Genomic DNA, 57,671 nt, shown 5'->3' on the forward strand with positions numbered 1-57,671 from the left:
GCCCGCGCACATCATGGAGATGGCGATGAGCATCGAGCGCTTGCGGCCGTAGCGGTCGGCGATGCGGCCGAAGAGCCAGCCGCCGATCGGGCGCATGAGGAATCCGACGAAGAACACGCCGGCCGACTTCATGAGCGAGCCGGTCTGGCCGGTGCCGGTAAAGAACTGCTCGGCGAAGTAGACGCTGAAGAAGGCGTAGATGTAGAAATCAAACCACTCGACGAGGTTGCCGGAGGAGGCGGCGAAGATGGCCTTGACCGTGCGCCATTCGATGGGGGCCGCAGTCGGTGCTGGCCTGGTTGCGGTAGTCAAACTCACGGTGAGCCACCTTTCTGTTAACCGAAAGGTACATCGATTAAGATACAACATGTGTCGCGGGTTACAAAGACGCACATTGTGTGGGTGCGAACATGCACCAAAAGGTGGCCGATACCGCGAGACTCATCGAAGCGTGCGCAAGTCGCCGTGGGCGGCGTCGCGCGGAAGTGAGCCCCTCGCCGGTCGCGAAGGGGACGCGCCTAATTCTCGTTCTCGGCGGCAGGCGCCTCGCCCGGGTTCGCCGACTACGAGCGGTGGCCCGGACCCTTGAGCGCGATGACCTTGAAGTCGCCGTCCTTGACGTGCTGGCGTAGGTCGATCTTGTCGAACTTGCCCACGCTGGTCTTGTCGATCGAGTCGACGAACGCCCAGTACTCCGGCAGCATCCAGCTCGGGAAGGTCTCGCGCAGCTTGTCGCGCAGGCGCTCGGCGGTCTCGCGGTTCGGCTCGATGCCCTCCGCCAGCACGGTGACGGCCAGCGGGCGCTCGCCCCACTTCTTGTCCGGGTAGCCGATGACCGCGCACTCGACCACGACGGCCGCCGCCATGACCTCGTTTTCCAGCAGCGTGGAGTAGATCCACTCGCCGCCGGAGCGGATGACGTCGCGGGCGCGGTCGTGAATCGTGAGGAAGCCGTCCGAGGTCACCGAGCCCACGTCGCCGGTGCGCAGCCAGCCGTCGGCGGTGAACTGGTCGGGGGCGTCGTCGACCTCCTTGTTGCGGAACGTCGAGGCGGCACCGGCGCCCTCCTCGGCAGGCGAATGGTAGTAATTCGCGGTGACCCAGTTGCCGCGCACCTGGATCTCGCCCTGATTGCGGTCGGTGGAGGCGACGACCTCGCCGTCGTTGACCACCCGGTACTCGAGCGAGGCGGGGAAGCGCCCCTGGGAGACGCGGTAGTTCTGGCGCGCCTCGCCGCTGGCACCCGACGGCGGGCGGGCCACGGTGCCGATCGACAGGGTCTCGGTCATGCCCCACACGTGGACGATATCGACGCCGTAGCGCTCCTCCCACAGCTTGATGAGCACCGGAGGCACCGCGGATCCGCCGACGAAGATCTCCTGGAGGCTCATGCGCTCCGGCGGGTTGTGGATGTAGTGCACCATGAGCTGAATCCAGATGGTGGGCACGCCGTTGGCCACGCGCGGGTGGGCGTGGGCGATGATGCTCGCCAGCGACTGCGGCGAGAGGTCCGAGCCGGGAAAGACCAGGGGAGTGCCCGACATGAACGCCGCCACCGGCACGCACCAGGACAGGATGTGATAGATCGGCACGCAGCACAGGAACGTCTGGCCGTGCATGATGGCGAGCGAGTCGGTGGTGCGCAGGTTCATGCACTGCAGGTAGATCGAGCGGTGCGAGTAGACCACGCCCTTCGGCGCGCCCGTCGTTCCGGTGGAGTAGCACAGCGCCGCGGCGTGGGTCTCGGGGATGACCGGCCACGGGAAATCGGTGGAGCGGCCGTCGAGAAGCGCCTCGTAGGAATAGCAGGCGATGCCGTCCGGGATGTAGTTCGCGGCGGCGCCGATGTCGTTGCGGCCGATGAACACCACCGCCCGCACGCTGGGACACCCGCCCGAAAGGATCGCGCCCAGCTGCTTGGCCAGTCGCTGGTCGGCGATGATGACCTCGTCCTCGGCGTGGTTTATGATGTGCCGGATCTGGTCGTTCATCAGCTGCTTGTTGAGCGGATTGAACACCGCTCCCATGCACGAGATCGCAAACAGCGCCTCGAGGTGCTCCGCGCAGTTGTGCATGAAGGTTCCCACCCGCTTATCGCCGACGATGCCGAGCTCGTCGCGCAGCGCGTGCGCTAGGGCAGCGGCGCGCGCGCCGATCTCGTGATAGGTGGTTTGCTGCTGCTCGTCGCCCTCCCACGTGGTGGTTTTCGTGTCCCCGTGGATGGATGATCCGTATGTCAAGATTCGTGACACGTTCAGCGGGAGGTCCTGCATCGTCGAAAGCATGACTTTGAGCTTAACCCAGTCTTCAGGCTTTTTTCGCTTGTCGACGCCTACGGCCCCGGCCGCAATCTACGCGAAAAATCGCGCCGAGTTACGACAATGGCGCGAAGGTGGTCTACACTTGGGGGCGAACATTCGTTTGCGCGTTTGTGGAGTGCCCGTCAGGATGCATGTCGCACCGGGCACGAGCCAAACGATGTGCCCCTGCCCCCGCCCCGCTCCCTTTAGTGTGAAGCGGCTGCCTGCGGGTAGGGCGAAGGTTCACATCACTAGCGCTCGCGCTGCTCATCAGCGCGCAAGCGGCGCGTGGTTGCCAACAAAAAATGACGTCGATTCCTCGACACTTTTCCATAAGGATGCTGCCAAGCTAGACGCTTTCATTCCCTCGTCTACATTCCCGCTCCCTTCTTTCCTGGAGCGAAGACGACAACCGGGGTGCCCCACTGCGTGCATTCCTGGGTCGCTTGGTGCAAGCACACGAAAGGACATCTGTGACTGATACAGATAACGGCGCACAGCGTAATCTCGCTGCAATGCGTCTCCCCGAGCTGCGTAAGATCGCCTCCGACATGGGCCTCAAGGGCACCTCGGCGCTGCGCAAGGGTGACCTGATTGCCGCCATCTCCGGCGCGCAGGGGGCAGGTCAGGCTGAGAAGCCGGCAAAGAAGGTCGCGGCTCCCGCCGAGCCCGCGCAGACCGCCGACGCTCAGGAGGCTACTGAGGCTCCTGTGGCTACCGAGGCCGCCCCGAAGCAGGTCGAGCAGGAAGAAAAGGCGGAGAAGGCCGACAAGACTGAGGCCCCCGCCCCCGAGCAGGCCCCCGCCGAGGACAAGCAGCAGGAGGAGAAGCCGCGCCGCCGCCGCGCCGTGCGCCACGAGTCCGCCGAGCTCGCCACCGCCACCCACGAGGAGACCGTAGAGGCCGCGCAGGCGCCCGCGGAGCCCACGTCCCAGGAGGAGCCCGCCAAGGAGGAACCGAAGCAGGCCGAGTCCGGCGATGAGGAGACCCGCTACGAGTCCCGCTCCGCCGCCCGCCGCGCGCGCCGCAACCGTGCCCGCCGCGAGCAGCGTGAGGGCCGCGACGGACGCGACAACCGCGAGGGCCGCGACAACCGCCGCGAGCGCACCAACGAGGCTCCCGCCGAGCAGGCGCAGGATTCCGCTTCCCAGCCTGCGGAAAACGTCGAAAAGCGAGAAGGCGGCGAGCGCGAAGAGCGCAACAATAACAACAACCGCGAGGAGCGCGGCGGCCGACGCAACCGGCGCAACCGCCGCGGGCGTGACCGCGACCGCGACAATAACAACAACGAGGGCGGCAACGAGCAGCGCGAGGACGAGGCGCTGCAGGACATCGCCGGCATCCTCGACGTCGTGGACAACAACGTGGCGTTCGTGCGCACCTCCGGCTACCACGCCGGCCCCGCCGACGTCTACGTCAACACCCAGATGCTGCGCCGCTTCGGCCTGCGCGCGGGTGACGCGATCACCGGCCAGGTCCGCATGCACGGCGAGGCGCACCACTCCGGCCGCGGCCGCAACCGCCAGAAGTACAACCCGCTCGTGCGCGTGGACTCCGTCAACGGCATGACCGTGGAGGAAGCGAAGGCGCGCCCCGAGTTCGCCAAGCTCACCCCGCTGTACCCGAACCAGCGCCTGCGCCTGGAGACGGATCCGAAGATCCTCACCACCCGCGTCATCGACCTCATCATGCCGATCGGCAAGGGACAGCGCGCACTCATCGTCTCCCCGCCGAAGGCCGGTAAGACGACCATCCTGCAGAACATCGCCAACGCGATTTCTACGAACAACCCGGAGTGCTACCTCATGGTCGTGCTTGTCGACGAGCGCCCCGAAGAGGTCACCGACATGCAGCGCAGCGTGAAGGGCGAGGTCATCGCCTCCACCTTCGACCGCCCGCCGGCAGAGCACACCGCCGTGGCGGAGCTGGCCATCGAGCGTGCCAAGCGCCTGGTGGAGCAGGGCCAGGACGTGGTGATCCTGCTCGACTCGATCACCCGCCTGGGCCGCGCGTACAACAACTCCTCCCCGGCGTCCGGCCGCATCCTCTCCGGTGGTGTGGACTCCAACGCCCTGTACCCGCCGAAGCGCTTCCTCGGCGCCGCCCGTAACATCGAAAACGGCGGCTCGCTGACGATCATCGCCACCGCGATGGTCGAGACCGGCTCCGCCGGCGACACCGTCATCTTCGAGGAGTTCAAGGGCACCGGTAACGCCGAGCTCAAGCTGGATCGCAAGATCTCCGAGCGCCGCGTGTTCCCGGCCGTGGACGTCAACCCGTCCGGCACCCGCAAGGACGAGCTGCTACTCGCCCCTGAGGAGGCCAAGATCATGCACAAGCTGCGTCGCATCCTCTCCGCGCTTGACCCGCAGCAGGCCATCGACCTGCTCATCAAGCAGCTGAAGAAGACGAAGAGCAACGGCGAGTTCCTCATGCAGATCGCCAGCTCCCAGACGATGGCAGCAGTGTCCGAGGAGGACTAAGTCTAGATGTCACAAGTTTCCGCAGTAGACGACATCGTCTCCGAGTACCAGGGCATCGAGATGCAGATGGCCGACCCCGAGACCGTGGGCGACCAGGTGCTGTTCCGCAAGCTGTCCAAGCGCTACTCCGAGCTGCAGCCGATCATCAACGTCAACAACGCGCTGGTGCAGGCGCGCGAGGACCTCGAGGTCGCCCGCGAGATGGCGCACGAGGACCACGACTTCCAGGACGAGGTCACCCGGCTTGAGGCCGAGGTGGTCGACAACGAGGAGAAGCTGGCCGACCTGCTGGCACCCCGCGACCCCCACGACGGCGACGACATCGTCATGGAGGTCAAGGCCGGTGCGGGCGGCGAGGAGGCGGCCCTGTTCGCCGGCGAGCTGGTGCGCATGTACCAGCGCTACGCCGATAAGCACGGCTTCGCCACCGAGGTGCTCGACGTCTCCGAGTCCGACCTGGGCGGCGTCAAGGACATGACGCTGACCATCCGCGCCAAGCAGCCGTCCCGCGACGGCGCGTGGAGCGTGTTCAAGTTCGAGGGCGGCGTGCACCGCGTCCAGCGCGTGCCCGTCACCGAGTCCCAGGGCCGCATCCAGACCTCCGCCGCCGGCGTGCTGGTCTACCCGGAGCCGGACGAGATCGGCGAGGTCGAGATCGACGAGAAGGACCTGCGCATCGACGTCTACCGTTCCTCCGGCAAGGGCGGCCAGGGCGTGAACACGACCGACTCGGCCGTGCGCATCACCCACCTTCCGACCGGCCTCGTGGTGACCTGTCAGAAGGAACGCTCGCAGATCCAGAACAAGGCCCGCGCCATGCAGGTGCTGGCCGCGCGCCTGCAGGCGATGGCCGAGGAGGAGGCCAACGCTGAGGCCGCCGAGGGGCGCGCCGCGCAGATCCGCACCATGGACCGCTCCGAGCGCATCCGCACCTACAACTTCCCGGAGAACCGCATCACCGATCACCGCATCGGTTTCAAGGCCAACAACCTTGACTCCGTCCTGGGCGGCGACCTCGATGACCTTCTCACCGCCCTCCGCGCCGCTGAGCGCGCCGAGCGACTGGAAGCCGAGTAACGGCGTCCCACCCCGGCGGGGCGGCAAGCACGATCTTGCCGCCCCGCCGTTGTTCTTCTTTAGGAGGAATTGCATGACCGACACCGTGGGCCAGGCGCTCGCCGACGCCACGACCAGGCTCGCCGCCGCCGGGGTGGACAGCGCGGCGCACGACGCACGGGCGCTGGCCGCCTTCGCGCTTGGCTGCGAACCCCTCGAGGTGGGCCTGCGCCGCGGCGAGCCGATGCCGGAAACGTTTTCCGGGCTCGTAGCCCGTCGCGAGGCGCGGGAGCCACTCCAGCACATCCTGGGCAGTGCGTGGTTCGGCCCGCTGGAGCTAAAGGTGGGCCCGGGGGTGTTCATCCCGCGGCCGGAGACCGAGGTGCTCGCGGACTGGGCGGTTCGCACCGCGCCAGGCGGGAAAATCAAGGTTCTGGACCTGTGTTCCGGGTCCGGTGCGCTCGCCGCCTACGTCGCTCACTACCTCCCCGAGGCCGAGATCACCGCCGTGGAGCTGTCCTCCGGGGCGCTTGCGTTCACCCGCGCCAACCTCCCGGACCGCGTGCGTCTCCTCCAAGCCGACGCCGCCGACCCGACGCTGCTCGCCGGGGAGCGCTTCGACCTCGTCGTGAGCAACCCCCCGTACGTCCCCGAGAGCCCCGATCTTGCCCCCGAGGTGTACTTCGACCCCCACGAGGCGGTCTTCTCCGGTGCCTCCGGCATGGAGCTTATCGACGCCATGGCGCCGAACCTCTTCCGCCTCCTCGCACCCGGCGGGTTGGTCGGCGTGGAGCACGACGACACCACCAGCGAGCTGGTGCAGGCCGCCCTGCGCGGGGCCGGGCTCACCGAGGTCCGCCCGATGGCGGATCTCACCGGCCGGGACCGCTTCGTGATCGGGCGGCGGGCGCTATAGACGTCGACAAGCGAAAGCGATGCGGAAACGGCGACGCATCGCGCGGAGGCCGGGGACCGGGGGAGTAGAATGTGTGCGGGTGCGCCGAGAGCGCGCCGACATGATGTGAGCGCCGGGATGACCCGCGCTCGTGAACTTTATCTGTGGAAAGAGACGATGAGCAGAATCTATAACTGTGCAGATGCCGAGACTCGTGCAACCGCTATCGCGGCTGCCGTGGGGGCGGTCAAGAGCTGCAGGCTCGTCGTGATGCCGACGGACACCCTGTACGGACTGGGCTGCGACGCCTTCGATAACGAGGCCGTTGCCAAGCTGCTGGCCACCAAGCACCGCGGCCCCGACATGCCGGTCCCGGTGCTCGTGGGTAGCTGGGACACCGCGCGCGGGCTCGTGGCCAACTACACCGAGCAGATGCGCACGCTCATCGAGGCCTTCTGGCCGGGCGGGCTCTCGCTCGTCGTTCCGCAGGCGCCGAGCCTGCAGTGGAACCTCGGCGACACCCGGGGCACCGTGATGCTGCGCATGCCGCTGCACCCGGTGGCCATCGAGCTCCTGCGTGAGACCGGTCCCATGGCCGTGTCCAGCGCGAACATCTCTGGCCAGGCGCCGTCCACCACCGCCGTGGCGGCCAAGCAGCAGCTCGGCGCTGCGGTCAACGTCTACCTCGACGGCGGCGAGACCCCGGTGGGTGTCGCCTCCACGATCATCGACCTGTCCGGCTCACACCCGAAGATCCTGCGTGAGGGCGCGATCTCCGCCGAGCGCGTGGCCGAGGTGCTCGGCGTGGACCCGGAGAGCATCCGCTAGATGGGTGCGGGTGTCGCTGGCGTGCCGATGCGAGAACTGGCCTTGGTCATTCTCGTCGCGGCCGCCTTCACCTACCTCACCACGGGCCTAGTGCGCTACTGGATGGTGCGCACGGGGCGAGTGGGGGAGATCCGCGAGCGCGACGCGCACACCCAACCCAAGCCGCGCCTGGGCGGGCTGGCCATGTTCGCCGGATTTCTCGCCGCGGTTTTCCTTGCGGGCCAGCTTCCAGCCTTGACTCGGGGCTTCCAGCCCATCACGCCGGAGATGAGCGCGGTGGTCGCCGGGGCGTTCGTCATCGTCGTCGTGGGAGTCATCGACGACCTCTGGGACCTCGACGCGATCACCAAGCTGATCGGGCAGATCCTCGGCGCCGCCGTGATGAGCTTCCTCGGGCTGACGTGGACATTGCTCTTCGTCCCGTTCGGCGACGGCACGACCCTCCTCCTCGACCAGACGGTGTCCACCTTCGTCACCGTCATCTTCACCGTGACGCTCATCAACGCCATCAACTTCGTCGACGGCCTCGACGGGCTCGCGGCCGGCCTGGGCATGATCGCGGGGCTGGCGATCCTCATCTTCTCGCTCACCATCCTCCACGACCAGGGCGGCATGGTCTCCGCCTACCCGCCGGCCATCATCGCGGCCTCGCTCGTGGGGATCTGCGCGGGCTTCCTTCCGCACAACTTCGAGCCGTCGCGCATCTTCATGGGCGACTCCGGCTCGATGCTCATCGGCTTCCTGCTCGCCGCCGCGTCGACCTCGGCGAGCGGCAAGATCAACATGGGTCTCTACGGCACCGCGGACATGGTGGCGCTCATGTCGCCGATCATCGTGGTGGCCGCGGCGGTGTTCGTGCCGATGCTGGACCTCGTCATGGCGATCGTGCGCCGCATGAGCAAGGGTATGTCGCCGTTCACGGCCGACAAGATGCACCTGCACCACCGGCTGCTTTCCCTCGGTCACACCCACCGCAGGGTGGCGTTGGTCCTCTACCTGTGGGTGTCCGTGGTCGCCTTCGGGGCGGTCGCGTTCTCCGTGGTGCCGCCGCTGGTGGCAACGATCGGCATCCTTCTCGCGGCCGCGGTGGCGCTGCTGGCCACCCGGGGACCCGCGCGCCGCGCGCGGGAGCAGAGCGCCGCGACCACCCGGGTGGTCGCGGAAGAGCCTCCCCGCTAGCTCCTCGTGTTGCATGGGGTGCTGGTGGGGAAGGTAGGATGTCACTTCGTGAACGAAGCAAGCACTCAGCCGTCCAAGTACGATGACCACCGCCTGCCACTCCAGAAGGCGCTCAAGGGGGGATCACTCGCGATTGTCGCGATCACCGTGGTCTCGCTCATCGCCTGGGGAGCGGCGAAGGGGATGCCGGGGGTCTGGGGCGTGGTCATCGGTGCCCTCATCGGCGGCGGCTTCGTTCTCCTGACGGCCGTCAGCGTGCTTCTTACCTCCAACTCCGACGTCGCCACCACCGGCGCGGTGATCCTCGGCGGCTGGCTGGTGAAGCTGATTCTCCTCATCGTCGTCTTAGTCATCATCCGGCACATGGAGTTCTACGACCACGTGGCGTTCTTCGTGACCGTGATGCTCGCGCTCATCGCGGCGCTTTCCGCAGAGGTGTGGGCCATCGTAAGCAGTAAAGTCACCTACATCGGATAGTCGCGGGGGTAGTAGCTTCGGCGCGCGGCGCTAATAATTTGGCCGGTGTCATCCACGATGGATGGCGCCGGCTTTCTTCATCGTTTCCGATCGGGCAGCGGGGCGAGGCCTTGATACGTGGGGAAAGGCGGCCATCTTCGCCTGCGGGCGGCACTGCTTCGAGATGGAAATAAATGCACGAACTTCATAATTTGTGCACTGTGTGCGGGGGACGCTGGGGGAGCGGCGCGCCGCGGGAATGTTTGGAAATACTCCAAACGAAGGGGGTGCATAAAGGGGGTAATATTTGGGCCCGTTCTCGTTTGTGACAGAGCTTACAATGGTCTGTTTTCCCCGCTAGACGCCCATTGTTGGGAACCGAACTTGATGGGTAAGAAAAGGCCACTTCGGCATGACGGAATTTCTCAAAATCGCCTGATAATCTAAGCAACGGGTTGGCTGAAGTAGGCCTATTACTTATGGGTTTATTTCGGCACTTGGTCCCCTGTGAAGGTCGTGCTGATGTGCGACGGAATCCACGATTTTCGCAGAGAGTTTTTTTTAGACGTCCATCGCACCGCAACGGCTCCGAAAGAGTCGTGCGGCCCGAACACGGGAGAGAACGCTGAGCGTTACATTACTGTCCATGAAGGGTGAGTTTCTCGCACCCAATTTGGACCACGAATTTTTCCCGGAACCCGTGTGGTTCGCCGATGTGGCGAACGGCTGGTTCACAATCGACCGTCTGATGTTCGTCCGCCTGCTTATGGCACTCGTCCTGGTGATTTTCTTCGCTGTGGCAATGCGCAACCCGAAGCTCGTTCCTTCGGGCGTGCAGAACGCCGCGGAGTACCTCCTCGACTTCGTCCGGATCCACATCGCTGAGGACATCCTCGGAAAGAAGGAAGGCAACCGGTTCCTGCCGGTCATCGCTACCATCTTCTTCGTGGTGCTCTTCGGCAATCTGCCTTCGGTCATTCCGTTCCTGAATATCTCCCCGAACGCTCGCGTTGGTATGCCGATCGTTCTGGCTGTTTTCGGGTACATCGCATTCTTCTATGCAGGCGTGAAGCGTTACGGGCTCTTCAAGTACATGAAGTCCTCGGTGGTTATTCCTAACCTGCCGCCGGCCCTTCACATCCTTGTTGTGCCTTTGGAGTTCCTCTCCAACTTCATCCTGCGTCCGGTCACTCTGACTATCCGTCTTATGGCCAACATGCTCGCAGGCCACTTGATTCTGGTTCTTCTGTTCTCGGCTACCAACTTCTTCTTCTGGCAGCTGAATGGATGGACCGCGCTTTCTGCTGTGACGGTTGTCGCCGCAGTCGCGTTCTCGCTGTTCGAGCTACTGGTGATCTTCCTGCAGGCCTACATCTTCGCCCTGCTGTCCGCCGTGTACATCGAACTGTCGCTGCACGCCGACGAACACTGACCCCGTTTGATACGCGGATCATAAGTTTCACATACATTCACATATCGCCCACGACGACAACGATTCTTCAATCGTGGGCATCTAGAAAGGGAACGACACTCTCATGAACGAAGTCATCCTCGCTGCTAGCACTGACGGCGTTTCTGGCTCTCTCGCAGCTGTTGGCTACGGCCTCGCCGCCATCGGCCCTGGCATCGGCATCGGTGTCCTCGTTGGTAAGGCCCTCGAGGGTATGGCACGTCAGCCCGAGATGGCTGGCCAGCTGCGTACCACCATGTTCCTGGGCATCGCCTTCACTGAGGCCCTCGCCCTGATCGGCCTGATCGCTGGCTTCATTTTCTAATAAACAACGACACACGAAAGTCGGTCAACAATGACGAACGTCATCAACTTTTTGGCAGCGGGCGAGGAGACCTTGCCGCTCGAAGAGCACCCCAGCGTGCTGCTTCCCGCTGCGTATGACATCACTTGGTCGCTCGTCGTGCTCGTTGTCGTTCTGATTCTCTTCTGGAAGCTTGTCCTTCCGAAGTTCCAGGAAGTACTCGCAGAGCGCGAAGACCGCATCAAGGGTGGTATTCAGCGTGCTGAGGCCGCTCAGTCTGAGGCGAAGGCCGCGCTCGAGAAGTACAACGCTCAGCTTGCTGAGGCTCGTGCCGAGGCTGCGGAAATCCGCGAGGAGGCCCGCACCAAGGGTAAGCAGATTGAAGCTGATCTGAAGGCTAAGGCTCAGGAAGAGAGCAACCGCATTATCGAGTCCGGTGAGAAGCAGTTGGCAGCCCAGCGCGAGCAGGTCGTTGCCGAACTTCGCCGTGAGATGGGCCAGAACTCCATCAACCTTGCAGAGCGCCTGCTCGGAGACCAGCTCTCCGACGACGTCAAGCGCTCCGGCACGATTGACAAGTTCCTGGCTGAACTCGACACCGTCACTCCCGCAGGAAAGTGAGCACAATGCACGCAGCGAGCCGCGAAGCACTAGCGACTGTTTCGTCCAACCTCGATACCGCACTGTCTGAGGGGACGAACGCTGTAGCCGTTGGCGCACAGACTGGCACCGAGCTTTTCGACGTCGTCGACTCCCTCGACGGTGATCGTCAGCTGCGCATCGCGGTTGCGGATGCCTCCGCAGCCCCCGAGCAGCGTGCTGGCCTGGTGTCTGCTGTGTTTGGCAATAAGGTGTCTCAGTCCACGCTGGAGGTCATCATCTCCGCAGCGCGTCAGACCTGGTCGAGCCCGCGCGAGTTCCGCGCAGGCCTGATCGAGCTTGGCCGCCGCGCCCTGCTGCGCAGCGCAGAGAACCAGGGTCAGCTTGCACAGGTGGAAGACGAGCTCTTCAGCCTGTCCCGCCTCCTTGAAAAGGAGCCAAGCTTGACTTTGCTTCTCGACGATCGCAGCACCGATGGCAACCGCAAGCGCGAACTGCTGGCGAAGGTGCTGTACGGGAAGGTCACCTCGGTGACCGAAGCCCTTGCACTCCAGGTCATTGGCCGCCGCGAGAAGAACTCCATCGACGACATCAACGCCCTCTCCAAGCAGGCAGCTGCTCTGCAGGGTCGCGAGGTTGCCGAGGTCGTCTCCGCAGCGCAGCTGAATGACGGACAGAAGCAGGCATTGGCACAGAAGCTAGAGCGAATTTATGGTCGCGAGATGAACATCCACTCTGAGGTTGATCCCAGCCTCCTCGGTGGCATGGTCATCCGTGTCGGCGATGAAGTTATCGACGGATCCACCTCGGGCAAGCTCGAGCGTCTCCGCACGACCCTCGTCTGACGCGACAACAAGTGAAATATTAGAAATTGCTGGAAGAAACAACCGAGAGCAGGAAGAACATGGCGGAGCTTACGATCTCCTCCGATGAGATCCGTAGCGCGATTGCGAACTACACCTCGAGCTACTCCGCGGAGGCCTCCCGTGAGGAGGTCGGCGTGGTCATTTCGGCAGCTGACGGTATTGCCCAGGTCTCTGGACTGCCTTCAGTCATGGCGAATGAGCTCCTTGAGTTCCCAGGTGGCGTTATTGGCGTCGCACAGAACCTTGACACCGACCGCGTCGGCGTCGTGGTTCTGGGTAACTACGAGTCCCTCAAGGAGGGCGACGAAGTCAAGCGGACCGGTGAGGTCCTCTCTATCCCGGTCGGAGATAAATTCCTCGGCCGCGTTATCAATCCACTGGGCCAGCCAATCGATGGCCTGGGTGCTATCGAGGCCGAGGTAGACCGCGTCCTCGAGCTGCAGGCACCATCCGTGCTGCAGCGTCAGCCAGTCGAGGAGCCGATGCAGACCGGCATCAAGGCTATCGACGCAATGACCCCAATCGGCCGTGGTCAGCGCCAGCTGATCATTGGTGACCGCAAGACCGGTAAGACCGCGGTCTGCATCGACACCATCCTTAACCAGAAGGCTAACTGGGAGTCCGGCGACAAGAACAAGCAGGTTCGCTGCATCTACGTCGCCATCGGTCAGAAGGGCTCGACCATCGCAGCCGTTCGCAAGACCCTCGAGGAGCACGGCGCCCTCGAGTACACCACCATCGTCGCTGCTCCGGCATCCGACTCCGCCGGCTTCAAGTGGCTGGCACCGTTCGCCGGTGCTGCCCTTGGCCAGCACTGGATGTACCAGGGCGACCACGTCCTGGTCATCTACGATGATCTGACCAAGCAGGCCGAGGCCTACCGTGCGATCTCCCTGCTGCTTCGCCGCCCGCCGGGACGCGAGGCTTACCCGGGCGACGTCTTCTACCTGCACTCCCGTCTTCTGGAGCGTGCTGCAAAGCTCTCCGACGACATGGGCGCTGGCTCGCTGACCGCTCTGCCGATCATCGAGACCAAGGCTAACGACGTCTCCGCCTTCATCCCGACCAACGTTATTTCTATTACCGATGGTCAGGTCTTCCTCGAGTCCGACCTCTTCAACAAGGGTGTCCGCCCGGCTATCAACGTCGGTGTGTCCGTCTCCCGTGTTGGTGGTGCCGCTCAGACCAAGGGCATGAAGAAGGTTTCCGGCTCCCTGCGTCTGGACCTGGCTTCCTACCGCGACCTGGAGGCATTCGCTGCCTTCGCGTCCGACCTGGATGCCGCTTCCAAGGCTCAGCTTGAGCGCGGCGCTCGCCTCGTCGAGCTGCTGAAGCAGGCTGAGAACTCCCCGCAGTCCGTCGAGCACCAGATCGTCTCCATCTGGCTCGCAGGCAACGGCCATTTCGACTCCGTTCCCGTCGTTGATATCCGTCGCTTCGAGTCCGAGCTGATCGAGAACCTGCGTTCCGGTCACCCGGAGGTGTTCGAGCAGATCGCTGGCGGCACCCCGCTGTCCGAGGAGTCCCAGAACACCCTGGTTTCCGCAACCGAGGCTTTCAAGCGCACCTTCCAGACCACCGATGGCACCCCCGTCATTAACGAGCCTGAGGTCGACGCGCTGGCAGCCGAAGAGGTCAAGAAGAACCAGCTGAAGGTCAAGAAGTAAAGCCAGCACAGGCTTTTCTAGATAACCCATCAACAGGAAAAGAAGGGAGGCGAAAGATCCATGGCAAATCTTCGCGAATTGCGTGACCGCATCAAGTCGGTCAACTCAACCAAGAAGATCACAAAGGCCCAGGAGCTGATTGCGACTTCTCGCATCACCAAGGCCCAAGCCCGGGTCGAGGCTTCGCAGCCTTACGCCACCGAAATTCACAATGTGATGGAGCGTCTGGCCTCAGCTAGTTCCTTGGATCACCCGATGCTCCGCGAGCGTGAGGGCGCCAACCGCGCCGCCATTCTCGTCGTGTCGAGTGACCGAGGCATGGCCGGTGGTTACAACTACAACGTCTTCAAGAAGGCAGCTGAGCTGCAGAAGCTTCTTGAGGAGTCCGGCTATGAGGTTGTACGCTACGTCACCGGAAACAAGGGTGTTGGCTACTACAAGTTCCGCGGCGAGAACGTCGCGGGCTCGTGGACTGGCTTTTCCCAGGATCCGACGTGGAAAACTACCCATGACGTTCGTCGTCACTTGCTTGACGGCTTCAACGCCACTTCCGAAGGCACGACGAAGTGGCGTGAGGGTCTCAACTCCGAGGAGGGCCAGGGCGTTCAGGGCTTCGACCAGGTGCACGTCGTGTACACCGAGTTCGAGTCCATGCTCACCCAGACCCCGCGAGCATTCCAGCTGCTTCCGATCGAGCCGGTCATCGAGACCGTCGAGATCGAGAAGGGCCCGGATATCCTCACCGATACCGGCTCGCCAGAGGCGGACGTGGAATTCGAGCCAGATGCGGATACCCTGCTGAGCGCGCTGCTCCCGCAGTACGTGTCCCGCAGCCTGTTCGCCATGTTCCTCGAGGCTTCCGCTTCGGAGTCCGCATCGCGTCGTAACGCGATGAAGTCTGCTACCGACAACGCTTCGGCGTTGGTCAAGGACCTGTCTCGCATCGCGAACCAGGCCCGCCAGGCGCAGATTACCCAGGAAATTACAGAGATCGTCGGTGGCGCTGGCGCGCTCGCCGAAAGCGCAGAAAGTGACTAGATAATGACCACAGCTCTTGCAGAGCAGAACACGCAGTCCGCGGGCACCGCGGGTCGCGTTGTGCGCGTCATCGGTCCGGTCGTCGACGTGGAGTTCCCGCGCGGCGAGCTGCCGGCACTGTTTAACGCGCTGACTGTCGAGGTCACCCTCGAGGCAGTCGCAAAGACCATCACGCTTGAGGTCGCCCAGCACCTGGGTGACAACCTCGTGCGTGCCGTTTCGATGGCTCCGACCGACGGCCTCGTCCGCGGTGCCGTCGTTACCAACACTGGCAAGCCAATCTCCGTGCCTGTCGGCGACGTCGTCAAGGGCCACGTCTTCAACGCCCTCGGTGACTGCCTCGACGAGCCGGGCCTCGGCCGTGACGGTGAGCAGTGGGGCATCCACCGCGACCCGCCGCCGTTCGACCAGCTCGAGGGTAAGACTGAGATCCTGGAGACCGGCATCAAGGTCATCGACCTTTTGACCCCGTACGTGAAGGGCGGCAAGATCGGCCTGTTCGGTGGTGCTGGTGTGGGTAAGACCGTTCTTATCCAGGAGATGATTACTCGTATCGCACGCGAGTTCTCCGGTACCTCCGTCTTCGCCGGCGTCGGCGAGCGTACCCGTGAGGGTACGGACCTTTTCCTCGAAATGGAAGAGATGGGCGTCCTCCAGGACACCGCCCTTGTGTTCGGCCAGATGGACGAGCCGCCGGGAGTTCGTATGCGCGTGGCCCTGTCCGGCCTGACCATGGCGGAGTACTTCCGCGATGTTCAGCACCAGGACGTGCTGCTGTTCATCGACAACATCTTCCGTTTCACCCAGGCCGGTTCTGAGGTTTCGACCCTGCTGGGTCGTATGCCTTCCGCCGTGGGCTACCAGCCGACCCTGGCTGACGAGATGGGTGTGCTCCAGGAGCGCATTACCTCGACCAAGGGTAAGTCGATTACCTCGCTGCAGGCCGTTTACGTCCCTGCCGACGACTACACCGACCCGGCTCCTGCAACGACGTTCGCTCACCTGGACGCCACCACCGAGCTTGACCGTGGTATCGCTTCCAAGGGTATTTACCCCGCTGTGAACCCGCTGACCTCTACCTCTCGTATCCTCGAGCCGGGTATCGTCGGCGAGCGCCACTACAACGTGGCTCAGCGCGTGATCAACATCCTGCAGAAGAACAAGGAGCTTCAGGACATCATCGCCATCCTCGGTATGGACGAGCTGTCTGAAGAGGACAAGATCACCGTTCAGCGCGCGCGTCGCCTTGAGCGCTTCTTGGGCCAGAACTTCTTCGTCGCAGAGAAGTTCACGGGCATCCCGGGCTCCTACGTCCCGCTGTCCCACACCATCGACGCTTTCGAGCGTATCTGCAACGGCGACTTCGACCACTACCCGGAGCAGGCCTTCAACGGCCTGGGTGGCCTGGACGATGTCGAGGCTGCGTACAAGAAGATGACCGGAAAGTAGGGGAGGCACGAGCATGGCTGACATCACCGTAGAACTCGTCTCCGTAGAGCGCATGCTGTGGTCTGGACAGGCCAGCATGGTCACTGCGCAGACCACCGAAGGTGAGATCGGCGTGCTGCCCGGCCACGAGCCGGTTCTCGGCCAGCTGGTCGAGAACGGTGTCGTGACCATCCGTCCGGTCGACGGCGACAAGCTGGTCGCTGCCGTCCAGGGTGGCTTTTTCTCCGTCTCCAAGGAGAAGGTCTCCATCCTTGCAGAGTATGCAATCTGGTCCACGGAGGTTAACACCTCCGCGGCCGAGGCAGACCTGCAGGCAGAGGATGAAGTGTCGAAGGCACGTGCCGAGGCTGAGCTGAAAGCCGTGCGTCGTAGCGCCGAGAAGTAATTCTTCGGAGGCTACTGCACAATTTCAGTGTGAAGGGCGCCGCCGGATCGAGCAGATCCGGCGGCGCCCTTGTTCGTTTGCATGCGCTCCTGGCGCGGGTTTTCTTTGGGTCAAGCTGAAATTTCTTTGAGCTAGCCGAGCGGGTATTATCTTTAAACAACAAAGCTTTTTGTTGATGAGGACCTATTCAACCTTGCGGTGCAAAGGACGTTGTTAGCGGTGGAGTACGTTGTTATTGCCTGTGGCGCGGTGATTGCGCTTGTCCTTGTTCTGGCCGCGTGGCGCTTCTTCACCCTCAGGTCCAACGGCACCCCTGTCATCCTGCGCCGCCTCCCAGCGGACGGCTCCCACGGCTGGCGTCACGGCGTGTTCCGCTACAACGGGGATGAGATCAAGTACTTCATGCTGCGCTCGCTTGCGCCCACCGCCGATCACGTCTTCCACCGCACCCTTGTCGAGCTTCGAGGTCATCGCGACGTCACCAGTCGCGAGGCCTCTTTTTTGTCGTCGCCCAAGGCCCTCCGGTTCAGCTACGAGGGCGTGGACTACGAGCTGGTCTGCGGCGCGCACGCAGAGATGGCCTTCACCGCGTGGGTGGAGGCCGCCCCGGACTCGCGGATGAAGCGCATCGATCCCAAGGAGCTGCGCCGCCGCATGCGCCGCGAACGCTAAGCCCACGCAATTACGCCGACCCTGCCCACCGCGGGCAGGGTCGAGTGCTTTCTGCGGGTGGGGATTCGGTTATGGTGGAGGGCATGCGTCTTGTCATTGCTCGCTGTAGCGTCGATTATGTTGGCCGCCTCGAGGCACACCTGCCGCTGGCGGACCGCCTCCTCATGATCAAGGCGGACGGCTCGGTGTCCATCCACGCCGACGACCGGGCCTACAAGCCGCTCAACTGGATGACCCCGCCGTGCAGCCTCACCGAGGAGGCCCTAGAGGGCGAGAGCGGCGATCCCGTGGCCCTGTGGACCGTGGAGAACAAGAAGGGCGAGCAGCTGCGCATCACGCTCGACGCGATCCACAGCGACCTCTCCTACGAGCTGGGCGAGGACCCGGGCCTGGTCAAGGACGGCGTAGAGGCGCACCTCCAGGAGCTGCTAGCAGAGCACATTGAGACCCTAGGCGAAGGCCACGAGCTTATCCGCCGCGAGTACCCGACCCCGATCGGCCCCGTCGACATCCTGTGCAAGGACGCCGAGGGCGCGACCGTGGCCGTGGAGATCAAGCGCCGCGGCGGCATCGACGGCGTGGAGCAGCTCAGCCGCTACCTCGACCTGCTCAACCGCGACCTTCTGCTCGCCCCGGTCCAAGGCGTGTTCGCCGCCCAGGAGATCAAGCCCCAGGCGCGCACGCTCGCCGAGGACCGCGGCATCCGCTGCGTGACCTTGGATTACGACGCCCTGCGCGGCATCGAGTCCACCGAGCTGCGCCTGTTCTAGCGGCGGGGAGAGGAAGGAGAGCGCAGTGGGGCGCAAGAACCGGAGGCAGATGCCGAGCACGCACGCCCTGCCCAAGGACGGGGCGACCTTTTACGGCACGCAGGCCGTCGAGGGGCCTGGCTGGACCAACGGGGAGATCTTCCTCATGCGGCACATGGGCTCGCACGCGGCGGTGAAGTACTACATCTGCCCGGGCTGCAACCAGACCATCCCGCCGGGGATCGCGCACATCGTGGCGTGGCCGCGGGACTACGGTCGCGAGGCCGAGGACCGGCGGCACTGGCATCGCTCGTGCTGGGAGCGCCGCTAGCCGTAGGCGTCGACAAGCGGGCAAAAGAAAAGCCGCACCGAGGTGCGGCCGTGAGAGTTACTTGACGGGCTGGGTGAGCTCGAGGAGAACTCCGCCCGCGTCCTTCGGGTGAACGAAGTTGATCTTTGCTCCGCCGGTGCCGACCTTCGGGGCGGGGTAGAGCAGGCGCACGCCCTGCTCGGTGAGGTGCTTGGACAGAGCCTCGATGTCGGAGGTGCGCAGGCACATCTGCTGCAGGCCGGGGCCCTTCTTGTCGATGAACTTGGCGATGGTGGAGTTCTCGTTCAGCGGGGCCAGCAGCTGGATCATGCCGTCGGTCTCCTTGAGATCCTTCGGGCCGATCATGGCCTCGGTCACGCCCTGCTCCTCGTTGGTCTCCTGGTGGTGGTTGACCCAGCCGAAAGCGGAGCGGTAGAACTCAACCGCGGCGTCCAGGTTGGGCACCGCGATGCCGACGTGATCCAGGCAGATGACCAGCTCGTGGGGGATTTCGATGGAAGCAATGTCGTTACTCATGGTTCCAAAGTTTAGTCCTCCACCGCACATCGCGCAGATGAATGTGACCGATACTTCGCCCGAACAGAAGAAAACACACACGCTTTTTTCGCTTTTCGACGTTCACCTCCGGCGGGCGGCCGCTCGGGCATAGACTGGGGCCATGATTATCGCATTCTCCGTTGCCCCCACCGAGACCCCCAACGCGCAGGCCGAGATGGCCGACGCCGTGACCGAGGCCATCCGCGTGGTGCGCGAGTCGGGCCTGCCGAACGAGACCAACGCCATGTTCACCCTCGTCGAGGGCGAGTGGGACGAGGTCATGGACGTGGTTAAGGGCGCCACCGACGCCGTGCTTGCCGTGTCCCCGCGGGTCTCGCTGGTGCTCAAGGCCGACATCCGGCCCGGCCACACCGGGCAGATCACCTCGAAGGTCGAGGCGGTCGAGCGCCGGCTGGCGGCCTCCGAGTAAACGCCGCGGAACAATAACGTCGCGTTGAGACGTTATACATAGTTGGAAACTTGCACGCAGAGAAAGAGGATCGAGACCTGTGACCACACCGCACCGCTACGTATCCGGCGCCATCGACCTAAGCGAGGTCAAGGCGCGCGCCGAGGCCCGCGCGCAGGCCGGCTCCCAGCCCGCAGGAGGCGGGGGAGTGCCGGCGTCGCTGCAGCTGACGATGGACAACGTCGAGGCCGAGCTGATCAAGCGCTCGGCGCAGGTGCCGGTGATCGTGCTCATCGGCACCCCGCGCAGCCCCGACTCCGAACAGCTGAAGGCCGATCTCACGGGGCTCGCCGAGGCCTCAAACAAGGCCTTCGTCTTCCGCTACATCGACGCCGACACCACCCCTGAGGTGGCGCAGATGTTCGGCATCCAGGCGCTGCCGACCACTGTCGCCCTGGCCTCCGGCCAGCCGCTGGCCAACTTCGAGGGCGGCCAGCCGCTCGACGCCCTCCAGCAGTGGACGAACGCCGTGGTCAAGGCCGTGGCGGGCCAGCTGCCGGGCCTCGGCGAGGAAAACGCGGAGGAGGAGCCCGCCCAGGACCCCCGCTTCGAACCCGCCACCGACGCGCTCAACCGCGGCGACTTCGACGCGGCGATCGCGGTCTACGACTCCATCCTCGCCTCGGAGCCGAAGAACCAGATGGCCCTGCAGGCCCGAGACAACGCCCGCCTGCTCGGGCGGCTGAAGACGATGGGCACCGACCCCGCCTCGGCGGTGGACGCGGCCCAGGCCGACCCACTCAACCTCGAGGTAGTGGAGGCCGCGGCGGACGCCCACATCGCGCTGGGCCAGCCGGAGCAGGCCTTCGACGCCCTCATCCACGTCATCGCGAACGCGGCCGACGCCAAGGAGAAGACCGCCGCTCGCGAGCGGCTGCTGGAGCTCTTCGCCCTCTTCGAGGCCGCCGACGCCCGCGTCATCGCGGCGCGCTCCAAGCTCGCCTCGGCGCTGTACTAGGGGTTTGTGCAAAAGGGTGCTGGCCACCGTCCTTAAAAAGGATCGGCGGCCAGCACCTTTTGTACGAGGGGTTTTAGCCCACCCAGCGGTAGAACTGCGCGCTCATCGCGGGGATGTGCAGCGTCAGCGAGTGCGGGTAGCCGTCCCAGCCGGTGTCCCAGGCGGTGACGTACTCGTCGAGGGGGTTGTTCGCGCCCTCGTAGACGCCAGCGTCGGTGTTGAAGATGCACTGCCAGTTGCCGCCCTCGGGCACGCCCAGCTTGTAGGAGGGCTGGCTGGTGCCGCCCAGGTTGAAGGTGCACAGGATCTTCTCGCCGTTGGTGCCGTAGCGCACGAAGGAGAGGACGTTGTTCGCGGCGTCGTCGGACTTGGTCCAGCTGAAGCCGTCCGGAGTGTTGTCCTGGGTGAACAGCGCGGGGGATGCGGAGTAGAGGGCGTTGAGGTCGCGGACCATGTGCGCGAGCGCCTCGTGGTACTCGCCCTCCCAGCCGACGGTGTCGTCCCAGTCGAGGGAGCGGCCCTCGCTCCACTCCATGACCTGGCCGAACTCCTGGCCCTGGAAGAGCAGCTTCTTGCCCGGGTGCGCGTACATGTAGGCGTAGAGGGTGCGCAGGCCCGCGGCCTTGTTCCAGGTGTCGCCGGGCATGCGGTCCCACAGAGAGCCCTTGCCGTGGACGACCTCGTCGTGGCTGAACGGCAGGATGTAGTGCTCGGAGTAGGCGTAGACCATCGAGAAGGTGATCTCGTTGTGGTGGTAGCTGCGGTGAATCGGGTCGTGGGCGAAGTACTCCAGGGTGTCGTTCATCCAGCCCATGTTCCACTTCATGCTGAAGCCCAGGCCGCCGTGCTCAGTCATGGCGGTCACCCCCGGCCACGAGGTGGACTCCTCGGCGATGGTGAGGATGCCCGGGTGCGCCTTGTGCACCGTGGCGTTCATCTCCTGGAGGAACTGGACGGCCTCGAGGTTCTCGCGCCCGCCGTACTGGTTGGGCGCCCACTCGCCGTCCTCGCGGGAGTAATCGAGGTAGAGCATAGAGGCCACGGCGTCGACGCGCAGGCCGTCGATGTGAAACTCCTCCAGCCAGTAGAGGGCGTTGGCCACGAGGAAGTTGCGGACCTCGTTGCGGCCGAAGTCGAAGACGTAGGTGCCCCAGTCGCGCTGCTCGCCGCGGCGCCAGTCGGGGTGCTCGTAGAGGGCCTGGCCGTCGAAGCGACCGAGTGCGAACTCGTCCTTGGGGAAGTGCGCCGGGACCCAGTCCATGATCACACCGATGCCGGCCTGGTGGAAGGCGTCGATGAGCTCACGCAGCTCGTCCGGGGTGCCCCAGCGCGCGGTGGGGGCGTAGTAGCCGGAGACCTGGTAGCCCCAGGACCCGCCGAAGGGGTGCTCGGCGACCGGCATGAACTCGACGTGGGTGTAGCCCAGGTCCTTGACGTAGTCGACCAGCTCGGTGGCTAGCTCCTTGTAGGTCCGGCCCATGCGCCAGGAGCCGAGGTGCACCTCGTAGACGCTCATAGCGGAATTGGCGTGGTCGACGCCCGCGCGCTCGGCGAGCCAGTCGGCATCCTTCCACGCGTACGTAGAGGAGGTGACCACGGAGCCGGTGGCCGGCGGGGCCTCGGTGGCGCGCGCCATCGGGTCGGCCTTATCCAGGCGGTAGCCCTCCTTGGTGTGGATGGCGAACTTGTACACCTCGCCCTCGCCGATGTTCGGGACGAACAGCTCCCAGATGCCGGAGGCACCGAGGGAGCGCATCGGGTACTGGTTGGGGTTCCAGCCGCAGAAGTCGCCGATGACGGCCACGCCCGCAGCGTTCGGGGCCCACACCGCGAAGCTCGTGCCGCCTACCTCGCCGAGCGCGGTCTTCATGGTGGTAAGGTGCGCGCCCAGGACCTCCCAGAGGCGCTCGTGGCGGCCCTCGCGGATCAAGTGAATGTCCAGCTCGCCGAGGGTAGGCAGGTAGTGGTACGGGTCGGCCGTGGTGGTCTCCTTGCCGCCGGGCCAGGTGACCTGGAAGCGGTAGTCAAAGGAGTCTCCGCGGTCGAGGACAACGCCCCAGATGTCGTCTCCGAGCGGCTGCAGGTCGATGGATGCCCCCTCGGTCTCCAGAACGACTTTCTCCGCGCCGAGCTGGCGGGTGCGGATGAGGCTGTGCCCGTCGTCAATCTTGTGCCACCCGTAGAACGAGTGCGGATCGTGGTGCTGGCACTGGGTAAGCCGCGTGAGGTCATCGCTTGGGATGGTCAGCGGGCCAAAATTCTCAGACATGGACATCCTTTAATAGTTGTTCATCGCGGCCCCACCAGGGTGGGTGGCGCGGCGATACACGTTCCACTTCGACGGTACCGGAGGAACCGGCACGGGGCAGCGGATAAGCAAGTGAAATTAGGTACAGCGCATAGCGGGTGGTGGCTTTTCGCTTGTCGACGCCTTCGGCCACCGCCCCTCATCTTCTAGTTGGAGTAATCGACCTCGTTGCGTTGGTTGAGCTCCGCGCGCAGCTCCTCCGCGACCGCGGGCAGCGCCAGAATGTGGGCGACGTCGCGGTGCGGGTCGAGGCGAACGAAGTTGCGCTGGCCCCAGTTGAAATCCGCGCCGGTGACCATGTCGTGGGCGACGAATTCGGTGTCATCGCTCATGCCGAGCACCGCCATGTCGAGGTTGACGGTGGTCTCCTGGGCGTACTCGGGATCCAGGTTGACGATGACCAGCACGGTGTCGCCGGTGATCGGGTCGGACTTGGAGTAGGCGAGGATCTTGTCGTTGCCGGTCTCGTGGAAGTGCAGGTTGCGCAGCTGCTGCAGGGCGGGGTGCTCGCGGCGGATCGAGTTGAGCAGGGTGATGAACGGCTCGAGGGAATCGCCGGAGGCCAGGGCGCCTGCGAAGTCGCGGGGGCGCAGCTCGTACTTCTCCGAGTTGAGGTACTCCTCGCTGCCGGGCTTGACGGCCTCGTGCTCGTAGAGCTCGTAGCCGGAGTAGACGCCCCACAGCGGGGACATCGTCGCGGCGAGGGCGGCGCGGATGGCGAACATCGCGCGTCCGCCGTACTGCAGGGAGGCGTGCAGGATGTCCGGGGTGTTGACGAACAGGTTGGGGCGGAAGACGTCCGCCATGGCGGCGATCTCCGTGGCGAACTCCTGCAGCTCGCTCTTGGAGGTCTTCCAGGTGAAGTAGGTGTAGGACTCGGTGAAGCCGACCTTGGCGAGGCCGTAGAGGCGCGCCGGGCGGGTGAAGGCCTCGGCGAGGAAGAGGACCTCGGGGTGGGTCTCGTGGACCTTGGCGATGAGCCACTCCCAGAAGTTCGCTGGCTTGGTGTGCGGGTTGTCCACGCGGAAGGTGGTGATGCCCTTGTCCACCCAGAAGAGCACCACGCGCAGCAGCTCCTCGTAGATGGCGCGCGGGTTGTTGTCGAAGTTGAGCGGGTAGATGTCCTGGTACTTCTTCGGCGGGTTCTCCGCGTAGGCGATGGTGCCGTCGGCGAGCACGGTGAAGAACTCCTCGTGGGACTTCGCCCACGGGTGATCCGGTGCGGCCTGGAGAGCGAGGTCGAGGGCGATCTCGAGCCCGAGGGACTCGGCCTTGGCGACGAGCGCCTCGAAGTCGGCGAAGGTGCCTAGCCGCGGGTGGACGGCGTCGTGGCCGCCGTCCTTAGAACCGATCGCCCACGGCGAGCCGACGTCGGTGGGCTCCGGGGTCAGCGTGTTGTTGCGGCCCTTGCGGTTGACCTCGCCGATCGGGTGGATCGGCGGGAAGTAGACGGTGTCGAAGCCCATCGCGGCGACGCGGTCGAGGGCGTCGGCCGTGGTGGCGAAGGTGCCGTGGACCGGGTTGCCCTCGGCGTCCCAGCCGCCGGTGGAGCGGGGGAAGAGCTCGTACCAGGAGCTAAACAGCGCCTTCGCGCGGTCGACGCGGACCTTGTGCTCGTGGCCGCGGGTGAGCAGCTCGCGCAGGGGGGTCTCGGCCAGAATCGCGGTGATCTCGGAGGACAGGGCGGGCGCCACGCGGGTGCGCAGCGGCTCGTCGGTGCGCAGCGCGTCCGCGACGGTGAGCAGCGCTTGGCGGTCGTTGCCGCCCTTGACCCCGCTCGCGGCCTTCTCGAACAGCTGGGCGCCGTGCTCGAGGTCGTTGGCGAGCTCCTCGGAGGACTGGCCCGCCTCGATCTTGGTGGTCACGGCGTGCTTCCAGGTGGCGATGGGATCCGACCAGGCGTCCACCTGGAAGGTCCAGTCGCCGGGAACATCCGGCACGAAGGCGGAGTGCATCTTGTCCGGGTCCATCTCGTCGCGGGTCATGGTGATCCGCCGAGTGGTGGCGAACTCGGAGCCCTTCGGGCCTTGGACGTTAAGCGTGGCATTGATGGCGTCGTGCCCCTCGCGCCACACCAGCGCGCTGACCGGAACGTATTCGCCGACGACGGCCTTGGAAGGGTACGTTCCCCCCGCTATGAGGGGACGGACATCTTCAATAGCTAGTCTTCCGGTCACGGTAATTCTCCTGTGTATTAGGGGCGCGGGGATGGTCAAGGCAGGCGCTGGCCTACCCCACAAAGCCTAGTTCAGCTGTGTCACTTCCACATGCTAAGTGAGAAATCCGTCATGATGTTCTTATGACTGCTCCCTCCGCTGAGATTCGCAACCCAGACCTGCTGGTTGACTTCGAAAACGTCACCTTTGTTCGTGACGGAAAGACCCTCCTTGGCCCCATCACCTGGCAGGTGGAACTCGACGAACGCTGGGTCATCATCGGACCCAATGGCGCGGGAAAGACCACGCTCATCAGGCTCGCGGCGGCGGAGGAGTTCCCGTCCTCGGGGCGCTCGTGGATCATGGGGGAGCGGGTCGGCAAGACCGACATGCGCGACCTGCGCACCATGATCGGCGTCTCCTCCTCCGCGCTGGGCAACCGCATCCCTCCGGAGGAGAAGGTGGGCGACCTCGTGGTGTCCGCGGGCTACGCCATCCTCGGCCGCTGGCGCGAGGAATACGAGGAGCTCGACCTCGACCAGGCCACCGAGATCTTGGAGCAGGTCGGCGCCAACCACCTGGCCGACCGCACCTGGGGCACCCTCTCCGAGGGCGAGCGCAAGCGCGTGCTCGTCGCCCGCGCGCTCATGACCAACCCGGAGCTGCTGCTTCTCGACGAGCCCGGCGCCGGCATGGACCTGGGCGGGCGCGAGGACCTCGTGGGCTACCTGGGCGAGCTCGCCATGGACGCCGACGCGCCAGCGATCGTCATGATCACCCACCACGTCGAGGAGATCCCGGACGGGTTCACGCACGCGATGCTGCTCGATCAGGGCAAGGTGGTCGCGATGGGGCTCATCGACGACGTGCTCACCAGCGACAACCTCTCCGAGGCCTTCCACCAGGCGATCTGCATCGACAAGATCGACGGCCGCTACTTCGCGCGCCGCGCCTAGCGGCGACCCACGCCGGGGTGGGCGCGGGGCCCGACCGGCTACACTGAGAGGGGCGCCCTTGGGCTGCCAGGGGTACCCGTCGACAAGCGAATGCAAAAGGTGGTGAATCATAGTGCGACCTGCCGTTCACGGCATGGGGGGACGCAAGCTCGCCGTCACGGTGCTCATGATTCGCGATACCCCGGCGGGGCTCGAGGTGTACGTGCAGGAGCGGGTGTCGTCGATGCCTACCTATCCCAACGCGACGGTGTTTCCGGGCGGCGGCGTCGACCCGCGCGACCTCGAGGTACCCCAGGACCAGACCCACGACACGCTCGCGGGCTGGGACCTGGAGACCTGGGCGCAGCGGCTGCAGGTCGCTGAGAACACCGCCCGCGGGCTGCTGTTCGGCGCCGGCCGCGAGCTGTTCGAGGAGACCGGGACGCTGCTCGCCTCGCACCTCGACGGCGAGCTCGTCCAGGACGCGACCCCGTACCACGGGCAGCGCCTGGCGCTGGAAAGCCACCGGCTCTCGCTCTCTCAGGTGCTCGCCCGCAACGAGCTCGTCCTGCGCACGGACCTGCTGCGCCCCTTCGTGCGCTGGGTCTCGGACCCCAGCGAGAAGCACCAGTTCGACGTGTTCAGCTTCATCGCCATCGCCCCGAGCGGCCAGGAGCCCGACGGCAACACCCGCGAGGCCGCCTCCACCGGCTGGTTCCCGCCGTCGATCATCCTGGACGGCTGGCGGGCGGGGCTGCTGCGGCTGGTCGTGCCCACCTGGGTGCAGCTGTGGCACCTGTCCAAGTTCGGCTGCGTGGAGGACGTCCTCGAGTCCGTCCGCGGGCTCGTCCTCGAGCCGCAGCTCGGCGACCCCGTCGACGACCCGCGCTACCACGAGTTGTTCCACTTCACCCCGCCCAAGCGCTTCTAGCCCTCATCCAAAGTCACAGAGCACTTCCTTGTCCTTCAGCACCGACGAACTGTCCTTCTTCCGCGCCCACACCGATGAGGTCGGGGCCGTTTGCGCCCGCCTCGGGCTGACCAAAGCCACAGCGCTCGCCGACGCTGCCCTCGCCCGCGAGGAGTTCGGCGAGTACGGCCGCGCCGTCGTGGAGCTCGCGCACGCTAGGCGTTCGGCTCTGGGAAAGCTGCCCGGAAACTGGTGGGCATGCCACGAGTCCGCGCAGCAGGCCACCCCGATGATCGTGGCCCACCTGCGAGCCCGCCGCATCGCGCAGGCGGCTGCTGCGCTCGTCTTCGACGCGACCTGCTCGATCGGCACCGAGGGGCACGCGCTGCGCTCGCTCGGGATCCCGTACGCAGGCGGCGACCTCGACGCCTCGCGGCTTGCCATGGCCAGGCACAACCTCGGCGATAACGCGTGGCTTCTGCGTGCCGACGCGCTGAAGCCTGCGATCGTAGGCTGCGACGTGCTCGTCGCGGATCCCGCCCGCCGCTCCGGCGGACGACGCATAGTCAAGCCGGAGGACCTGATTCCGCCGCTTCCCGACGTCATTGACGCGTGGGGCGCACGCTCGGAGCTGGCCATCAAGTGCGCGCCGGGGCTCGACTTTAGCGAGTGGGACGGGCTCGTGAGCCTCGTGAGCGTCGACGGGGGAGTCAAGGAGGCGTGCCTGTACAGCCCGGGGCTCGCCGGCGGTACGCGTCGAGAAGCGCTCATTGCCAAGCGCGTCGCCGAGGGCGAGGCAGGCGGCATCGACCAGCGCGCGATCGAGGTGCCGGGCATAGCCGAGCGCTACCTGGTGGACCGCATCGACGACCAACTGGACGACGACGTGGACGTCACCCCGCCGCGGCGCTACATCGTGGACCCGGACGGCGCCGTCGTGCGCGCCGGGCTCGTGCGGCACTACGCGCACCGCGAGGGGCTTTCGATGCTGGATCCGCACATCGCCTACCTCACCGGCGACCGCCTGCCGCAGGGGACGTCGGGATTTCCATTCATCGAGATGGTCCCTGTGAAGAAGCTGAAGGCGGCGCTTCGGGCGCACGGGTGCGGAAGCCTCGAGATCCTCGTGCGCGGCGTCGACGTGGACCCCGACGCGCTGCGAAAGAAGCTGGGTCTCAAGGGGAAACGGCAGATGTCCGTGGTCATCGCGCGCATCGGCACGCAGGCGCAGGCGTTCATCTGCGGCAAGCGGGTCACAGCCAACGAGGCGCGCGAGGCGACAGCGGAGTAGAAAAGCGGCCGCGACGTGCCCGGTGATGCGCTGGCGGGGGCGCGGGCGGCAGGCGGCGGCGCGCCGGCGATGCACTAAGATAGACCCACGAGCTCGCGGCCTGGCGCCGCCAATAGACAGATACGAAAGGTAAACGAACAGCAGATGCCTGCAATCGTGGTACTGGTCAAGAACGTGCCCGACACGTGGTCGACCCGAACGCTGAACCCGGATTTCACCCTCAACCGCGAGGGCGTCGATGAGGTCATCGACGAAATTAACGAATTCGCCGTCGAGCAGGCCCTCCGCCTCCGCGACGATAACCCCGACGCGGGTTACACGGTCGTCGCGCTGAGCGCCGGGCCGGCCTCGGCGGAGGAGGCGCTGCGCAAGGCGCTGGCCATGGGCGCGGACTCCGCGATCCTCCTCAACGACGACGCCCTGGCGGGCTCCGACCTGCTTGGCACCGCGTGGGCGCTGACCAACGCGCTCAATACGATCCCCGACGTCGCCATCGTCGTGGCGGGATCCGCCTCCTCCGACGGCGCGATGGGCGCGCTGCCGGGCATCCTCGCCGAGTACCGCCAGCAGCCGGCGCTGACCAACCTCAAGCAGGTCGCGCTCGAGGGCGGCGTGCTCAAGGCCGTGCGCGAGACCAACGACGGCGACTACGAGGTCGAGGCCCCGCTGCCCGCGGTCATCTCCGTCACCGACAAGTCCGAGAAGCCTCGCTTCCCCAACTTCAAGGGCCTCATGGCCGCGAAGAAGGCCGAGATCGCGCGCCTGGACCTCGCCGCCATCGGCGTGGCCCCCGAGCAGGTCGGCCTGGCCAACGCCGTCACCGTGGTCACCGCCGCTGCCCCGCGCCCGGCCCGCACCGCTGGCGAGGTCATTCGTGGAAACGCCGCCGACGTCGCGGCGAAGATCGCCGACTTCCTGGCCGCCGAGAAGCTCATCTAGAAGGATTAGGAATAAGAAATTGTCTCACGCATACGTTCTGGTCGAGCACGCCAACGGCCGAGTCCTTCCTGCAACCGGTGAGCTGATCACCGCCGCCCGCGTCTTCGGTGACGTCATGGCCGTGGTCGTGGGCGCGCCCGGCGTCGAGGCGCCGCTCGCCCCGACCCTGGGCGAGCTGGGCGCGAGCGTCGTCTACGCCGCCACCGCCGCCGACGCCGACAAGCGCGTCGTCCTCCCCGAGACCGACGCCCTCCACGCCGTTGCCGCGCAGAACCCGGCGCCGATCCTCATCGACGCGGGTGCCCACGGCAACGAGATCGCGGGCCGCCTCGCGGCACGTCTTTCCTCCGGCGTTCTCTGCGACGTCGTCGGCGTCAACGCCGATCGCAGCGCCCAGATGTCCATCTTCGGCGACACCATCGAGGTCAGCGCCAGCGTCGGCGGCGCGAGCCCCATCTACACGCTGCGCCCGGGCGCGGTGGAGGCCACGCCGCAGCCGGTCACCCCGCAGGTGCTCGCCTTCGAGCTGCCCGCCGCCAGCGCCAAGGACGTCACCGTCACCTCCTTCACCCCTGCTGCAAAGGGCGATCGCCCGGACCTGGCGCAGGCGAAGGTCGTGGTCTCCGGTGGCCGCGGCGTGGAGAGCGCCGAGAACTTCGCCTCCGTGGTCGAGCCGCTTGCCGACGCCCTTGGCGGCGCGGTCGGCGCGACCCGCGACGCCGTGGATCTGGGATACTACGCCCCGCAGTTCCAGGTCGGACAGACCGGCGTGACCGTCTCCCCGGACCTCTACATCGGCCTGGGCATCTCTGGCGCCATCCAGCACATCTCGGGCATGCAGACCTCGAAGAAGATCGTCGTGATCAACAACGACGAGGACGCGCCGTTCTTCCAGATCGCCGACCTCGGCGTCGTGGGCGACCTCCACGAGATCGTCCCGCAGCTGGTCCAGGAGATCAACAACCGCAAGTAGCCGTTGCTTGGTTAAAGGCGCCGCCGTCCCCAAACGCGTTGGGGCGGCGGCGCCGACGCTTTTCCGTGCCCGGACTAGACTGTGAGCGCATCACCCAATCACCTTTTTCGGAGGCAGATCCTTGACGTCCTACTTCGACCACGCCGCCACCTCGCCGATGCGGGACATCGCCCGCGCCGCGTGGCTCGAGGCCTCGGCCGCGCTCAACCCCGCCAGCCAGTATGCCTCAGGCCGGCGCTCCCGCTCGCTGCTCGACGCCGCCCGCGAGAAGGTCGCCCGGCTGATGGGCTGCGAGCCGATCGAGGTGGTCTTCACCTCCTCGGGCACCGAGGCCGACAACATCGGGGTCTTCGGGCAGTGGCGGGCGCGCACCGGCGGCCGGGGCGGGCGCGTGGTGGTCAGCGCCATCGAGCACCCCGCGGTGGCCGAGTCGGCGCGGCTCGCGGGAGAGTTCGGGGCGGAGGTGGAGTACCTGCCCGTGGGGCCGGACGGGATCGTCTCCGACCTCAGCCTGCTCGACCGGCCCGCGAGCGTGGCCAGCTGCATGTGGGCGAACAACGAGACGGGCGCGATCCAGCCCATTGAGCAGGTCGTGGCCCGGGCGAAGGAGACGGGGACGCCGGTGCACGTTGACGCGGTCCAGGTCGTGGGCAAGCTGCCCATCGACTTCCAGGCCCTGGGAGCCACGACCCTGGCCGCCAGCGCGCACAAGTTCGGAGGCCCCCGGGGCACCGGATTCCTGCTGGCCAGGCGCTCGCCCGCGCCCGCGCCGGTCCTGGTCGGCGGAGGGCAGGAGCGCGGCATTCGCTCGGGAACGGTGGACACCGCGGGCGCTTGCGCGCTGGCGGTGGCGCTGGAGGAGTCCTGCACCGAGATGGCCGCGGAGTCCGCGCGGCTCGGCGGGCTCAAGGAGCAGCTGCGCGCCGGGATCCTCGGGACCATCGACGACGTCGTGGTGCACACCCCGGAGAATTCGCTGCCCAGCCACCTTTACCTCTCCTTCCCAGGCGCTGAGGCGGACAGCCTCATCATGCTTCTCGACAGCCTCGGCATCGAGGCCTCCGCGGGTTCGGCCTGCCACAACGGGGTCAATCGCGCGAGCGAGACGCTCATCGCCGCGGGAGTGGACGAGAAGACGGCGCGCTCTACCGTGAGGTTCACGATGGGGCACACGACCACCGAGGAAGACGTGGTCACCGTGCTGCGTACGATGCCGGACGTCGTCAAGCGGGCGCGAATGGCAGGCATGGCCTAGGACGCCTGTGCGCTGCGGCGGGGCGGGCTCGAAACTGCAGGTGAACCTCAAATTCATCTTGCCGGTAAAATAGGGGTTTGCTCACAGTAAACCCACAGGTTGGCAGGTTAGCTTTGGACTTCGTGAACCTCATTCGAAGCATCCCACTGGTGGGAACCGTGCCAGTGTCGATCATGGTCGCCGTGCTCGTTATCGCAGCAATTGGCGCCTTCTTTTTTGGCACGCTCAAGCGGAACCTTGTCTCCGTCGCGCTGGCCGCCGCCATCACCGTCGTGGTGTGGCTCGTCCTTTCGAAGTGGTGGAAGCCCTTCCCTGACGCTATCCCGTTCTACATCTATTTGGGGGGCGGCGCGGCGATCTTCGTCCTCGTTCGCACGATCCTCAACAAGGGGAAGCGGATCGCCTGGTTGGCCGTCTTCCTCGCTGCGGCGCTGTGCGCCGGCGGACTCGTCAACGTGCAGTTCAACGTCTACCGCACCGTCGGCGACATCAGGCCGGTGCCGGTTACCGTGACCATGGACTACAACCAGCTCTCGCAGACGACGTCTGCGCCGCAGCTGAATGGTCGCGAGGTCGGCGCCGAGGTGACCATCCCGCTCGAGGCTACCAAGAGCGGCTTCCACCCGCGAGACGCGATCGCCTACGTCCCGCCCGCATACTGGACGAAGCCGGACATGAAGTTCCCCGTCATTGTCTTGCTGCCGGGTAACCCGGGCAGCCCCGACGACTGGTTCAAGACCCGCATCGTGCAGCAGATCGCCGACGAGTACCAGCAGGCACACGACGGGGTTAGCCCCATCGTGGTGAGCGCGGACGGCACGGGCGGGTACCTCGATAACCCCGCCTGCGTGGACGGCGCCCGCGGCAACGTCCAGACCTACCTCGCGGTGGACGTCCCCAACGCGCTTAAGGCCAAGCTCCGCGTCACCGACGACCAGAGCACCTGGACGATCGGCGGGCTGAGCTACGGCGGCACCTGTTCGCTGCAGGTGGTCACCAACGCCCCGCAGGCGTACGGCAACTTCCTCGACTTCTCCGGCCAGGCCGGGCCGACGCTCAACAACCACCAGGACACCGTGGACACGCTCTTCGGCGGCAGCGAGGACGCGTTCAACGCCATCGACCCTGCCCACATCCTCACGGCGGCGGCCGATAGCGGCGACTCGAAGTTCTCGAGCATCCAGGGCAAGTTCGTCGCCGGCACCCGTGACTCCGAGTCGCAGAAAACGCTGAGTAACCTCAACGATCTCGCCCAAAAGGCGGGCATGACTACCGACTACGGGACCGTATCCGGCGGGCACGACTTCGGCACCTGGCGCAAGGCCTTAGACGAGACCTTCGACTGGGCTGCGTCCCGGGGCGGGTTGGGCTAGCCGCGAAAGGATTTGGGCCTACGCTGGGAGACATGGGAAGGCCCGCGAACGACGAGAATGCCCGCGACATTCACATCACGAGGTGACAATCAAGGATGACTAACCAAGCTAACGCCGTGGAGGAAAAGCGCCGCGTCGTGGTGCCGGAGAAACCGACGCCCGAGGAGATCGCAGAGTTTCGCAATCGGTGGATCGAGCCGGTGTGGGGGGTGGTTCGCCACGCCCCGGTGAGCTTCGCCCTCCTCGCGCTCATGTGGGTGCTCTTCGTCGTCGGCGGGGACAGCTACGAGGAGCGCCGCCAGGCATTCGGCCTCCACGGGCATAGCAATTTCTTCAGCCTCAAGCTCTTGGCCTCCGGCGCGACGGTGGGAAACCTCCGCGGGATGCTGCTGGCCAGCCTCGCGGTGGTGGCGCTCGCGGTCCCCGCCGAGCGGCTCATGGGCTCGCGCCGGTTCGGGGTGGTGGCGGTCGCCGCGCAGGTGATCGTCGCGCCGCTGGTGTTCGCCATCGCAAAGCTCATGGTGCTCCTGCCCATCCACCAATGGACGGACGAGCTGGCCAACGAGCGCTTCCTCAGCCCCGTCACCTGGATCGCCGCCACCCTGGCGTTTTCCTCGGCCTACGCGCCCCTGTTGTGGCGCCGCCGCATCCGGATCTTCCTCGTCAGCCTGTCGGTCACGCTGGTCGTGTACTCGGGCTCGCTGTCCGACGTCGCGTTCCTCACCGCGTCGATCCTCGGCGCCGTGAGCGGCTCGCTCATCCACTCCCGCGCAACGCTTTCGCCGCCAAAGACCTACTCGGTTCGCGAGGCGCGCGTTATCATCGCCATCATCGTGGGCGCGGTGGCGCTGGGCCCGATCATCGCGTTCATCAACCCGCACGCCGCGGGCCCGCTCTCGGGCATCTCTCGGCTCGTGTGGGAGCCGGCGATGAGCGCCCACGAGGTCGGCACGATCTGTCGCGTCGACCCAACCTCGGATTCCTGTCGCGAGGCGCTCGCGGTGTCCCGCCAGGACGGAATCGGGCCGTTCGTCGCTAACGCCATGCCGCTTGCGGTCCAGCTCGTCTTCCTGCTGGGCCTGGTTCGCGGCCGCCGGTTTGCGTGGGTGGGGTTGCTCGTCATTCAGTTCCTCACCGGCCTCGGGATCTGGCTGGAGGCGGACATTCTTCAGGACGAGTTCGGAACCTCCGTCACCGGTTCCATCTCGCTGACCACGGCGGTGCTGCCGTGGCTGTTTACGATGGTGGTGCTGCTGTGGCATCGCAGGCGTTTCCAGGTGCGCATTTCCGCCGCGCGCGTGCGCCGCTTCTGGTTGCAGTCCGCCGGCGCGCTCGCGGTTACCGCGGCGCTGTGGATGCTCGGTGGTTACGCGCTGCGCAGTAGTTACTCGCCGCACCTCACGTGGTTTTTGCTTGCCGACGAGCTGCCCATGCGTTATCTGCCCCCGCCGCTGGCGGCCGCCGCCGGGGTGGAGTTCTTGCCCCGGACCTCGCTGGCCTGGATCCTCCTGGAGTGGCCGGGCTCGCTGTTCTGGATCTACGTGGTGTGGAAGCTGTGGAAGCTGCTCATGACCACCCCGGACGAGACCGCGCTGGCGCACCGGGAGAAGGCTCGCGAGCTGCTCAAGAAGGGCAGCGGCGACCACCTGTCGTGGATGAGCGTGTGGAACGGCAACCGCTACTGGTTCGACGAGGAGGCTCCGGGAAGCTACGTCGCCTATCGCGTGAAAAACGGCATCGCCCTGACCCTCGGCGGGCCGATCTGCGCTCCGGGGCACGCGCCGAGTGACATCGCCGATCGTTTCGAGCGCTTCGTCGATCACCAGGGCTGGCAGACGGCCTGGTACTCGGTCGACGAGGACTTCGCCGAGTCCCGCTGCGAGCGCGGCTGGCACAAGCAGCACGTCGCCGAGGAGTCGGTCCTCGACACCGCGCTGTGCGAGTTCAAGGGAAAGAAGTTCCAAAACGTCCGCACCGCGCGCAACCACGCAAAGAAGGAGGGCATCGAGGCGGTGTGGACCACCTGGCAGGAGGCCACCCCGGTGCTGCGCGAGAAGATGGTCATGCTGTCCGAGCAGTGGCTCAACGACAAGGCGCTGCCCGAAATGGGGTTCACCCTGGGGACGATCTCCGAGCTGAAGGACCGCGACACCCGCATCCTGCTCGCCCTCGACGCCGAGGGGCGGCTGCACGGCATGACCAGCTGGCTGCCCGCCTACAAGGACGGCCGCATCGACGGCCTCGTGCTCGACTTCATGCGCCGCGACTCGACGGGCTTCCGCCCGGTCATCGAGTTCCTTATCTCCGAGGGCATGCTGGAGGCCAAGCGGCTCGGGTACGAGTGGATCTCGCTCTCGGGCGCCCCGCTGGCGCGCAGCGAGAACAACGAGCCCACGATCCTCGATAACGCGCTCGACAAGGTCGGCGAGCAGATGGAGCCGCTCTACGGCTTCCGCTCGCTGGCGGCGTCCAAGAACAAGTTCCAGCCCGTCCACCACGCCTGGTACATGTGCTACAAGGACGAGCTCGCGCTGCCCAGCATCGGGCTGGCGGTCTGCGGCTGCTACCTGCCGGAGCTGAGGCCCCGCGACGCGGTCAGTGTCGTGAGGACGTGGGCGAAGGCCCAGCAGGGCGAGTAAACGCAAACGAAAAGGCGCGGGGAGCGATCCGATGTGGATTCGCTCCCCGCGCCTTGCGTTTCAGGCAGGCTCCAGACTAGATGCCCAGGCCAGCGGAGATGACCGGCCAGGAGTCCTTGAGGTCCTGCTCCCAGTAGGTCCAGGTGTGGACGCCGGTGTTGCGGAAGTTGAAGGTCGCCGGGATGCCGGAGCGGTCCAGCTTGGTCTGCAGGTCGTGGGTGCAGACGTTGGTCGCTCCCTCGATGAGGCCGCCCTCGACGGTGATGGTGGAGCTGCCGCCGAATGCGGTGAGACCGTCGACGTTGTTGTCGCGGGCGAGCTTGGAGGAGGTCTCCACGTCGGAGATGAGGCCGGAGCCGTTGGAGACGTAGATCGCCTTGTCACGAAGGCCTTCGGTGTTGATGAGGGCGTCGTTGTAGCGGTTGACCTCGCCGCCCATCGGGCCCCACATGGTCTCCGCGGTCTGGCCGCCGCGGTTGACGGTGATGCCGACGAAGCCCCAGGTGGCCGGGTCGGAGGTCGCGGCGCAGCCGGAGAAGGAGCCGACGGCGCTGTAGAGTTTACCGCTGTGCTCGGCGAGCAGCAGGGAGGAGGTCGCCGACATGGACATGCCCAGGATGGCGCGCTTGTCGTTGTTGGTGCCGATGTAGGACTCCAGCGGTGCCGGGAGCTCCTTGGTCAGGAAGGTCTCCCACTTCTGCGGGCCGTTGAGGTAGGTGCTCTGCACCGGGTCGTTGACCCAGTCGGTGTAGTAGGAGAAGGCGCCGCGCATCGGGATGACGACGTTGACGTTCTGCTGCAGGTAGAAGTCGATGGCGTCGGTCTGCTGGACCCAGTTCAGGTTCTGCTCGCCGCCGCCTGCGCCGTTGAGCAGGTAGATGGTCGGGCGGTTAGGATCGGCGGCCTTGACCACGACCAGCGGGATGTCGCGGTTCATGGACGGGGAATGCGCGGTGACCTCGGTGACGCGATCGGTGTTGTAGGAGGCGATCTTCTGGCGCCAGTCGTTGTCGTAGAAGGCCGCGGCAACCTTGTTGTTGGAGATGGTCGCCTGGGCGTCGGCCGCGACGGCGGGCTGGGCCATGACCACCGGTGCGATGGCTGCGGTGAAGCCGATGGCGGCTGCGAGTGCAATTCCCGCTGTGAACTTGCGCATGTATTCCTCCGAGTTAGGAAAGTCTGTGTCTTCGCCGGTGACGGCCTTGCTGGTGCGAAGCACCCCAATATCCCAAAAAGTTGAGAACCAAGGCCAAACTCTATCAAAAGTTTCTGGGCGTCGCTTAAGTGATCGCTGGAACAGACCCATTCTGTTACATTCGCGGCTCACTGTAAAAAGGGCCACCCCTCCGCTTAGGGGGCCGGTTCGGTGCCGGAGGCGTCGTGAAGCGCGATGCCGGACGAGGAAAACGCCGCGACCCACGAACCCTCCTCGTAGTGCGCCGGCACCGCGCCGCCGAGCAGCTCGTGGCGGAGCCTGGCGGCGTCGTTGCCGGTGGGCAGGGGCGCGTTCGAGCCCAAGAGGATGATATTGCCGTAGCGGCGGCCCTTGAGCATCGCCGGGTCTGCAATGCAGGCAACATGCCCGAAGACCTCGCGCATTCCCGCGAGCTCGCTGCGGGCGAGCCGCAGGTCGGGGTGGTCGCCGCAGTTGGCCACGTAGAGCCCCGACCCCGACAACGCCTCGGCGCAGCGGGCGAAGAACTCGACGGTAATGAGGGACGGCGGCGTGGTGGCCCCGGCGAAGACGTCGCGGATGATCACGTCGCGGCTGGCGGGCACGAAGGTGTCCGTCACCGCCCGTGCGTCGCCCTGGCGGATCTTCAGCCGGGGCGCCTTGGGGAGGTCGAACCAGGCGCGGGCGAGCTCGACGAGCGTGCCGTCCAGCTCGACCACCGTGTTGCGCGACTGCGGGTAGCGGGCGGCGAAGTAGCGCGCCAGCGTGCACGCCCCGCCGCCCAAGTGCGTGATCCGAAGCCGGGTGGGGTCGAGGCGGCCGGGCACGAAGGCCTCCACACTCAGGGCGATCCAGCGCATGTACTCGTAGGCGAGCTCCAGGGGGTCGGCCGCGATGTGGCTCGACGGGACGCCGTTGACGAAGACCTCGTGGCCGCCGGGGGAGTAGGGGTCCTGGCGCAGCTCCACCGAGCCGGTCGCGGTGGGGTAGAGGCCAACCTCCGGCGTTTTCGAGGCGGGAGACCCCGCCGTGCCCGCGCCTGCGCGATTCGATCCCCTGCGTTTCCTGCTCATAAAAAGATAAGGTACCCCGCGTCATCAAGCGCGAAGGGAATAGGGAATACCGGCGGTCGCGTTGTAGTCTGGGCACGGCGATCGCCGGCGAAGCGTCGGCAAGCGAGAAAGAGGGAAAGTGTTATGCGGGTCTTGGCGGCGATGAGCGGCGGGGTCGATTCGGCGGTGGCCGCGGCCCGCGCGGTCGAGGCGGGCCACGACGTGGTGGGCGTGCACCTGGCACTTAGCCAGGACCCTCAGGCGGTGCGCGAGTCCTCGCGCGGCTGCTGCTCGCTGGAGGACTCCGCCGACGCCCGCCGCGTCTGCGACAAGCTGGGCATTCCCTTCTACGTGTGGGACTTCTCCGACCGCTTCAAGGAGGACGTCATCGACGACTTCGTCGACTCCTACGCCCGCGGCGAGACCCCGAACCCCTGCCTGCGCTGCAACGAGAAGATCAAGTTCGCGGCGCTGCTCGAGCGCGGCATCGCGCTCGGCTTCGACGCCGTGGTCACAGGCCACTACGCGCGGCTCACGCAGGAGGCGGACGGCGGTGATGGCTACCTGCGCCGCGGCGTCGACCCGAACAAGGACCAGTCCTACGTCCTCGGCGTCCTCGGTGCGCACGAGATCGCGCACTGCATGTTCCCCGTCGGCGACACGGTCAAGCCGAAGATCCGCGAGGAGGCCGCCGCGCACGGGTTCTCCGTGGCGAAGAAGCCGGACTCCTACGACATCTGCTTCATCCCCGACGGCAACACGCAGGCCTTCCTGGGCGCGCGCATCGGGCTGCGCCCCGGCATGATCGTGGACACGGACGGCCACGAGCTCAAGGCGCACGACGGCGCGTGGAACTACACCATCGGTCAGCGCAAGGGCCTTGACATCAAGGAGCCCGCGGCCGACGGCAAGCCCCGCTACGTCACCGACATCGACGCTCGCACGGGAACGATCACCGTCGGCTCCCGCGCCGACCTCAACGTCACCCGCATTACCGCCGACCGGCTCAAGTACCTCCACCCGGCGATGGACGGCACCTTCGAGGCGGAGGTCCAGGTCCGCGCGCACGGCTCGGTCGTGCCCTGCACCGTCACTGTCGACCGCGCGGCCGATCGGATGGAGCTCGAGCTCCACGAGGTCCTCAGCGGCGTCGCGCGCGGACAGGCAGCGGTCGTCTACCTGCCGGACGAGGGCGGGGATATCGTTGCAGGCTCCGGCACGATCTGCGCTACCGCCTAGCGCTTTTCGCTTGTCGACGCGTACCGTTTTCGAGCCCCACACCCCGCGAAAGGAAGCCCGTGACCTGCTACAACCTCGGCGACCTGCCCGGCACCTCCCTGGCGGAGGCCGGCGACGTCATCGCCAGCGAGACCCCGCTGCGCACGATTCCGCGGCTACCGGCGCGCGGCCTCGGCTCCGACGCGGTGGGCGCCACGCTCGCGCTCATGCCGGAGCTTCCCATCGAGAAGGGGCCGCGCTCCTGGCGGCTGACCACCCGCCCCCAGATCCTCACGCGCCGGGTGTGGGACCGCACCGAGCGCGACCTCGACCAGCTGGAGGAGCTGTGGGGCGAGGTAGAGGAGGTGCAGTTCGCGGTCATGGGGCCGTGGAGCCTGGCCACCCGTATCGAGCTGTCCGGGGGGCACCGCGTGCTCGCCGACTTCGGAGCGCTGCGCGACCTCACCGAGGTCTTTATCGGCGGGATGGGCCGCCACGCGCTAGAGCTTCACCGCCGCTTCGGCGCGCGGGTGTCGATCCTTATCGAGGAACCCGACCTCAACTCGCTAGCAGCTGGCACCGTCAAGGGCACGAGCGACTTCGACGTCATCCCCACGGTCTTCCCCAAGGCGCTCGGCGAGCGCCTGCACGCGGTGGTGGCGGGCCTTCGCGACGCGGGCATCGAAAGCGTCCGGCTCAACCAGCTGGGCAGACACCCCCGCGTGGACGTCGCCCGCATCTGCGCGGCCGACGGGGTGCTCGTTTCGCGTTCGGCCATCGCGGGCACGGCTATGCTGGACGAGGTGGGCCAGGCTCTCAGCCAGGGCATCACGCTCGGCGTGGGAACGATCCGCGAGGGCGACTTCCTCGACGAGGATCGCGCCAACCCCCGCCGCCACGCGGTGGCCGTCGCCCGGCTCTTCGACGAGTTGGCCATCCCCCGCGAGCAGCTCACCCACGCCGAGATCGTCCCCGCGGCGCCGCTTAACGGGTCCACCCTCCTGCGCGCGGCCCGCGCGCTCGCCTGCGCCCGGGTGGCCAACGAGATGCTGGAGAAGGACGCGGGCGACCTCTAAGCCGCCTCTAGGACCTGCTCTGCAGCGGCCACGAGGTGTTCACCGTGGAGGCGTCGCGCCCCTTGCCCTCGAGGTGCTTCTTAAAGCTCGACTGGAACTCGTAGTACTTGACGGCCTGGAACTCCATCAGCTCGTTGAGGCTTAAGTCCTCGATGTCCGTCACGAAGCGCTTCTTCGCCTGCACCCACGCGATGCGGGCGGCCGCCAGCGCGTCCGAGGTGGCCTCGTGGGCGTTGTCGATGCGCACGCCGTAGTGCTCGCACTGGTCCGAGAGGGTGCGGCGGCCCTTGCGGTAGGGGTCGAGCGCCTTGTCGATGACGAAGGGGTCGTACACCGGCCCCGAGACGAGGAAATCACCAGTGAGCTCGCGGAGGATGGTGAGGTCGTAGGCGGCGTTGAAGACGATGAGCGTGAGCCCGTCGTCCCAGGCCTTCTGGATGATCTTGATGGTCTCGGCGAGCACCTCGTCGTGCGGGCGCCCGTGCTCCCGGGCGTACTCGGTGGTGATCCCGTGGATCTTGGCGGCCTCCTCCGGGATCTCCACCCCCGGGTCGGCGAGCATCTCGTAGGGGTGTGCGCCGGTGGAGTCGATGCGCACGAGGGCGGAGGTGACGATCCGGGCGTTGAAGGGGTTCTTGTCGGTGGTCTCGAGGTCGAAGCTCAAGACCCCCTGCGGGTTGAATCGCTGGGTGTCCGGGGAAGAAGAGTTCATGACTAACACCCTAAACAATCCGCGCGACATCGGGGGTCGAGGGGCGGGGACCGTAGGCGTTGGAAAGCGAAAGCGAAACGCGAGCGAGCCGCACGGGAAGGAAACCCCCTACACTGTCTAGTTGTGGAAAAGGTCAACAACGTAAGCGGCGAAAAGGCCACAGCCCCGGACTTCGCCGTCGTGCCCAGCGAATTCGACAGCGACTACGAGCCAGCGCCGGGCACGAAGGGCGCCAACGGCGCGCCCGAGAAGGCGACGGTAGAATCCGACGAGCTCACCGACCTGCGCCGACAGTGGGACGACCTGGCCGAGCAGGTGCGCTACCACCGCGACGCCTACTACAACAAGACCCCGGAGATCTCCGACGAGGAGTTCGACGCGCTCTTCCGCGCGCTGCAAGAGCTCGAGCGCGAACACCCCGAGCTCGCCGTGCCGGACAGCCCGACGATGGAGGTCGGCGCACCGGCGGCGCAGTCGAGCTTCGACAACGTCGAGCACCTCGAGCGGATGCTGTCCCTCGACAACGTGTTTAGCCCCGAGGAGCTGGGGGAGTGGCTCGCGCGCACGCCCGCGGAGACCTACCTGACGGAGCTGAAGATCGACGGGCTCTCCCTCGACGTCGTCTACCGCGACGGGCGGCTTGATCGCGCCGCCACCCGCGGCGACGGGCGCATCGGCGAGGACGTGACCGAGAACGCCCGCGTCATCACCGACCTGCCGCACGAGCTGACCGCGCACCCCGACTTCCCGATCCCCGCGGTGCTCGAGGTCCGCGGCGAGGTGTTCATCGCGGTCGAGGACTTCGCCGCCGTCAACGAGCAGCGCCAGCTCGAGGGCGGCAAGCCCTTCGCCAACCCGCGCAACGCGGCGGCCGGATCGCTGCGGCAAAAGGACGTGGAGGCCGTGCGCAAGCGGCGCCTGCGGATGATCTGCCACGGCATCGGCTTTACCGAGGGGTTCGCTCCCGACTCCCAGTACCATGCCTACGAGGCCCTTTCCGCCTGGGGGCTGCCGGTGTCCCAGTACACCCAGAAGGTGCACTCCGCGAAGGAGGTCCAGGAGCGCGTGGCCCACTGGGCGCAGCACCGCCACGACGCCCTCCACGAGATGGACGGGCTCGTGGTCAAGGTCGACGACCTCGCCTCCCAGCGCGCGCTCGGCTCCACCGCGCGCGCCCCGCGCTGGGCGATCGCCTACAAGTACCCGCCGGAGGAGGTCACCACCAAGCTGCTCGACATCCAGGTCGGCGTGGGCCGCACCGGCCGCGTGACCCCGTTCGCCGTCATGGAGCCGGTGTTCGTGGCGGGCTCGACGGTGGCCATGGCCACGCTCCACAACCAGACCGAGGTCAAGCGCAAGGGCGTGCTCATCGGCGACACCGTGGTCATCCGCAAGGCCGGCGAGGTGATCCCCGAGGTGCTCGGGCCGGTCGTGGAAAAGCGCGACGGCACCGAGCGCGAGTTCGTCTTCCCCACGAACTGCCCCTCCTGCGGCTCCGTGCTGGCGCCGCAGAAGGAGGACGACGCCGACTGGCGCTGCCCGAACACGCGCGCCTGCCCGGCGCAGCTGTCCGCGCGGCTGACCTACCTCGCCGGACGCGGCGCCTTCGACATCGAGGCGCTCGGCGAGAAGGCGGCCGAGGACCTCATCGCCTCCGGCGTGCTCACCGACGAGGGCGGGCTCTTCGACCTCACCGAGGACGATCTCCTGCGCACCAACGCGTACACCACCAAGAAGGGCACGCTCAACGCGGTGGGCAAGAAGCTCCTGAAGAACCTCGAGGCCAGCAAGGATACCGACCTGTGGCGCGTCATCGTGGCCCTGTCGATCCGCCACGTCGGCCCCACCGCCGCCCGGGCGCTGGCAACCAAGTTCCGCTCGCTGGAGGCCGCCCGCGCGGCCAGCGTCGAGGACCTCGCCGAGACCGAGGGCGTGGGGCAGATCATCGCCGAGAGCTTCAAGAGCTGGTTCGAGGTGGACTGGCACCAGGCGATCATCGAGGCGTGGGCGCGCGCCGGGGTGCGCATGGAGGACGACGCAAGCGGGCAGCCGGAACAGGTCCTCGAAGGACTTACGATCGTGGTCACGGGCACACTGGAGAACTTCAGCCGCGACTCCGCCAAGGAAGCGATCATCACTCGCGGCGGCAAGGCGGCGGGCTCGGTGTCGAAGAAGACCAGCTTCGTGGTCGTCGGCGAGAACGCGGGCTCGAAGGAGACCAAGGCGCGCGAGCTGGGGATTCGCATCCTCAACGAGGCGGAGTTCGAGCAATTGCTTGCCGACGGGCCTGACGGCGTCGAAGCCTAGAACTGCGCGAGAACATAGTCATGTGGGCTCGCGCAACCTATATGGCATAAGTCACAATCGGGAAAGAAGCTGCTGGCAGGGGCCCCTAATGAGAAGTGGCGTGGAGGAGTACGTTTCGCTGGCAAACTACTTGTCTGATCCTCGAAGGACCTGCCATGAACAAGAAACCCGTCTCCCTGTGCGTCCCGGCCGTGGCTGCCGGGCTGCTGCTCTCCCTGACGGCGTGTGGCTCGGACAACTCGAGCCCCTCCTCGACTTCCACCTCGGCAGCGGCCGCCTCTTCGGCCTCCAGCACGGCGGCTGCCTCCTCCGCCGCTTCTTCCGGCACCGCCACCGCAGCTACGCTCGGCCAGGTCTCCAACTCGTTCGCGGAGGACTCCGCCTCGCTCATCTCGAGCACCACGGGCAAGTTCACGCAGGTGGAGTACCAGGACGCGGAGACGGGCAAGTCGATTACCTACAACATCTTCCTGCCCGCGAACTATGACTCCTCGAAGACCTACCCGATGGTGGTCTTCATCGCCGACGCGAGCACCGTCGGCACTGACCCGACCGTGCCGCTGACCCAGGGGATCGGCGCGAACGTGTGGGCTAGCGATGCCTTCCAGCAGGCCTACCCCTCCATCGTCCTCGTCCCCAGCTACCCCGAGGTCATCCTCGATGACAACAGCGGTGGCCACGTCACCACCGACTACGTCGAGGCCACCCCGCGGCTTATCGACTCCGTCAGCCAGAAGTACTCGGTAGATAAGAACCGCATCTACGGCACCGGCCAGTCCATGGGCGCGATGACCTCGCTGCTGCTCGCCAGCGAGCACCCAGACCTCTACGCTGGCATCATACCGGTCGACGGCCAGTGGGACATCTCCACGCTCAAGGGCCTGGAGTCCCAGAACATGGTCTACTTCGCCGCCGAGGACGACGACAAGGCGTGGGCGGGCATGCAGGAGGTCATGGACATGTTCAAGTCCGACGGCGTGTCCTACTCCTACGCGCAGTGGGACGGAACGTGGACCCCTGACCAGCGCAGCGAAGCCGCCCAGCAGCTGTTCAGCCAGGGAAATAGGCTCAACCTGGTGTCCTGGAAGGCGGGCACGGTCGACACCAGCAGCGCGCAGAACAACAGCGCCCACATGGCCAGCTTCGCCTACGGCTACCGCGCGATCGCCGCGATGGAGTGGCTCATGCAGCAGAGCAAGTAGCGCTAGCTGTTCGACGCCGAAGGGCCGGTTCCCAAGTAGTGGAACCGGCCCTTTCGGGGCGTCAATCGCCGCTATTTCCGCAGCAGCCTGCCCAGGATTGTGGCGAGGTTGCCGAAGTGCTGAACCTCGCTGGGCAGGTAGTCGGGGCCACCGACGCGCCCGAGCACGAGGATGAGCGAGCCGTCCTTCTCCAGGGGTGCGGCCGCCAGCGCCGTGTCGAGCAGGGCCCACGACTCGGGGATCCACTCCTCGACATCGGGCCGCAGCACGCGCGCCTCGGGCAGGTCGAAGGCGTCCGGTGAGGTGCCGTCGTCCTCGGGGGCCGCGGGCGAGGCGGTGACCCGCTGCAGCTTCCCGCCGTCCACTCTGAGCAGGATCGCCCAGTTCGAGGTGAGCACGCGGGGGATGTTGTCGATGAGCTGCGCCAGCGAGGACTTCTGGTTGCTGGCCGCCGCCAGCTCCGCCAGCATCTGGATCTGGCCGCGGCGGTCGACGGTGCCGCTGAACGGGCGAATCGAGTCCACCTCGACGCCCTCGACCTCGTGCGCGGCGGTGATGAGCGCGTCCGCCATCACCGTCGAGGGTAGGCTGACGACCATGTCATCCATGACGGTGCCATCGGGGAAAGCCTGGACGACGTCGACGGATTGGATATCGCCGCCGGTGCTGCCGATGGCATCTGCTAAAAGTCCCAGGCTGCCGGGACGGTCGGGGAGCAGGATGCGGATTAGGTACGCCATGGGAAACCTCAAGTTAAATCAGTATTTGGAAGAAATCTCTTTACCGCGCCATCATACGACCCCGCCGACCCCCGCGGAGCGAGGGGAGGGGGAGGATGAAAATAATTGGTGCACTCCTATTAACGCGCGCGGCGGCGATAAGTTCCCAGTGAAAGTAACTAGGGACACATTTATTCTTCGCCCTCAGCGCAGATCACCTGTGTGTACCTGGGGCTTACTCCCGTGATTTATGGGCCTCGTACCGGCGCAGAGTCAGCGTGCCCCGTCGCGCCCGCACTCAGGACCGTGCAGTACTATGTCCTCTAGTACCCGGCGAGACTCGTCGGGTGTGCGGCGGCGCCCGGAACGGGGAATGTCGCCCCACGTCAACGTTGCAACACACGTGTAAAGGATCTATTAAGTGCCTGAGATTTCGCGCGATGAAGTCGCACACCTGGCCAAGCTGGCTCGCCTCGCGTTGTCGGATGAGGAGCTCGATCGTTTCGCAGAACAGATCGACGGCATCATCGGCAACGTGAGCGCGGTTCAGAAGGTGGCCGCTGAAGGTGTGGAGCCGATGAGCCACCCACACTCCATCAAGACCACCATGCGTGAGGACGTCGTCGAGCAGCTCCTCACCCCGGAGCAGGCCCTCGACCAGGCACCTGCGGTCGAGGATCAGCGTTTCGTGGTTCCGCAGATTTTGGGAGAGGCATCCGAGTAAATGAGCACCTACCTAGTTCCCGATTCCGGCCTCACCTCGCTGACCGCCGCCGAGCTGGCTGAGAAGATCCACTCCCGCGAGGTCTCCTCCCGCGAGGTCACCCAGGCGCACCTCGACCGCATCAACGAGGTCGACGGCGCCCTGCACGCCTTCCTGCACGTCGGCGCCGAGGAGGCCCTTGCCGCCGCCGACGCCGTTGACCGCTCTCTGGACGCGGGCGAGGCCCCGGCGTCCGCACTTGCGGGCGTCCCGCTGGCGCTCAAGGACGTCTTCGTCACCACCGACGCGCCGACCACCTGCGCCTCGAAGATCCTCGAGGGGTATCGCGCGCCTTACGACGCCACGGTCACCACCCGCATCCGCAACGCGGGCATCCCGATCCTAGGCAAGACCAACATGGACGAGTTCGCCATGGGCTCATCCACTGAGAACTCCGCCTTCGGCCCGACCCACAACCCGTGGGACGTCGAGCGCACCCCGGGTGGCTCCGGCGGCGGCACCTCGGCGGCGCTGGCCTCCGGCGAGGCACCGCTGGGCATCGGCACCGACACCGGCGGATCCATCCGCCAGCCCGCCGCTCTGACCAGCACCGTGGGCGTGAAGCCCACCTACGGCACCGTCTCCCGCTACGGCCTGGTTGCCTGCGCTTCCTCCCTCGACCAGGGCGGCCCGACTGCCCGCACGGTCCTGGACACCGCGCTGCTGCACGAGGTGATCGCGGGCTACGACAAGTACGACGCCACCAGCGTCAACCGCCCGGTCGCCCCCGTCGTCGAGGCCGCCCGCGAGGGCGCCAACGGCGACCTCAAGGGCGTCAAGGTCGGCGTGGTTAAGCAGTTCGACCGCGAGGGCTACCAGCCCGGCGTGCTCGAGCAGTTCCACGCCTCCGTCGAGCAGCTGACCAGCCAGGGCGCCGAAATCGTCGAGGTCGACTGCCCGCACTTCGATGACGCGCTCGCCGCCTACTACCTCATCCTTCCGTGCGAGGTGTCCTCCAACCTCGCGCGTTTCGACGGCATGCGCTACGGCCTGCGCGTCGGCGACGACGGCACCCACTCCGCGGAAGAGGTCATGGCCCTCACCCGCGCGGCCGGCTTCGGCCCCGAGGTCAAGCGCCGCATCATCCTGGGCACCTACGCCCTGTCGGTGGGCTACTACGACGCCTACTACCTGCAGGCGCAGCGCGTTCGTACGCTGACCGCCCAGGACTTCGCCAAGGCTTACGAGAAGGCCGACGTCCTCATTTCCCCGACCACGCCGACCACGGCGTTCAAGCTGGGGGAGAAGGTCTCCGACCCGCTGGCGATGTACAACTTCGACCTGTGCACCCTGCCGCTGAACCTCGCCGGCCTCTGCGGCATGTCTCTGCCCGCTGGCCTGGCGCCGGACACCCAGCTGCCGACTGGCCTGCAGATCATGGCCCCGGCCTTCCAGGACGACCGCCTGTACAAGGTGGGCGCTGCCTTCGAGGCTGGCCGCAAGTAGACGATCCGTCCAAAACCGTTTCCCCCTTTCGCCCTCACCGGCGGCTGGGGGATTACTGTTTGCCTGGCGCCGCAACCCGACTTCACTCATTAGACTTCACTCCAAGAAATACCCTGGTGGGGTATGGATATTGGGTGAAGTCTAGCGACTGAAGTCGAAGTTGGATTTGCGGGCAAAAAGGGCCGCCGGGCGAACCTTTGACATGTCACGCGGGTAGGCTGAACCGAGCACATAATGGCTGGATGCTCGCCCGCGGCTTCGCGGCCGAAGGTGGGCGTCGAAAAGCAAAAACGGGAAGAAGGGCTGAATGGCGAAACGGGAACGGGTGCACGCGACCACCTTGCCGCTGCCGGAGGCGCAGGCGTGGCCAGCGCTCATCGCGCTGTGCGTGGGGTTCTTCATGATTCTGCTGGATCAGACCATCGTTTCGGTGGCCACTCCCGCGCTGCAGACGGGGCTGGGGGCCAACTACAACGAGGTCGTGTGGGTGACGTCCGCGTACCTGCTTACCTTCGCCGTCCCGCTGCTCGTGACCGGGCGCTTGGGGGATCGATTCGGGCCGCGCAGCCTGTACCTCGGCGGCATGGTCGTCTTCACGCTCAGCTCGCTGGCGTGCGGCCTGTCGCCGTCGATGACGTGGCTCATCATCGCCCGCGCGGTGCAGGGCTTGGGTGCCGCGATGCTCACCCCGCAGACGATGAGCGTGATCAACCGCATCTTCGCCCGCGAGCGGCGGGGTGCGGCGCTGGGCGTGTGGGGCATGACCGCTGGCGTGGCCAACCTGACGGGGCCGGTGCTCGGCGGCATCATCACCGAGTCGATCGGCTGGCAGTGGATCTTCTTCATCAACGTGCCCTTCGGCGTGCTCTCAGTGCTGCTCGTTTACCGCTACGTACCGGTGTTCCTCACAACCGAGCGCAAGGTGGACCCGGCGTCGATCGTGCTGTCGGTGCTGGCGGTGTTCCTCCTGGTCTTCGGATTGCAGCAGGGCGAGACCGAGGACTGGGCGCTGTGGATCTGGGTGTGCCTGCTCGCCGGTCTGGGCTTCGGCTGGCTGTTCGTGAGGCAGCAGTCGCGCGCCGAGCGCAAGGGCAACGACCCGCTCATGCCGCTGAAGCTGTTTAGCTTCCACAACTTCTCCATGGGCAACGTGGCGATCTTCGCCATGGGTTTCGTCGTCGCGGGCACGCCGCTGCCGATCATGCTGTACCTGCAGCACGTCCACGGGATGAGCCCCTTGGCGGCGGGCTGCATGATGATCCCGCAGGCGTTTTCTTCGCTCACGCTGTCGCCGTATATTGGCCGGAAGTCCGACAGCTACTCGCCGAACAAGCTCGCGGCGATGGGATATGCGATCTCCGGGCTGGCCTACCTGGGCATGTTCGCGGTCATGCAGTTCTCGGCGCCGGTGTGGTGGGTGTTGGTGGTCACCTTGTTCATCGGTATCGGCAACTCCTTTGTCTGGTCGCCGAACTCCACCTCCACCATGCGCGACCTCAGCCCGCAGCTCATGGGTGTGGGTTCGGGCGTGTACAACACCACCCGACAGCTGGGCTCGGTCTTGGGCTCGGCGGCCATCGGCGCGGTCCTGCAGTGGCGTGTGAACGTCACCGACCTCGGTGCGGCCTATGGCCAGTCCGTCGCGGTGGCCGCGCTGGCGCTCCTCGTGGGCATCTGGGCGGCGCTGGCGGCGAACAGCCGCGAATTATCAATTGAAAAGCGCTCTCAACAGGCAGATTTCCAATAGCGCGCGTAGATTGGGGCCATGACTTTCAAGGTAAAGGCCCTTCAGAAGACCTCGCCGGAGGCACCGTTCCAGGTGACGGAGATCGAGCGCCGCGACCCCCGCGAGGATGACGTCGTCATCGACATCAAGGCCGCCGGCATCTGCCACTCCGACATTCACACCATCCGCAACGAGTGGGGACAAGCCCACTTCCCGCTCACCGTGGGGCACGAGATCGCTGGCGTGGTCTCCGCCGTGGGCGACGCGGTGACTAAGTTCAAGGTCGGCGACCGCGTGGGCGTCGGTTGCCTCGTCAACTCCTGCGGCGAATGCGAGCAGTGCCGCAACCACCAGGAACAGGACTGCCTCAACCGCCCGGTGGGCACCTATGACTCGCTCGACGTGGACGGCACGATCACGCAGGGCGGCTACTCGCAGAAGGTCGTCGTCAACGAGCGCTTCGTGTGCACCATCCCGGACGGTCTCGACTTCGACCACGCCGCGCCCCTGCTGTGCGCGGGCATCACCACCTACGCGCCGATCGCCCGCTGGAACATCAAGGAGGGCGACAAGGTCGCCATCGTGGGGCTTGGCGGACTCGGCCACATGGGCGTGCAGATCGCGGCGGCGAAGGGTGCGGACGTCACCGTGCTCTCGCGCTCGCTGAAGAAGGCCGAGGCGGCCGCCGAGCTCGGCGCCCATCGCACCCTCGCCACCAGCGAGGAGGGCTTCTTTAAGGCCCACCGCGGCGAGTTCGACTTCATCCTGTCCACCATCTCCGCGTCCTACGACCTGCAGGATTACCTGCGCCTGCTCAAGCCGCACGGCGTCATGGCAGTGGTCGGCCTCCCGCCGGAGAAGATGAGCCTGGGGCTTGGCTCGCTCATCGGCGGCGGCAAGGTGCTCACCGGCTCGAACATCGGCGGCATCAAGGAGACCCAGGAGATGCTCGACTTCTGCGCCTCGAAGGGGATCGGCGCGGTCATCGAGAAGATCGGCGTCCACGACGTCGACGCGGCCTACGATCGCGTCGTCGCAGGGGATGTGAAGTTCCGCTTCGTCATCGACACCTCCACCTTCGAGGAGTAGCAGGAACCTCACGCGGAGAAAACTCCATTGCGGGCGGGTGGCGTCCAAGGCGGGCGCCGCCCGCTTTCTGTTGCGGTGTGCTCTTTCGTTCCCGCTTAGAAATCGAGCACACATTTGTGATAGCCTAACCTAACTTTAATCGGGGTGTACGAACGCCTCCGGGTACGAGAGGGAGAGAAATGGCGCGCAACGAGCAGCAAACAGGCACTATGCAAGGCGGCGGGGCTCCGGAAGCGGGGCGAGGCCCCGGCAAGGGCCGGAAGATGGTGGCAAGGCCCGCCACCCTGCGTGCCCGCACCGAGATCGGAAAGAACATGGTGCGGCTGAGCTTCGACGCGCCCGCGATGGTGGGAACCGATCCGGTGTCCGAGGCCCCCACCGACCGGTACGTGAAGCTGCTGTTTATCCCGGAGGGCGCAGGCTACGAGTGGCCTTTCGACCTGCGGGAGATCAAGGAAGCCGTCCCCGGCGAGCTGCAGCCGGTGCGGCGAACCTACACCTTGCGCAACGTGGACCCGGCGGCAGGCACCTTTGACATCGACTTCTACCAGCACGGCGACACCGGGCTGGCCAGTCGTTGGGCAGCCACGGCGCGGATCGGCGAGACGATCGCCTACCTGGGCCCGGGTGGGGCCTGGCGCCCGGCGCCGGGGTACTCCCACTTCGTTCTCGCGGGCGACGAGTCGGCCGCGCCCGCCATCGCGGAGGCTATGACTCAGCTGCCAGCAGGCGCCAGCGCGCAGGTCTTCATCGAGATCGCCGATGCAGGTAGCCGCATTCGCTTGTCGACGCCCAGCTGCGATCTGGAACAGCTCCCCGAGGGGGTGCAGCTCGAGTGGGTCGAGCGAGGCGATGCCGTGCCGGGTGCGAAGCTCGTGGAAAAGCTGCGCGGGTCCAGCTTCCCCGATGTTCCCACCAGCTGGTTCGTGCACGGTGTGGCGGAAATGGTCAAGGATGTCCGGCGCCTGTTGTTCGTGGAGCGATCGGTGGCGAAGCAGGACGCGTCGATCTCCGGCTACTGGCGGCTGGGCGCGACCGAGGACGTCTGGCAGGCCACCAAGCGGGAACTGCTTGCCGAGTGGGAGGCGCAGGAAAAATAACTGGGGCGCGCCGCTCAAGCGGCGAGCCCCTGGGGGAAATATCTAGTCGTTCTTCTTGATATCGGAGAGGACGCACGCCGCGCCGGAGCTCACCGCGGTGACGGCGAGGACGGACGGCCAAGCGCCGATCTTCTTGGCCAAGGGGTGGGAGGCGCCGAAGGCGCCGACGTACAAGGCGGCGAGGGCTGCGGTCGTGGCCGGGTTAGTCTTGGCCAGCCAGGAGCGGCCCGCCCACACACCCGCGGCGGCAAGTACCACGCCGCCGAGGGGGCGGATGCCGGTCTCGCGGGCGACCAGCCAGCCGCCGATGAGGCCGACTAGCTCGACGTTGGCGGTGCTGACGTCTTCTGGCTTCTTCAGGTTAAAAATCTTTGAGCTCATACCTTGCGATGGTAGTCGCCACTATCGCGGAGGGGCCGGGATTGTGGCTGTGGACATTCTGGCGGACGGGTGGGAGTTTCCGGGGAGCCTCCGGGCGGGGGTGCCTACTCGGGTGCAAAAGCGGGCATGCGACGCCTTTTCGGCCCTTCCCGGGAGAGAGTCGGTGGCATTTGTCACTACTTGCAATCTCACAGTGCCCGAACGGGCATGGGCGAAACTGGGGCGCTAAACTTGGCTTCATGCGACTTGCAACTTTGACCTCTGGTGGTGACTGCCCAGGCCTCAACGCCGTTATCCGTGGCATCGTTCGTACGTGTTCCGAGTATGGCTCGACTGTCGTCGGCTACGAGGACGGCTGGGTCGGCCTCATGGAAGACAAGCGGATCCAGCTGTATGACGACGAGAACATCGACCGCATCCTGCTGCGCGGCGGCACGATCCTCGGCACCGGTCGCCTGCACCCCGATAAGTTCAAGAGCGGCCTCGACCGGATCAAGGCCAACCTCGAGGACGCTGGCATCGACGCGCTCATCCCGATCGGCGGCGAGGGCACCCTGAAGGGCGCCCAGTGGCTCTCGGACAACGGCATCCCCGTCGTCGGCGTGCCTAAGACCATCGACAACGACGTCAACGGCACCGACTATACCTTTGGTTTCGACACCGCGGTCTCCGTGGCCACCGACGCCATCGACCGCCTCCACACCACGGCGGAGTCCCACAACCGCGTCATGATCGTCGAGGTCATGGGCCGCCACGTGGGCTGGATCGCCCTGCACGCCGGCATGGCTGGCGGCGCGCACTACATCGTCATCCCGGAGCAGCCCTTCGACATCGCGGAGATCTGCAAGAAGATGGAGCGCCGCTTCCAGATGGGCGAGAAGTACGGCATCATCGTCGTCGCCGAGGGCGCGCTGCCCGAGGAGGGCACGATGGAGTTCGCCGAGGGCGGCGTGGACCAGTTCGGCCACCAGACCTTCAACGGCATCGGCCAGGTCATCGGCGACGAGATCAAGAAGCGCCTCGGCCACGACGTGCGCACCTCGGTGCTCGGCCACATCCAGCGCGGCGGCACCCCGACCGCCTTCGACCGCGTGCTGGCCACCCGCTACGGCGTTCACGCCGCGCGCGCCTGCCACACCGGCGACTTCGGCAAGATGGTCGCCCTCCACGGCGAGCACATCGAGCTCATCTCCTTGGAAGAGGCAGTCGGCTCGCTGAAGGTGGTCCCGGAGGGCCGCTACCGCACCGCACGTGCGCTGTTCGGCTAAAGCCTGAGCTTTTTCTAGGCGCACGCCTGCTGGCATTCACCGGTGGGCGTGCGCCTTTGTGCTTCCACGGCCTCGATCTGCTCCGAGATGCAGCCAGCGAGATCGCTGGGGCGGAGGAACTCCTCGACGGGGTCGAGCCTTCGAAGCGCCTGAGCAATCGCGCCGTCGGCGCGGCGTGCCTCCATGTCGGTGAGCCCGTGCATCCGCGGGGCGACGGGGAAAAGCTTCTCGAACGCGAGCAAGCCTTCCTCTACCGCGTAGTCGGCGATCAGGGGGAAGCGCAGCAGCGCCTTGGCCACGAGGTAGTGCAGCTGCACGTACCCATCCAGGGGGTCGTCCAGGAGGATCGGACCGTCGTACTCCGGGCGCCCTTCGGCGGCGAGCCTTAGCCAATGGCGCCATTCCTGGCGATGGGACTCGCGCTCCTCGAGCCAGAGCCGGACGTCGTCGGCGAGCTCGCCGTAGGCGCCGGGGAGCCCGGAATGGTCGAGCAACGCGCCGTTCATGAAGGCGGAGACGAGGCGCCGGACGAGCAGCTGCTCGCGGTAGGCGGCGGGGTAGCAGCCGCGCTCGGAGAGGAAGACGGTCAGCGGCGGGGTGGGCAGAAAGGACAGCGGGTACACGGTGACTCCTTGGTCGCTCGGTGGTGTGTTCCCCTCGCACGCTACGGCGGCATACGCGGCGTGTCTCGGCCGGGCGCGGGCAGGGCCCGAAATCTGTGGATGGTTCCACTGGGTGAGACGGCAGGGGAGAGTTATCCACAGAAACCGGCCCGATTCCCCTTTTCCGCGGGCTCGCGGGATGGGTTTTTCGTCGATAAGCAAATGCGAAAGCAGCCGACGGGGTCTAGGCGACGGTGCAATCGGTGCATAGTAGTATTGTCCGCATGACTAGCGCTATGTACGACCTGATGGACTACGACGAGGTCCTTGAGAAGTTCGATCCGGTGATGGGCCTTGAGGTGCACGTCGAGTTGGCGACCGAGACCAAGATGTTCTCCGCGCCCTCCGCGCACTTCGGCGCAGCGCCCAACACCAACGTCGACCCCGTCTCCCTCGGCCTGCCTGGCGCGCTTCCCGTGGTCAACGCCAAGGGCGTGGAGTGGGCCATCAAGATCGGCCTGGCGCTCAACTGCAAGATTGCCGAGTCCTCGCGCTTCGCGCGCAAGAACTACTTCTACCCGGACCAGCCGAAGAACTACCAGATTTCCCAGTACGACGAGCCCATCGCCTACGACGGATACCTGGACGTCCTGCTGGACGACGGCACCCCGTGGCGCGTGGAGATCGAGCGCGCGCACATGGAGGAGGACACCGGCAAGCTCACCCACATCGGCGGCGCCGACGGCCGCATCCACGGCGCGACCACCTCGCTGGTCGACTGCAACCGCGCGGGCATCCCGCTCATCGAGATCGTGACCAAGCCGATCGAGGGCGCAGGCGAGCGCGCGCCCGAGGTGGCCCGCGCCTACGTCGGCGCGCTGCGCGACCTGGTCAAGGCGCTCGGCGTGTCCGACGCCCGCATGGACCAGGGCTCCATGCGCTGCGACGCCAACCTCTCCCTGCGGCCGATCGGCCAGAAGGAGTTCGGCACCCGCACCGAGACCAAGAACATCAACTCTTTGAAGTCCGTCGAGCAGGCCGTGCGCTTCGAGATGCAGCGCCAGGCGCAGGTGCTCGAGGACGGCGGCGAGATCGTGCAGGAGACCCGCCACTACCAGGAAACCGACGGCACCACCTCCAAGGGACGCCCGAAGGAGACCGCCGAGGACTACCGCTACTTCAACGACCCGGACCTGCCGCCGGTCATCGCGCCGAAGGAGTGGGTCGAGGAGATCCGCGCTACGCTGCCGGAGCTGCCGTGGGTGCGCCGCGCCCGCATCCAGAAGGAGTGGGGCCTGAAGGACGAGGAGATGCGCGACCTCGTCAACGCCGGCGCACTCGACCTCATCGTCGAGACCGTTGAGGCGGGCGCCGAGCCCACCGAGGCGCGCTCCTGGTGGGTCGCCTACCTCTCCCAGAAGGCCAACGAGGCGGGCGTCGAGCTCGACGCCCTGTCCATCGCCCCGGCGCAGGTGGCTCGCGTCATCGCGCTGGTTAAGGAGGGCAAGCTCACCAACAAGCTGGCCCGCCAGGCCGTCGACGGCGTGCTCGCCGGTGAGGGCGACGTGGACGAGGTGGTCAAGGCACGCGGCCTCGAGGTCGTGCGCGACGACGGCGCCATCGAGAAGGCCGTCGACGAGGCGCTCGCCGCCAACCCGGACATCGTGGAGAAGTACAAGGCCGGAAACAAGAAGGTCACCGGCGCGATCGTGGGCGCGGTCATGAAGGCCACCCGCGGCAAGGCTGATCCGGCCCAGGTGAACAAGCTCATCGCCCAGAAGCTGAAGTAGGAAGCAAGCCCTAGGACTCAAGCCTCAAGCCCCGTTGCAGCGCGCGCCGCGCCGAGCGGGGCTTGCGTCGTCCCGGGGTCGCGGAAAAGTTGGTTAGCATACCCTGAATGAGGGGGCTTGAGGCGGGGGTTAGGTCGTGCGCCGCCGAGGCGCTAAAATGATAGAGGTTTTCAGTAGTGGGTTTCTACTGAAATTCACACGTCGTGCCTCGGTGACCCCGCTCCCGCGGGGCGTTTTGCGCGCTGGGGAACGCGGTGCAAATCCGCGACGGTCCCGCCACTGTGAGCGACCCCGCACTCGGTCATCGAGGGGCGGGGCCGTGAGTCAGATCGCCGGTTACGCGAGGCGCTTTTGTCCTACACTTTCTCCCGGAAGGGAGTGCACGAGTGATGCCGAGGAGCATCGGAAAGAAGGCGACATGCGATTGAAGCGACTGGCGACGGTGCTTGTGGCATCGGCCATCGCGCTGGCTGGCTGCAGCGTGAGCGATTCCCAGGATCAGGGGGGCGCGGGGGAGAAGCACCTTAACGTCGAGACCGTCTACAAGGCGGACACGACCGACCCCCACACCGTGGGTAACCCCTACTTCTTAAGCTCGGGCGCGTTCGAGACGCTCACGAAGGTTTCCCAGGAGGGCACGCTCAAGCCGTGGCTTGCCGACAGCTGGGACTCCCAGGACATGATTCACTGGACCTTTGCCCTCCACGACGGCGTGAAGTTCCACAACGGCAAGGCCATGGATGCGGAGGCCGTGAAGAAGAGCATCGAGCACGCCATCCAGGTCAACCCGGCGATGGCCAAGAGCCTGCCCATCGAGTCGATGTCCGCCGACGGCAAAACCTTAAGCGTGGTCACGACGAAGCCGCTGGCGACCCTGCCCTCCGCCTTTGCACACTACAACGCCGTGATCACTGACGTCGATGACTCCGGCTCCGCCCCCGTGGGTACCGGCGCCTTCAAGTTCACCTCCCTCGACATCGCCCAGGCTGGCGAGCTCGAGGCCAACCCCGACTACTGGGACGGCAAGGCCAAGCTGGACACGGCGACGCTCACCGCCAATGAGGATGCGAACACCCGCATGATGGATCTCCAGTCCGGCCAGACGGACGTCATCTTCCGGCCCTCGCTGGAGAACCTCGACGCGCTGAACTCCGACGACATCAAGGTGGAGACCGTGGCCTCCTCGCGCGTCTACGAGCTCATGTACAACTACGCTAACCCTGCGTCGGGTTCCCTGTGGTCGAACGAGGAGTTCCGCAAGGGCTTCGATGCGCTCATTGACCGCGAAGGCATCAACAGCTCGATTCTCAAGGGCAACGGCGAGGTCGCCGTCGGCCCGTTCTCCCCGTCGTCCCCGGCCGCCATCGACGGGCAGGCGCCCGCCTTTGGCGTCGACAAGGCGCTGGAATACTTCAAGAACGCAGGGCTGAGCGTCGACGGCGGCCAGGTGACCAAGGACGGCGCGCCGCTTAACTTCACCATCGCCACCTACACCGCCCGCGCCGAGCTGCCGCTCATCGCGCAGGCGATCCAGGACCAGGCGAAGAAGGTGGGCATCACCTTGAACATCGTGACCCCCGATAACATCGACGAGTTCCTGCAGGCAGAGCCGTGGGACATCGCCACCTACGCGCTCAACACCACGACCCGCGGCGACGGCTCCTACTTCGTCTCCAGCTCCTACGCCTCCGACGGCGCGCTCAACTACGGCAAGTACAACGACGCGGAGCTCAACACCATGATCGACAAGTTCAATACGACCATCGATCAGGACGAGCGCATGAAGCAGGTCCAGGAGATCGGCACCTACCTGCAGGATCACACCGTGAACTCCTACATCGTCTTCCCGCACACCTCCGCGGCGCTGAAGACCTCCGTGAGCGGCTGGGTCACCCCGCCAAACGAGCACGAGTACCCGCTCATCACGAAGGACCTCGACATTGCGTCCTAGCCTTCGCGCGTGGGGCAGGAGGGGGCTGGGCATCGTCCTCAGCTTCCTCTTCCTCACGATTGTCAGCTTCGGGGTCGGCTCGATCGCGCCCGGCGACGCGTCGCTCTCGCTCCTGCGCACGGACACCGTCGCGGTCAACACCGACGACGTGGCCAGCGTCCGGCACGAGCTGGGGCTCGATCGGCCGTGGCCGGAGCGCTACCTGCGCTTCCTTGGCGGGCTCACGCGCGGCAGCCTCGGCGACTCCTACTTCAGCGGGCACACCGTCACGGGCGACATCGCGAAGGCCGCGCCCATCACTATCAACCTCTCGCTGGCCTCGCTGGTCCTCGCGGTGGCGTTCGTGCTTGTCCTCGGCTGGCTGGCCGCGAAGTATCAAGGCTCGCTCCTTGATAAGTTGATTCTGGGACTGTGCTACGTCGGCGCGGCGCTGCCCAGCTTCTGGCTGGGCCTCCTGCTCATCTCGCTCTTCGCGGTCTCGCTCGGCTGGCTGCCGAGCTCCGGCTGGCACGGGGGCCGCGGGCTCATCCTGCCCACGGTGGTGCTCGCCGTCGCGATCGCGCCGCCGTTCATCAAGGTGTTCCGCGGCCGCTTCATCGAGGTCGCGGACTCCGATTTCGTCCGCGCCGCCCGCGCCCGGGGGT

The 57,671-nt window shown here is 66.1% G+C and carries 51 protein-coding genes and 1 riboswitch (2 of these 52 cut by a window edge); of the genes, 40 read left to right on the forward strand and 11 right to left on the reverse strand.

The window, feature by feature from the left end:
- Positions 1 to 318 carry the beginning of an MFS transporter gene (locus tag B843_RS05805; RefSeq protein ID WP_038595329.1) on the reverse strand. The gene continues 1,014 nt to the left of window position 1, outside the view, so only the first 318 of its 1,332 coding nucleotides appear in the window; its start codon is at positions 316 to 318; the stop codon falls past the left edge of the window.
- A gap of 245 nt (positions 319 to 563) precedes the next feature.
- A complete protein-coding gene (locus B843_RS05810; protein ID WP_025252577.1) occupies positions 564 to 2,285 on the reverse strand; it encodes a long-chain fatty-acid--CoA ligase in 1,722 nt (573 codons plus the stop codon).
- A gap of 488 nt (positions 2,286 to 2,773) precedes the next feature.
- Here B843_RS05810 and rho point away from each other — a divergent pair, with 488 nt between their 5' ends.
- The 17 genes from rho (at position 2,774) to B843_RS05895 (ending at position 18,708) form a co-directional block, all read left to right on the forward strand.
- Entirely contained in the window at positions 2,774 to 4,783 is a 2,010-nt protein-coding gene (gene rho, locus B843_RS05815) for a transcription termination factor Rho (protein WP_025252578.1), read from the forward strand.
- Positions 4,784 to 4,789: 6 nt separating this feature from the next.
- A complete protein-coding gene (gene prfA, locus B843_RS05820) occupies positions 4,790 to 5,860 on the forward strand; it encodes a peptide chain release factor 1 (RefSeq protein WP_025252579.1) in 1,071 nt (356 codons plus the stop codon).
- Between the two features lie 73 nt (positions 5,861 to 5,933).
- Positions 5,934 to 6,755 (forward strand): peptide chain release factor N(5)-glutamine methyltransferase, encoded by an 822-nt coding sequence (gene prmC / locus B843_RS05825; RefSeq protein ID WP_038595332.1) that lies wholly within the window; start codon positions 5,934 to 5,936, stop codon positions 6,753 to 6,755.
- Between the two features lie 156 nt (positions 6,756 to 6,911).
- The gene (locus B843_RS05830) at positions 6,912 to 7,562 is read left to right on the forward strand and encodes an L-threonylcarbamoyladenylate synthase (protein WP_025252581.1); all 651 of its coding nucleotides are present in this window, start codon (positions 6,912 to 6,914) and stop codon (positions 7,560 to 7,562) included.
- Positions 7,563 to 8,741: an MraY family glycosyltransferase gene (locus tag B843_RS05835; RefSeq protein ID WP_025252582.1), complete on the forward strand. Its 1,179-nt coding sequence runs from the start codon at positions 7,563 to 7,565 to the stop codon at positions 8,739 to 8,741.
- Positions 8,742 to 8,789: 48 nt separating this feature from the next.
- Positions 8,790 to 9,218, forward strand: coding sequence for a hypothetical protein (locus B843_RS05840; RefSeq protein ID WP_025252583.1), 429 nt, complete (start codon positions 8,790 to 8,792; stop codon positions 9,216 to 9,218).
- Between the two features lie 625 nt (positions 9,219 to 9,843).
- Positions 9,844 to 10,629: a F0F1 ATP synthase subunit A gene (gene atpB, locus B843_RS05845; RefSeq protein ID WP_025252584.1), complete on the forward strand. Its 786-nt coding sequence runs from the start codon at positions 9,844 to 9,846 to the stop codon at positions 10,627 to 10,629.
- A gap of 103 nt (positions 10,630 to 10,732) precedes the next feature.
- Positions 10,733 to 10,972, forward strand: coding sequence for an ATP synthase F0 subunit C (locus tag B843_RS05850; RefSeq protein WP_025252585.1), 240 nt, complete (start codon positions 10,733 to 10,735; stop codon positions 10,970 to 10,972).
- 30 nt (positions 10,973 to 11,002) lie between these two features.
- The gene (locus B843_RS05855) at positions 11,003 to 11,572 is read left to right on the forward strand and encodes a F0F1 ATP synthase subunit B (RefSeq protein WP_025252586.1); all 570 of its coding nucleotides are present in this window, start codon (positions 11,003 to 11,005) and stop codon (positions 11,570 to 11,572) included.
- A gap of 5 nt (positions 11,573 to 11,577) precedes the next feature.
- Positions 11,578 to 12,396 (forward strand): F0F1 ATP synthase subunit delta, encoded by an 819-nt coding sequence (locus B843_RS05860; protein ID WP_025252587.1) that lies wholly within the window; start codon positions 11,578 to 11,580, stop codon positions 12,394 to 12,396.
- 59 nt (positions 12,397 to 12,455) lie between these two features.
- Entirely contained in the window at positions 12,456 to 14,084 is a 1,629-nt protein-coding gene (gene atpA, locus B843_RS05865) for a F0F1 ATP synthase subunit alpha (RefSeq protein ID WP_025252588.1), read from the forward strand.
- A 60-nt stretch (positions 14,085 to 14,144) separates the two neighbouring features.
- A complete protein-coding gene (locus B843_RS05870; protein WP_025252589.1) occupies positions 14,145 to 15,122 on the forward strand; it encodes a F0F1 ATP synthase subunit gamma in 978 nt (325 codons plus the stop codon).
- 3 nt (positions 15,123 to 15,125) lie between these two features.
- Positions 15,126 to 16,571, forward strand: a complete 1,446-nt coding sequence (gene atpD / locus B843_RS05875) for a F0F1 ATP synthase subunit beta (RefSeq protein ID WP_025252590.1) — start codon at positions 15,126 to 15,128, stop codon at positions 16,569 to 16,571.
- Between the two features lie 13 nt (positions 16,572 to 16,584).
- The gene (locus tag B843_RS05880) at positions 16,585 to 16,956 is read left to right on the forward strand and encodes a F0F1 ATP synthase subunit epsilon (protein ID WP_025252591.1); all 372 of its coding nucleotides are present in this window, start codon (positions 16,585 to 16,587) and stop codon (positions 16,954 to 16,956) included.
- Positions 16,957 to 17,175: 219 nt separating this feature from the next.
- Positions 17,176 to 17,628, forward strand: coding sequence for a DUF2550 domain-containing protein (locus tag B843_RS05885; protein ID WP_025252592.1), 453 nt, complete (start codon positions 17,176 to 17,178; stop codon positions 17,626 to 17,628).
- A gap of 83 nt (positions 17,629 to 17,711) precedes the next feature.
- A complete protein-coding gene (gene nucS / locus B843_RS05890) occupies positions 17,712 to 18,398 on the forward strand; it encodes an endonuclease NucS (protein ID WP_025252593.1) in 687 nt (228 codons plus the stop codon).
- A gap of 25 nt (positions 18,399 to 18,423) precedes the next feature.
- Positions 18,424 to 18,708: a hypothetical protein gene (locus B843_RS05895; RefSeq protein WP_025252594.1), complete on the forward strand. Its 285-nt coding sequence runs from the start codon at positions 18,424 to 18,426 to the stop codon at positions 18,706 to 18,708.
- Positions 18,709 to 18,765: 57 nt separating this feature from the next.
- On the opposite strand, the gene mce is transcribed toward B843_RS05895, so the two are convergent.
- On the reverse strand, positions 18,766 to 19,224 hold the full coding sequence (gene mce, locus B843_RS05900) for a methylmalonyl-CoA epimerase (protein WP_025252595.1): 459 nt from the start codon (positions 19,222 to 19,224) through the stop codon (positions 18,766 to 18,768).
- A gap of 142 nt (positions 19,225 to 19,366) precedes the next feature.
- On the opposite strand from mce, the gene B843_RS05905 reads away from it, so the two are divergent.
- Positions 19,367 to 19,675, forward strand: a complete 309-nt coding sequence (locus B843_RS05905) for a thiamine-binding protein (protein ID WP_025252596.1) — start codon at positions 19,367 to 19,369, stop codon at positions 19,673 to 19,675.
- A 79-nt stretch (positions 19,676 to 19,754) separates the two neighbouring features.
- Entirely contained in the window at positions 19,755 to 20,672 is a 918-nt protein-coding gene (locus B843_RS05910; RefSeq protein WP_025252597.1) for a tetratricopeptide repeat protein, read from the forward strand.
- Positions 20,673 to 20,745: 73 nt separating this feature from the next.
- Here B843_RS05910 and glgB read toward each other — a convergent pair whose 3' ends face one another.
- Positions 20,746 to 22,941 carry a 1,4-alpha-glucan branching protein GlgB gene (glgB, locus tag B843_RS05915; RefSeq protein WP_025252598.1) on the reverse strand — a complete coding sequence of 732 codons (2,196 nt, stop codon included), beginning with the start codon at positions 22,939 to 22,941 and terminating at the stop codon, positions 20,746 to 20,748.
- Positions 22,942 to 23,126: 185 nt separating this feature from the next.
- Entirely contained in the window at positions 23,127 to 25,157 is a 2,031-nt protein-coding gene (locus tag B843_RS05920) for an alpha-1,4-glucan--maltose-1-phosphate maltosyltransferase (RefSeq protein ID WP_025252599.1), read from the reverse strand.
- Positions 25,158 to 25,279: 122 nt separating this feature from the next.
- Between B843_RS05920 and B843_RS05925 the strand changes: the two genes are divergently transcribed.
- The 8 genes from B843_RS05925 (at position 25,280) to B843_RS05960 (ending at position 35,451) form a co-directional block, all read left to right on the forward strand.
- Positions 25,280 to 26,092, forward strand: coding sequence for an ABC transporter ATP-binding protein (locus B843_RS05925; protein WP_025252600.1), 813 nt, complete (start codon positions 25,280 to 25,282; stop codon positions 26,090 to 26,092).
- A 133-nt stretch (positions 26,093 to 26,225) separates the two neighbouring features.
- On the forward strand, positions 26,226 to 27,002 hold the full coding sequence (locus B843_RS05930) for an NUDIX hydrolase (protein ID WP_038595335.1): 777 nt from the start codon (positions 26,226 to 26,228) through the stop codon (positions 27,000 to 27,002).
- Positions 27,003 to 27,030: 28 nt separating this feature from the next.
- Entirely contained in the window at positions 27,031 to 28,272 is a 1,242-nt protein-coding gene (locus tag B843_RS05935; RefSeq protein WP_025252602.1) for a THUMP-like domain-containing protein, read from the forward strand.
- A 144-nt stretch (positions 28,273 to 28,416) separates the two neighbouring features.
- Positions 28,417 to 29,211 (forward strand): electron transfer flavoprotein subunit beta/FixA family protein, encoded by a 795-nt coding sequence (locus tag B843_RS05940; RefSeq protein WP_025252603.1) that lies wholly within the window; start codon positions 28,417 to 28,419, stop codon positions 29,209 to 29,211.
- A gap of 19 nt (positions 29,212 to 29,230) precedes the next feature.
- Entirely contained in the window at positions 29,231 to 30,184 is a 954-nt protein-coding gene (locus B843_RS05945) for an electron transfer flavoprotein subunit alpha/FixB family protein (protein ID WP_025252604.1), read from the forward strand.
- Positions 30,185 to 30,305: 121 nt separating this feature from the next.
- On the forward strand, positions 30,306 to 31,439 hold the full coding sequence (locus B843_RS05950; protein ID WP_025252605.1) for a cysteine desulfurase family protein: 1,134 nt from the start codon (positions 30,306 to 30,308) through the stop codon (positions 31,437 to 31,439).
- 122 nt (positions 31,440 to 31,561) lie between these two features.
- Entirely contained in the window at positions 31,562 to 32,812 is a 1,251-nt protein-coding gene (locus B843_RS05955) for an alpha/beta hydrolase (RefSeq protein ID WP_025252606.1), read from the forward strand.
- 95 nt (positions 32,813 to 32,907) lie between these two features.
- On the forward strand, positions 32,908 to 35,451 hold the full coding sequence (locus tag B843_RS05960; protein ID WP_081751508.1) for a bifunctional lysylphosphatidylglycerol flippase/synthetase MprF: 2,544 nt from the start codon (positions 32,908 to 32,910) through the stop codon (positions 35,449 to 35,451).
- Positions 35,452 to 35,527: 76 nt separating this feature from the next.
- Here the strand turns inward: B843_RS05960 and B843_RS05965 are convergent, their stop codons facing one another.
- Positions 35,528 to 36,607 (reverse strand): alpha/beta hydrolase, encoded by a 1,080-nt coding sequence (locus B843_RS05965; RefSeq protein ID WP_025252608.1) that lies wholly within the window; start codon positions 36,605 to 36,607, stop codon positions 35,528 to 35,530.
- 194 nt (positions 36,608 to 36,801) lie between these two features.
- Entirely contained in the window at positions 36,802 to 37,698 is an 897-nt protein-coding gene (locus B843_RS05970; protein WP_025252609.1) for a spermidine synthase, read from the reverse strand.
- A gap of 123 nt (positions 37,699 to 37,821) precedes the next feature.
- On the opposite strand from B843_RS05970, the gene mnmA reads away from it, so the two are divergent.
- Positions 37,822 to 38,916: a tRNA 2-thiouridine(34) synthase MnmA gene (mnmA, locus tag B843_RS05975; RefSeq protein WP_025252610.1), complete on the forward strand. Its 1,095-nt coding sequence runs from the start codon at positions 37,822 to 37,824 to the stop codon at positions 38,914 to 38,916.
- A 59-nt stretch (positions 38,917 to 38,975) separates the two neighbouring features.
- On the forward strand, positions 38,976 to 39,971 hold the full coding sequence (locus B843_RS05980) for a uroporphyrinogen decarboxylase/cobalamine-independent methonine synthase family protein (RefSeq protein WP_025252611.1): 996 nt from the start codon (positions 38,976 to 38,978) through the stop codon (positions 39,969 to 39,971).
- Between the two features lie 7 nt (positions 39,972 to 39,978).
- On the opposite strand, the gene B843_RS05985 is transcribed toward B843_RS05980, so the two are convergent.
- Positions 39,979 to 40,683 (reverse strand): 3'-5' exonuclease, encoded by a 705-nt coding sequence (locus B843_RS05985; protein ID WP_025252612.1) that lies wholly within the window; start codon positions 40,681 to 40,683, stop codon positions 39,979 to 39,981.
- Positions 40,684 to 40,965: 282 nt separating this feature from the next.
- Between B843_RS05985 and ligA the strand changes: the two genes are divergently transcribed.
- Both ligA and B843_RS05995 read left to right on the forward strand, forming a co-directional pair.
- Positions 40,966 to 42,990 carry an NAD-dependent DNA ligase LigA gene (gene ligA, locus B843_RS05990; protein ID WP_038595944.1) on the forward strand — a complete coding sequence of 675 codons (2,025 nt, stop codon included), beginning with the start codon at positions 40,966 to 40,968 and terminating at the stop codon, positions 42,988 to 42,990.
- A 155-nt stretch (positions 42,991 to 43,145) separates the two neighbouring features.
- On the forward strand, positions 43,146 to 44,192 hold the full coding sequence (locus tag B843_RS05995; protein ID WP_025252613.1) for a carboxylesterase family protein: 1,047 nt from the start codon (positions 43,146 to 43,148) through the stop codon (positions 44,190 to 44,192).
- Positions 44,193 to 44,263: 71 nt separating this feature from the next.
- On the opposite strand, the gene B843_RS06000 is transcribed toward B843_RS05995, so the two are convergent.
- Positions 44,264 to 44,932 (reverse strand): ACT domain-containing protein, encoded by a 669-nt coding sequence (locus tag B843_RS06000; RefSeq protein WP_025252614.1) that lies wholly within the window; start codon positions 44,930 to 44,932, stop codon positions 44,264 to 44,266.
- 400 nt (positions 44,933 to 45,332) lie between these two features.
- Between B843_RS06000 and gatC the strand changes: the two genes are divergently transcribed.
- The 5 genes from gatC to B843_RS06025 all read left to right on the forward strand — a co-directional run bounded on the left by gatC (position 45,333) and on the right by B843_RS06025 (position 51,035).
- On the forward strand, positions 45,333 to 45,635 hold the full coding sequence (gene gatC / locus B843_RS06005) for an Asp-tRNA(Asn)/Glu-tRNA(Gln) amidotransferase subunit GatC (RefSeq protein ID WP_025252615.1): 303 nt from the start codon (positions 45,333 to 45,335) through the stop codon (positions 45,633 to 45,635).
- The gene (gatA, locus tag B843_RS06010) at positions 45,636 to 47,120 is read left to right on the forward strand and encodes an Asp-tRNA(Asn)/Glu-tRNA(Gln) amidotransferase subunit GatA (protein ID WP_025252616.1); all 1,485 of its coding nucleotides are present in this window, start codon (positions 45,636 to 45,638) and stop codon (positions 47,118 to 47,120) included. It begins immediately after the preceding gene.
- Positions 47,121 to 47,427: 307 nt separating this feature from the next.
- Complete coding sequence (locus B843_RS06015; protein ID WP_038595338.1) at positions 47,428 to 48,867, forward strand: DHA2 family efflux MFS transporter permease subunit; 1,440 nt, start codon at positions 47,428 to 47,430, stop codon at positions 48,865 to 48,867.
- Positions 48,868 to 48,885: 18 nt separating this feature from the next.
- Positions 48,886 to 49,935: an NAD(P)-dependent alcohol dehydrogenase gene (locus B843_RS06020; protein ID WP_025252618.1), complete on the forward strand. Its 1,050-nt coding sequence runs from the start codon at positions 48,886 to 48,888 to the stop codon at positions 49,933 to 49,935.
- Between the two features lie 263 nt (positions 49,936 to 50,198).
- Positions 50,199 to 51,035, forward strand: coding sequence for a siderophore-interacting protein (locus B843_RS06025; protein ID WP_038595340.1), 837 nt, complete (start codon positions 50,199 to 50,201; stop codon positions 51,033 to 51,035).
- Between the two features lie 42 nt (positions 51,036 to 51,077).
- Here B843_RS06025 and B843_RS06030 read toward each other — a convergent pair whose 3' ends face one another.
- Complete coding sequence (locus B843_RS06030) at positions 51,078 to 51,416, reverse strand: hypothetical protein (RefSeq protein WP_034650321.1); 339 nt, start codon at positions 51,414 to 51,416, stop codon at positions 51,078 to 51,080.
- Positions 51,417 to 51,655: 239 nt separating this feature from the next.
- Between B843_RS06030 and B843_RS06035 the strand changes: the two genes are divergently transcribed.
- Positions 51,656 to 52,684, forward strand: a complete 1,029-nt coding sequence (locus tag B843_RS06035; protein ID WP_025252620.1) for a 6-phosphofructokinase — start codon at positions 51,656 to 51,658, stop codon at positions 52,682 to 52,684.
- A gap of 14 nt (positions 52,685 to 52,698) precedes the next feature.
- Here the strand turns inward: B843_RS06035 and B843_RS06040 are convergent, their stop codons facing one another.
- Positions 52,699 to 53,307 carry a hypothetical protein gene (locus B843_RS06040; RefSeq protein WP_025252621.1) on the reverse strand — a complete coding sequence of 203 codons (609 nt, stop codon included), beginning with the start codon at positions 53,305 to 53,307 and terminating at the stop codon, positions 52,699 to 52,701.
- A 263-nt stretch (positions 53,308 to 53,570) separates the two neighbouring features.
- Between B843_RS06040 and gatB the strand changes: the two genes are divergently transcribed.
- From gatB to B843_RS06055, 3 genes are all read left to right on the forward strand, one after another.
- Positions 53,571 to 55,076 carry an Asp-tRNA(Asn)/Glu-tRNA(Gln) amidotransferase subunit GatB gene (gatB, locus tag B843_RS06045; protein WP_025252622.1) on the forward strand — a complete coding sequence of 502 codons (1,506 nt, stop codon included), beginning with the start codon at positions 53,571 to 53,573 and terminating at the stop codon, positions 55,074 to 55,076.
- A gap of 191 nt (positions 55,077 to 55,267) precedes the next feature.
- Positions 55,268 to 55,431, forward strand: a riboswitch (cobalamin riboswitch).
- 63 nt (positions 55,432 to 55,494) lie between these two features.
- Entirely contained in the window at positions 55,495 to 57,027 is a 1,533-nt protein-coding gene (locus B843_RS06050) for an ABC transporter substrate-binding protein (protein ID WP_038595343.1), read from the forward strand.
- Positions 57,017 to 57,671, forward strand: partial view of an ABC transporter permease gene (locus B843_RS06055; RefSeq protein WP_025252624.1) — the 5' portion only. The gene runs 293 nt beyond the window's last position; the window shows 655 of its 948 coding nt (coding positions 1-655); it begins with the start codon at positions 57,017 to 57,019; the stop codon falls past the right edge of the window. Before B843_RS06050 ends, B843_RS06055 begins: the two co-directional genes overlap by 11 nt.

The sequence above is a fragment of the Corynebacterium vitaeruminis DSM 20294 genome, assembly GCF_000550805.1.
GTDB lineage: Bacteria > Actinomycetota > Actinomycetes > Mycobacteriales > Mycobacteriaceae > Corynebacterium > Corynebacterium vitaeruminis.

Bases quoted from the DNA above. Each gene is read 5' to 3' on its own strand.
- B843_RS05810 (WP_025252577.1), bottom strand. From the start codon at position 2,285: ATGCTTTCGACGATGCAGGACCTCCCGCTGAACGTGTCACGAATCTTG.
- prfA (WP_025252579.1), top strand. From the start codon at position 4,790: ATGTCACAAGTTTCCGCAGTAGACGACATCGTCTCCGAGTACCAGGGC.
- prmC (WP_038595332.1), top strand. From the start codon at position 5,934: ATGACCGACACCGTGGGCCAGGCGCTCGCCGACGCCACGACCAGGCTC.
- B843_RS05830 (WP_025252581.1), top strand. From the start codon at position 6,912: ATGAGCAGAATCTATAACTGTGCAGATGCCGAGACTCGTGCAACCGCT.
- B843_RS05835 (WP_025252582.1), top strand. From the start codon at position 7,563: ATGGGTGCGGGTGTCGCTGGCGTGCCGATGCGAGAACTGGCCTTGGTC.
- atpB (WP_025252584.1), top strand. From the start codon at position 9,844: ATGAAGGGTGAGTTTCTCGCACCCAATTTGGACCACGAATTTTTCCCG.
- B843_RS05850 (WP_025252585.1), top strand. From the start codon at position 10,733: ATGAACGAAGTCATCCTCGCTGCTAGCACTGACGGCGTTTCTGGCTCT.
- B843_RS05855 (WP_025252586.1), top strand. From the start codon at position 11,003: ATGACGAACGTCATCAACTTTTTGGCAGCGGGCGAGGAGACCTTGCCG.
- B843_RS05860 (WP_025252587.1), top strand. From the start codon at position 11,578: ATGCACGCAGCGAGCCGCGAAGCACTAGCGACTGTTTCGTCCAACCTC.
- atpA (WP_025252588.1), top strand. From the start codon at position 12,456: ATGGCGGAGCTTACGATCTCCTCCGATGAGATCCGTAGCGCGATTGCG.
- B843_RS05870 (WP_025252589.1), top strand. From the start codon at position 14,145: ATGGCAAATCTTCGCGAATTGCGTGACCGCATCAAGTCGGTCAACTCA.
- atpD (WP_025252590.1), top strand. From the start codon at position 15,126: ATGACCACAGCTCTTGCAGAGCAGAACACGCAGTCCGCGGGCACCGCG.
- B843_RS05880 (WP_025252591.1), top strand. From the start codon at position 16,585: ATGGCTGACATCACCGTAGAACTCGTCTCCGTAGAGCGCATGCTGTGG.
- nucS (WP_025252593.1), top strand. From the start codon at position 17,712: ATGCGTCTTGTCATTGCTCGCTGTAGCGTCGATTATGTTGGCCGCCTC.
- mce (WP_025252595.1), bottom strand. From the start codon at position 19,224: ATGAGTAACGACATTGCTTCCATCGAAATCCCCCACGAGCTGGTCATC.
- B843_RS05905 (WP_025252596.1), top strand. From the start codon at position 19,367: ATGATTATCGCATTCTCCGTTGCCCCCACCGAGACCCCCAACGCGCAG.
- glgB (WP_025252598.1), bottom strand. From the start codon at position 22,941: ATGTCTGAGAATTTTGGCCCGCTGACCATCCCAAGCGATGACCTCACG.
- B843_RS05925 (WP_025252600.1), top strand. From the start codon at position 25,280: ATGACTGCTCCCTCCGCTGAGATTCGCAACCCAGACCTGCTGGTTGAC.
- B843_RS05930 (WP_038595335.1), top strand. From the start codon at position 26,226: ATGGGGGGACGCAAGCTCGCCGTCACGGTGCTCATGATTCGCGATACC.
- B843_RS05940 (WP_025252603.1), top strand. From the start codon at position 28,417: ATGCCTGCAATCGTGGTACTGGTCAAGAACGTGCCCGACACGTGGTCG.
- B843_RS05960 (WP_081751508.1), top strand. From the start codon at position 32,908: ATGACTAACCAAGCTAACGCCGTGGAGGAAAAGCGCCGCGTCGTGGTG.
- B843_RS05965 (WP_025252608.1), bottom strand. From the start codon at position 36,607: ATGCGCAAGTTCACAGCGGGAATTGCACTCGCAGCCGCCATCGGCTTC.
- B843_RS05970 (WP_025252609.1), bottom strand. From the start codon at position 37,698: ATGAGCAGGAAACGCAGGGGATCGAATCGCGCAGGCGCGGGCACGGCG.
- mnmA (WP_025252610.1), top strand. From the start codon at position 37,822: ATGCGGGTCTTGGCGGCGATGAGCGGCGGGGTCGATTCGGCGGTGGCC.
- B843_RS05985 (WP_025252612.1), bottom strand. From the start codon at position 40,683: ATGAACTCTTCTTCCCCGGACACCCAGCGATTCAACCCGCAGGGGGTC.
- B843_RS05995 (WP_025252613.1), top strand. From the start codon at position 43,146: ATGAACAAGAAACCCGTCTCCCTGTGCGTCCCGGCCGTGGCTGCCGGG.
- B843_RS06000 (WP_025252614.1), bottom strand. From the start codon at position 44,932: ATGGCGTACCTAATCCGCATCCTGCTCCCCGACCGTCCCGGCAGCCTG.
- gatA (WP_025252616.1), top strand. From the start codon at position 45,636: ATGAGCACCTACCTAGTTCCCGATTCCGGCCTCACCTCGCTGACCGCC.
- B843_RS06015 (WP_038595338.1), top strand. From the start codon at position 47,428: ATGGCGAAACGGGAACGGGTGCACGCGACCACCTTGCCGCTGCCGGAG.
- B843_RS06020 (WP_025252618.1), top strand. From the start codon at position 48,886: ATGACTTTCAAGGTAAAGGCCCTTCAGAAGACCTCGCCGGAGGCACCG.
- B843_RS06025 (WP_038595340.1), top strand. From the start codon at position 50,199: ATGGTGGCAAGGCCCGCCACCCTGCGTGCCCGCACCGAGATCGGAAAG.
- B843_RS06030 (WP_034650321.1), bottom strand. From the start codon at position 51,416: ATGAGCTCAAAGATTTTTAACCTGAAGAAGCCAGAAGACGTCAGCACC.
- B843_RS06035 (WP_025252620.1), top strand. From the start codon at position 51,656: ATGCGACTTGCAACTTTGACCTCTGGTGGTGACTGCCCAGGCCTCAAC.
- gatB (WP_025252622.1), top strand. From the start codon at position 53,571: ATGACTAGCGCTATGTACGACCTGATGGACTACGACGAGGTCCTTGAG.
- B843_RS06050 (WP_038595343.1), top strand. From the start codon at position 55,495: ATGCGATTGAAGCGACTGGCGACGGTGCTTGTGGCATCGGCCATCGCG.